At 70.3% G+C, this 56856-nt stretch carries 49 protein-coding genes and 2 pseudogenes (2 of these 51 cut by a window edge); 23 read left to right on the top strand and 28 right to left on the bottom strand.

Features of this window, described 5'->3' with window-relative positions; translation table 11 throughout:
• Nucleotides 1–2342, bottom strand: partial view of an MFS transporter gene (locus H1D24_RS12750; protein ID WP_374064221.1) — the 5' portion only. It extends 157 nt beyond the left edge of the window; 2342 of the gene's 2499 nt are visible here — the first part of the coding sequence; it begins with the start codon at nucleotides 2340–2342; its stop codon lies beyond the left edge, outside the window.
• Nucleotides 2343–2567: 225 nt separating this feature from the next.
• On the bottom strand, nucleotides 2568–3011 hold the full coding sequence (locus tag H1D24_RS12755; protein ID WP_181657583.1) for an SRPBCC family protein: 444 nt from the start codon (nucleotides 3009–3011) through the stop codon (nucleotides 2568–2570).
• Nucleotides 3012–3231: 220 nt separating this feature from the next.
• Between H1D24_RS12755 and H1D24_RS12760 the strand changes: the two genes are divergently transcribed.
• The 3 genes and pseudogenes from H1D24_RS12760 (at nucleotide 3232) to H1D24_RS12770 (ending at nucleotide 6702) form a co-directional block, all read left to right on the top strand.
• Nucleotides 3232–4272 carry an Rv2578c family radical SAM protein gene (locus tag H1D24_RS12760; protein WP_181657584.1) on the top strand — a complete coding sequence of 347 codons (1041 nt, stop codon included), beginning with the start codon at nucleotides 3232–3234 and terminating at the stop codon, nucleotides 4270–4272.
• Between the two features lie 249 nt (nucleotides 4273–4521).
• Nucleotides 4522–6054, top strand: a complete 1533-nt coding sequence (locus H1D24_RS12765) for an alpha/beta hydrolase (RefSeq protein WP_181657696.1) — start codon at nucleotides 4522–4524, stop codon at nucleotides 6052–6054.
• Nucleotides 6055–6203: 149 nt separating this feature from the next.
• A pseudogene (locus tag H1D24_RS12770) lies at nucleotides 6204–6702 on the top strand (GNAT family N-acetyltransferase).
• 21 nt (nucleotides 6703–6723) lie between these two features.
• Here the strand turns inward: H1D24_RS12770 and H1D24_RS12775 are convergent.
• On the bottom strand, nucleotides 6724–7293 hold the full coding sequence (locus H1D24_RS12775; protein WP_181657697.1) for an adenylosuccinate lyase: 570 nt from the start codon (nucleotides 7291–7293) through the stop codon (nucleotides 6724–6726).
• Nucleotides 7294–7650: 357 nt separating this feature from the next.
• On the opposite strand from H1D24_RS12775, the gene H1D24_RS12780 reads away from it, so the two are divergent.
• From H1D24_RS12780 to pssA, 9 genes are all read left to right on the top strand, one after another.
• Nucleotides 7651–9441, top strand: a complete 1791-nt coding sequence (locus H1D24_RS12780; RefSeq protein WP_181657585.1) for a 3-hydroxyacyl-CoA dehydrogenase family protein — start codon at nucleotides 7651–7653, stop codon at nucleotides 9439–9441.
• A 136-nt stretch (nucleotides 9442–9577) separates the two neighbouring features.
• Nucleotides 9578–10387 (top strand): TetR family transcriptional regulator, encoded by an 810-nt coding sequence (locus H1D24_RS12785; protein ID WP_258564021.1) that lies wholly within the window; start codon nucleotides 9578–9580, stop codon nucleotides 10385–10387.
• A gap of 567 nt (nucleotides 10388–10954) precedes the next feature.
• Nucleotides 10955–12316 carry a crotonyl-CoA carboxylase/reductase gene (gene ccrA / locus H1D24_RS12790; protein WP_181657698.1) on the top strand — a complete coding sequence of 454 codons (1362 nt, stop codon included), beginning with the start codon at nucleotides 10955–10957 and terminating at the stop codon, nucleotides 12314–12316.
• Between the two features lie 16 nt (nucleotides 12317–12332).
• Nucleotides 12333–14381, top strand: coding sequence for an ethylmalonyl-CoA mutase (locus H1D24_RS12795; protein ID WP_181657587.1), 2049 nt, complete (start codon nucleotides 12333–12335; stop codon nucleotides 14379–14381).
• The gene (locus tag H1D24_RS12800) at nucleotides 14378–15352 is read left to right on the top strand and encodes an HpcH/HpaI aldolase/citrate lyase family protein (RefSeq protein WP_181657588.1); all 975 of its coding nucleotides are present in this window, start codon (nucleotides 14378–14380) and stop codon (nucleotides 15350–15352) included. Before H1D24_RS12795 ends, H1D24_RS12800 begins: the two co-directional genes overlap by 4 nt.
• A gap of 5 nt (nucleotides 15353–15357) precedes the next feature.
• A complete protein-coding gene (locus H1D24_RS12805; RefSeq protein ID WP_181657589.1) occupies nucleotides 15358–15885 on the top strand; it encodes a MaoC family dehydratase in 528 nt (175 codons plus the stop codon).
• A 2-nt stretch (nucleotides 15886–15887) separates the two neighbouring features.
• Nucleotides 15888–17093 (top strand): acyl-CoA dehydrogenase family protein, encoded by a 1206-nt coding sequence (locus H1D24_RS12810; RefSeq protein WP_181657590.1) that lies wholly within the window; start codon nucleotides 15888–15890, stop codon nucleotides 17091–17093.
• Nucleotides 17094–17263: 170 nt separating this feature from the next.
• Nucleotides 17264–17920, top strand: coding sequence for a phosphatidylserine decarboxylase (locus tag H1D24_RS12815; RefSeq protein ID WP_181657591.1), 657 nt, complete (start codon nucleotides 17264–17266; stop codon nucleotides 17918–17920).
• Nucleotides 17921–17942: 22 nt separating this feature from the next.
• Nucleotides 17943–18764, top strand: coding sequence for a CDP-diacylglycerol--serine O-phosphatidyltransferase (gene pssA / locus H1D24_RS12820; protein ID WP_181657699.1), 822 nt, complete (start codon nucleotides 17943–17945; stop codon nucleotides 18762–18764).
• A gap of 403 nt (nucleotides 18765–19167) precedes the next feature.
• Here the strand turns inward: pssA and H1D24_RS12825 are convergent, their stop codons facing one another.
• A complete protein-coding gene (locus tag H1D24_RS12825; protein WP_181657700.1) occupies nucleotides 19168–20289 on the bottom strand; it encodes a glycerate kinase in 1122 nt (373 codons plus the stop codon).
• A 252-nt stretch (nucleotides 20290–20541) separates the two neighbouring features.
• On the opposite strand from H1D24_RS12825, the gene H1D24_RS12830 reads away from it, so the two are divergent.
• The 3 genes from H1D24_RS12830 (at nucleotide 20542) to H1D24_RS12840 (ending at nucleotide 23132) form a co-directional block, all read left to right on the top strand.
• On the top strand, nucleotides 20542–21633 hold the full coding sequence (locus H1D24_RS12830) for an ADP-ribosylglycohydrolase family protein (protein ID WP_181657592.1): 1092 nt from the start codon (nucleotides 20542–20544) through the stop codon (nucleotides 21631–21633).
• A gap of 54 nt (nucleotides 21634–21687) precedes the next feature.
• Nucleotides 21688–22179 (top strand): NUDIX domain-containing protein, encoded by a 492-nt coding sequence (locus H1D24_RS12835; RefSeq protein WP_181657593.1) that lies wholly within the window; start codon nucleotides 21688–21690, stop codon nucleotides 22177–22179.
• A gap of 227 nt (nucleotides 22180–22406) precedes the next feature.
• Entirely contained in the window at nucleotides 22407–23132 is a 726-nt protein-coding gene (locus tag H1D24_RS12840; RefSeq protein ID WP_181657594.1) for an SIR2 family NAD-dependent protein deacylase, read from the top strand.
• 51 nt (nucleotides 23133–23183) lie between these two features.
• Here H1D24_RS12840 and H1D24_RS12845 read toward each other — a convergent pair whose 3' ends face one another.
• The 6 genes from H1D24_RS12845 to H1D24_RS12870 form a co-directional block, all read right to left on the bottom strand.
• Nucleotides 23184–23684, bottom strand: coding sequence for a methylated-DNA--[protein]-cysteine S-methyltransferase (locus H1D24_RS12845; protein ID WP_258564022.1), 501 nt, complete (start codon nucleotides 23682–23684; stop codon nucleotides 23184–23186).
• Nucleotides 23685–23713: 29 nt separating this feature from the next.
• Nucleotides 23714–25195, bottom strand: a complete 1482-nt coding sequence (locus H1D24_RS12850; RefSeq protein WP_181657595.1) for an AlkA N-terminal domain-containing protein — start codon at nucleotides 25193–25195, stop codon at nucleotides 23714–23716.
• Nucleotides 25196–25462: 267 nt separating this feature from the next.
• Entirely contained in the window at nucleotides 25463–25990 is a 528-nt protein-coding gene (locus tag H1D24_RS12855) for an O-acetyl-ADP-ribose deacetylase (RefSeq protein WP_181657596.1), read from the bottom strand.
• A 137-nt stretch (nucleotides 25991–26127) separates the two neighbouring features.
• A complete protein-coding gene (locus H1D24_RS12860; RefSeq protein ID WP_181657597.1) occupies nucleotides 26128–27543 on the bottom strand; it encodes a phytoene desaturase family protein in 1416 nt (471 codons plus the stop codon).
• A gap of 436 nt (nucleotides 27544–27979) precedes the next feature.
• On the bottom strand, nucleotides 27980–28807 hold the full coding sequence (locus H1D24_RS12865; protein WP_181657598.1) for an inositol monophosphatase family protein: 828 nt from the start codon (nucleotides 28805–28807) through the stop codon (nucleotides 27980–27982).
• Nucleotides 28808–28940: 133 nt separating this feature from the next.
• Nucleotides 28941–30806 carry a gamma-glutamyltransferase family protein gene (locus H1D24_RS12870; RefSeq protein ID WP_181657599.1) on the bottom strand — a complete coding sequence of 622 codons (1866 nt, stop codon included), beginning with the start codon at nucleotides 30804–30806 and terminating at the stop codon, nucleotides 28941–28943.
• Between the two features lie 200 nt (nucleotides 30807–31006).
• Here H1D24_RS12870 and H1D24_RS12875 point away from each other — a divergent pair.
• Nucleotides 31007–31327: pseudogene (locus tag H1D24_RS12875) on the top strand (SDR family NAD(P)-dependent oxidoreductase); the annotation flags it as partial.
• A gap of 25 nt (nucleotides 31328–31352) precedes the next feature.
• Here H1D24_RS12875 and H1D24_RS12880 read toward each other — a convergent pair.
• Nucleotides 31353–31775 (bottom strand): DUF6223 family protein, encoded by a 423-nt coding sequence (locus tag H1D24_RS12880; RefSeq protein WP_181657600.1) that lies wholly within the window; start codon nucleotides 31773–31775, stop codon nucleotides 31353–31355.
• A gap of 219 nt (nucleotides 31776–31994) precedes the next feature.
• Here H1D24_RS12880 and H1D24_RS12885 point away from each other — a divergent pair, with 219 nt between their 5' ends.
• Both H1D24_RS12885 and H1D24_RS12890 read left to right on the top strand, forming a co-directional pair.
• Nucleotides 31995–33125, top strand: coding sequence for a sensor histidine kinase (locus tag H1D24_RS12885; protein ID WP_181657601.1), 1131 nt, complete (start codon nucleotides 31995–31997; stop codon nucleotides 33123–33125).
• On the top strand, nucleotides 33122–33784 hold the full coding sequence (locus H1D24_RS12890; RefSeq protein ID WP_181657602.1) for a response regulator: 663 nt from the start codon (nucleotides 33122–33124) through the stop codon (nucleotides 33782–33784). Before H1D24_RS12885 ends, H1D24_RS12890 begins: the two co-directional genes overlap by 4 nt.
• Before the next feature lie 142 nt (nucleotides 33785–33926).
• Here H1D24_RS12890 and H1D24_RS12895 read toward each other — a convergent pair whose 3' ends face one another.
• From H1D24_RS12895 to H1D24_RS12915, 5 genes are all read right to left on the bottom strand, one after another.
• Entirely contained in the window at nucleotides 33927–34640 is a 714-nt protein-coding gene (locus tag H1D24_RS12895) for a MerR family transcriptional regulator (protein ID WP_181657603.1), read from the bottom strand.
• 33 nt (nucleotides 34641–34673) lie between these two features.
• Nucleotides 34674–36149 (bottom strand): flavin-containing monooxygenase, encoded by a 1476-nt coding sequence (locus H1D24_RS12900; protein ID WP_181657604.1) that lies wholly within the window; start codon nucleotides 36147–36149, stop codon nucleotides 34674–34676.
• A gap of 398 nt (nucleotides 36150–36547) precedes the next feature.
• Nucleotides 36548–37036 carry a hypothetical protein gene (locus H1D24_RS12905; protein WP_181657605.1) on the bottom strand — a complete coding sequence of 163 codons (489 nt, stop codon included), beginning with the start codon at nucleotides 37034–37036 and terminating at the stop codon, nucleotides 36548–36550.
• A gap of 111 nt (nucleotides 37037–37147) precedes the next feature.
• Nucleotides 37148–37681, bottom strand: a complete 534-nt coding sequence (gene cpt / locus H1D24_RS12910; protein WP_309484297.1) for a chloramphenicol phosphotransferase CPT — start codon at nucleotides 37679–37681, stop codon at nucleotides 37148–37150.
• Between the two features lie 177 nt (nucleotides 37682–37858).
• A complete protein-coding gene (locus H1D24_RS12915) occupies nucleotides 37859–38731 on the bottom strand; it encodes a universal stress protein (RefSeq protein WP_181657606.1) in 873 nt (290 codons plus the stop codon).
• Between the two features lie 441 nt (nucleotides 38732–39172).
• Between H1D24_RS12915 and H1D24_RS12920 the strand changes: the two genes are divergently transcribed.
• Nucleotides 39173–40030, top strand: coding sequence for an RCC1 domain-containing protein (locus tag H1D24_RS12920; RefSeq protein ID WP_181657607.1), 858 nt, complete (start codon nucleotides 39173–39175; stop codon nucleotides 40028–40030).
• A gap of 143 nt (nucleotides 40031–40173) precedes the next feature.
• On the opposite strand, the gene H1D24_RS12925 is transcribed toward H1D24_RS12920, so the two are convergent.
• The 5 genes from H1D24_RS12925 to H1D24_RS12945 all read right to left on the bottom strand — a co-directional run bounded on the left by H1D24_RS12925 (nucleotide 40174) and on the right by H1D24_RS12945 (nucleotide 45884).
• Nucleotides 40174–41160, bottom strand: coding sequence for an ABC transporter ATP-binding protein (locus H1D24_RS12925; RefSeq protein WP_181657703.1), 987 nt, complete (start codon nucleotides 41158–41160; stop codon nucleotides 40174–40176).
• 62 nt (nucleotides 41161–41222) lie between these two features.
• Nucleotides 41223–42410, bottom strand: a complete 1188-nt coding sequence (locus H1D24_RS12930; RefSeq protein WP_181657608.1) for an ABC transporter ATP-binding protein — start codon at nucleotides 42408–42410, stop codon at nucleotides 41223–41225.
• Entirely contained in the window at nucleotides 42407–43258 is an 852-nt protein-coding gene (locus H1D24_RS12935; RefSeq protein WP_220136693.1) for an ABC transporter permease, read from the bottom strand. The genes H1D24_RS12930 and H1D24_RS12935 overlap by 4 nt, the downstream gene beginning before the upstream one ends.
• A 32-nt stretch (nucleotides 43259–43290) precedes the next feature.
• On the bottom strand, nucleotides 43291–44247 hold the full coding sequence (locus H1D24_RS12940; RefSeq protein ID WP_181657610.1) for an ABC transporter permease: 957 nt from the start codon (nucleotides 44245–44247) through the stop codon (nucleotides 43291–43293).
• Nucleotides 44248–44273: 26 nt separating this feature from the next.
• Nucleotides 44274–45884, bottom strand: coding sequence for an ABC transporter substrate-binding protein (locus H1D24_RS12945; protein ID WP_309484289.1), 1611 nt, complete (start codon nucleotides 45882–45884; stop codon nucleotides 44274–44276).
• A gap of 329 nt (nucleotides 45885–46213) precedes the next feature.
• Between H1D24_RS12945 and H1D24_RS12950 the strand changes: the two genes are divergently transcribed.
• The 3 genes from H1D24_RS12950 to H1D24_RS12960 all read left to right on the top strand — a co-directional run bounded on the left by H1D24_RS12950 (nucleotide 46214) and on the right by H1D24_RS12960 (nucleotide 48200).
• Nucleotides 46214–46915 (top strand): hypothetical protein, encoded by a 702-nt coding sequence (locus H1D24_RS12950; RefSeq protein WP_181657611.1) that lies wholly within the window; start codon nucleotides 46214–46216, stop codon nucleotides 46913–46915.
• Between the two features lie 364 nt (nucleotides 46916–47279).
• Complete coding sequence (locus H1D24_RS12955; RefSeq protein WP_181657612.1) at nucleotides 47280–47981, top strand: sigma-70 family RNA polymerase sigma factor; 702 nt, start codon at nucleotides 47280–47282, stop codon at nucleotides 47979–47981.
• Nucleotides 47982–47984: 3 nt separating this feature from the next.
• On the top strand, nucleotides 47985–48200 hold the full coding sequence (locus H1D24_RS12960; RefSeq protein WP_181657613.1) for a hypothetical protein: 216 nt from the start codon (nucleotides 47985–47987) through the stop codon (nucleotides 48198–48200).
• A 95-nt stretch (nucleotides 48201–48295) separates the two neighbouring features.
• Here the strand turns inward: H1D24_RS12960 and H1D24_RS42310 are convergent, their stop codons facing one another.
• On the bottom strand, nucleotides 48296–48658 hold the full coding sequence (locus tag H1D24_RS42310; protein WP_258564042.1) for a DUF4232 domain-containing protein: 363 nt from the start codon (nucleotides 48656–48658) through the stop codon (nucleotides 48296–48298).
• 488 nt (nucleotides 48659–49146) lie between these two features.
• Here H1D24_RS42310 and H1D24_RS12970 point away from each other — a divergent pair, with 488 nt between their 5' ends.
• A complete protein-coding gene (locus H1D24_RS12970; protein ID WP_181657615.1) occupies nucleotides 49147–49803 on the top strand; it encodes a hypothetical protein in 657 nt (218 codons plus the stop codon).
• A 42-nt stretch (nucleotides 49804–49845) separates the two neighbouring features.
• Here H1D24_RS12970 and H1D24_RS12975 read toward each other — a convergent pair whose 3' ends face one another.
• From H1D24_RS12975 to H1D24_RS13000, 6 genes are all read right to left on the bottom strand, one after another.
• Nucleotides 49846–51420 carry an NCS1 family nucleobase:cation symporter-1 gene (locus H1D24_RS12975; RefSeq protein ID WP_181657616.1) on the bottom strand — a complete coding sequence of 525 codons (1575 nt, stop codon included), beginning with the start codon at nucleotides 51418–51420 and terminating at the stop codon, nucleotides 49846–49848.
• 201 nt (nucleotides 51421–51621) lie between these two features.
• On the bottom strand, nucleotides 51622–52647 hold the full coding sequence (locus H1D24_RS12980) for a TIGR03842 family LLM class F420-dependent oxidoreductase (protein WP_181657617.1): 1026 nt from the start codon (nucleotides 52645–52647) through the stop codon (nucleotides 51622–51624).
• Nucleotides 52648–52689: 42 nt separating this feature from the next.
• Complete coding sequence (gene hydA, locus H1D24_RS12985) at nucleotides 52690–54093, bottom strand: dihydropyrimidinase (RefSeq protein WP_181657618.1); 1404 nt, start codon at nucleotides 54091–54093, stop codon at nucleotides 52690–52692.
• 122 nt (nucleotides 54094–54215) lie between these two features.
• Nucleotides 54216–55058 (bottom strand): nitrilase-related carbon-nitrogen hydrolase, encoded by an 843-nt coding sequence (locus H1D24_RS12990; protein WP_181657619.1) that lies wholly within the window; start codon nucleotides 55056–55058, stop codon nucleotides 54216–54218.
• A gap of 194 nt (nucleotides 55059–55252) precedes the next feature.
• Nucleotides 55253–56821 carry a PucR family transcriptional regulator gene (locus H1D24_RS12995; RefSeq protein ID WP_181657620.1) on the bottom strand — a complete coding sequence of 523 codons (1569 nt, stop codon included), beginning with the start codon at nucleotides 56819–56821 and terminating at the stop codon, nucleotides 55253–55255.
• A 23-nt stretch (nucleotides 56822–56844) separates the two neighbouring features.
• On the bottom strand, nucleotides 56845–56856 hold the end of the coding sequence (locus H1D24_RS13000; RefSeq protein ID WP_181657621.1) for an aspartate aminotransferase family protein. 1275 nt of this gene lie beyond the right edge of the window; 12 of the gene's 1287 nt are visible here — the last part of the coding sequence; the start codon falls outside the window, past its right edge; the stop codon is at nucleotides 56845–56847.

The following is a 56856-nucleotide window of genomic DNA, read 5'->3' on the forward strand; positions in this document are numbered from 1 at the left end:
GTGTCCACCACGTTGCCCGCCGCGTCCAGCAGCGTCACCCGGGCGTCCGCGACAGGACGGCCGTCTCCTGCCCGGACGGTGCCCCGCAGCACCGCGCCGCCGGCGAGCTCGACGTCCTGGCGGGTCTCGCGGGATGCCTGCACGGTGACGGGCAGGGCGACGGGCCGGAAGGCCGGCGCACTCGCGGCCAGGGTGTACTCGCCGGCCACCAACTCGTTGATCACATAGCTTCCCTCGCGCCCACTGCGGGTGGTGGCGACGACCTCGCCGTGCACATTGGTGAGCGTGACGACGGCGTCCCGCACTGGCGCACCCTCGGCGGTCAGGACACTGCCGGCGAGCCGCCCGGCGCCGCCGAGCACCACGTCGAGCTCGACGGGCCGTTCGCCGACCGTGACCGACACGGCCTGCGGCTGATGGCCCCCGGCAGCGGCGATCAGGACGTACGAGCCCGAGCCCGGCGTGGACAGCGCGTACCGCCCGTCGTCGCCGCTCGCGCCCCGCCCGATCTGGCGGCCCCCGATGTCGATGAGGGTGAGCGCGGCGCGCGGGACGGCGGTGCCGTCGGAGTGCTGCACCAGGCCGCAGACAGGCACCCCGGCGGCGTACGCGGAACGGGCCTGGGGGACCTGGGCGGCGGCGGACGAGGGCTCGGCGGCGGGGCTCTGGTGGGGCGTTGTACTGGACACCAGGGGGGTCTCCTTGAGGAAGCAGGCGATCAGCAGGCCGAGGACGAGCACCGGCACGAGGTAGAGGAAGATCCGCGGCATGGCGTCGGCGTAGGCGTGGATGTAGCCGTCGCGCAGCGCGTCGTGCATCGCGTGGACGAGGTCCGGGGTGATGGACTGCGGGTCCGGCAGATCTTCGCCGGACGGGAGGCGGTCGGTGAGGGCGTCGGCGAGCCGGTCGGCGAAGAGGGTGCCGAAGATGGCCGCGCCGACGCTGCCGCCGATCTGCCGGAAGTAGTTGTGGGCGCTGGTGGCCGTGCCGAGGTCGGTGACGGGCACCGCGTTCTGCACGGCGACGATCAGCACCGGCAGGACAAGGCCGATGCCCGCGCCGAGCACGGCCATCCAGATGCTGTAGTGCAGCCGGGGGGTGTCGACCTCGAGCCAGGACAGCATCCACATGCCGGCGACGGAGAGGGCTCCGCCGAGGATCGGATAGATCCGGTAGCGGCCGGTGTGGCTGATGAGCTGTCCCGAGACGATCGACGCGCCGACGATGCCGCCCATCATCGGGAGCATCAGCAGTCCTGACTCGGTGGCGCTCGCCCCGTCGACCATCTGCAGAAATGTCGGCAGATAGCTCGCGGCACCGAACAGCGCGACACCGACGACCATGCCCACCAGGCTGGTGAGCACGAACACCGGGTCGCGGAACAGCCGCAGCGGGATGAGGGGTTCGGCCGCGAAGTGCTCGGCGACGACGAACAGCAGCGCCGCCACGACGGCTCCGGCGCCGAGCCCGACGATCACGCGCGAGTCCCAGGCGTACTCGATGCCGCCCCAACTGGTCAGCAGCACGAGGCACGTGGAGGAGCCGGTGAGGAAGAGAGTCCCGAGTACGTCGAGCCGCGGTCTGACCGAGGGCCTCGGCAGCTTCAGTACGAGGGTGACGACGGCCAGCGTGACGAGCCCGAAGGGCACGTTGAAGTAGAAACACCAGCGCCAGGAGATGTGGTCCGTGAAGTAGCCGCCGAGCAGCGGTCCCGCGACCGAGGCGACGCCGAACGCGGCACCGATGAGGCCCATGTAGCGTCCGCGTTCCCTGGGCGGCACGATGTCGGCGATGATCGCCTGGACACCGATCATGAGGCCGCCCGCGCCGATGCCCTGGACGGCGCGGAATGCGATGAGCTCGTCCATGGACCGGGACCAGCCGGCCAGCGCGGAGCCGACGACGAAGACGACGATGGCGAACTGGAAGACGCCCTTGCGTCCGAAGAGGTCGCCGAGTTTGCCGTAGACGGGCAGTCCGATGGTGGCGGTGAGCAGATACGCGGTGATGGCCCAGGACATCTTGTCGAGGCCGTGGAGCTCTCCGACGATCTTCGGGAGCGCGGTGGCCACGATCATCTGCTCGAGGGCGGCGAGCAGCAGCGCGAGCATGAGCCCGAAGAAGACCATCCGGACGCGGCTGGGGCTGAGTTCGGGCGCGGGTGCCGGTGCTTGTGCTTGTGCTTGTGCTTGTGCTGCAGCGTGTCCCGGGTCCTGCCCAGGCGTCTCCCCGGTCAAGGGTCCGGCCGTGGCCGACGGGCCGTCCGGGGGCCACGGCGTCGGTGAAACAGCGGTCGTCCGCTCACCCTGCCCGGCGCCCTTCGCCAGTGCCGTCCCGCCCACGTATCCGCTCCCCTCGTCGCGCTTGCGCCGCCCATTTCTCGCATTACGCGACAACTACGAGCAAGCGCGACGAGTCACCTCCGAAGCGGGCACGGCAAACGTCGTCGCCGGTCGGAGCCCTACGGCGTACGAGGGCCCCGGACGGAAAACCACTCGAAACGGTGAGAGTGAGAGCAACTCGTCCGGGCTAACGGACGGTCTCGCATGGACCTCCTCCCCGGAGGGCTACTTCTCCGTCTCGGCGGCAAGCTTTGCCAGCACCGCGTCGTAGATCCGCGCCAGCCCCTTCGGCGCGAACATCTTCTCGAAGAAGCCGCCGATGCCGCCCGCACCCTTCCACACCGTCGTCACGACGACGCGCGACTTGCCCTCGCCCGCCGGGGTCACCCGCCAGGTGGTGACCATCGAGGAGTTCCGGTCCTTCTCGACGAGCTCGCCGTCGGTCGGCTCGGTCACCTCGAGCAGGCAGTCGCGAACCCGCTTGCTGGTGGCCTGGAGCTTCCAGTGGACGAGGGTGCCCTCGCCGTCTCCGCCCTCGCGGACCTCGTACTCGCTGAAGTGCTCGGGCAGCAGCCGCGCGCGTGTACCGCTGTAGTCCGCCAGCGCATCGAACACGTCGCCCGGCTGGGCCGCGATGATCCGCTCCGTTGTGGCCTCGACCTGCGCCATTGCACTTCCTCCAGGACTTGGTGTTGCAGGGGTCGCGATCAGCCAACCACCCCTCGTGCGGGGGCCCAAATCGGGGTGGCGTCTGCCGGGGTCGCACACGACGGCGAGGGCGTTGCCGACGTCGATGGTGGCGCGGCACCGTCGCCCCCTGTCGGAAGGTCCACGCACGATCAAGGGAACATGTGTTCTATTCTGGGTCCAGTGCTACCGAGGAGGCCTCATGCGCTGGGAGAACCTCACCGACGGTCCCGCCGGGGACCGGACCCGGGACGCCGCGCTGTTCGGCACGGACGTGGTGACCACCCGCACCTTCGACACCCCGGAGTTCAGCGGCATCACGTTCCACGAGATCCGGGCGCGGTCGATCATCAACCGGGTTCCCGGGGCGTCCCGCATGCCCTTCGAGTGGACGGTCAATCCCTATCGGGGCTGCACGCACGCGTGCGTGTACTGCTTCGCGCGGAAGACGCACAGCTATCTGGACCTCGACACCGGAATCGGCTTCGACACCCAGATCGTGGTGAAGGTCAACGCCCCGGAGCTGCTGCGCCGCCAGCTGGCGTCGCGCCGGTGGCACGGCGACCACATCGCGATGGGCACGAACGTGGACTGCTACCAGCGCGCCGAGGGCCGCTACCGGCTGATGCCCGGCATCATCTCGGCCCTGACCGACCACGCGAACCCGTTCTCGATCCTCACCAAGGGCACGCTCATCCTGCGCGACCTCGATCTGCTGTGCCGGGCCGCCGCGGTGACGGACATCGGCATCTCCGTCTCCGTCGGCTTCACGGACCACGAGCTCTGGCGCACCATGGAGCCCGGCACGCCCGCGCCGGAGCGGCGCCTGGACGTCGTACGCACCCTGAGCGACCACGGCATCGGCTGCGGTGTCCTGATGGCGCCCGTGATCCCCTTCCTCGGCGACCACCCCGACCAGCTGCGCGCGACCGTCCGGGCGATCGCCGCGTCCGGCGCGACCTCGGTGACACCGCTCGTGCTGCATCTGCGGCCGGGTGCGCGCGAGTGGTTCATGGCGTGGCTGGGACAGCACCATCCGTATCTGCTGGGGCGGTACGAGCGGCTGTACGCGGAGGGGGCGTACGCGCCCAAGTGGTACCAGCGGCGGATCACCCGTCAGGTGCACGAACTGGCCGAGGAGTTCGGCATAGGGCCGTCACGCGCGCGTGCGGCGCGCCGCATCCCCGTACCGGAGCCGGAACCGGAGCCTGTCGCAGGACCCACGCAGCTCACCCTTCTCTGACGTGCCCTGACGACACGTCACCAGCATGGAGACCAAAGCGACCTGAGGCCGAAACACCTGCTGATCGGGTCAATTCTTCGCTGATCACGCCATTTCTTTCCAGAACACCCCTTCTTCCAGCCGGACTTCCGGGACGATGCGCGGGGGCCGTGGCACTTCCGACACAGGCCCTAACCCCCCGCAGTCCTGGGAGCCCGATTGAAGAAGAGAGCAGCCGCTCTGTGCGGCGTCGCCGCCGTGGCGGCCGGGATGATCACGGCGGTCCCGGCCGGCGCGACCGCCGACTCCGCGCACACCACCCAGACCACCACGAAACCCCAGAAGCTCACCTGGAAGAAGTGCGCCACCGAGGACTATCCGACGCTCCAGTGTTCGTCGGTGAAGGTGCCGCTCGACCACAAACGGCCGGGCGGCCGGCAGATCACCCTCGCGCTGTCCCGTGTCCCGCACACCGCGAAGACCTCTCAGGGCCCGCTGCTTGTCAACCCTGGCGGCCCCGGCGGCAGCGGTCTGACACTGGCCGGTTTCGTCGCCTCGTCGCTGCCGAAGAAGGTGGCCGCGCAGTACGACGTCATCGGCTTCGACCCGCGCGGCGTGGGCGACAGCGAGCCCGCACTGAACTGCCGTCCCGGCCACTTCAACGCGGTACGGCCCGACAGCGTGCCGTCGACCCCGGCGATCGAACGGGCCAATCTGAACCGGGCCCAGGCCTTCGCGAAGGCGTGTGCCGACAAGTACGGCGACGTGCTGCCGTTCATCGACACGGTGAGCGCCGTCAAGGACATCGACGTGATCCGCGGCGCGCTCGGGGCATCGAAGATCAACTACTTCGGCTACTCGTACGGCACCTACCTGGGTGCGGTCTACGGCAAGCTGTTCCCGCACCGCGTACGCCGCATGGTGCTGGACTCGATCGTCGACCCCACCGGCGTGTGGTACGACGACAACATCCAACAGGACTACGCCTTCGACGCCCGCCACAAAGCGTTCATGGCCTGGATCGCCAAGCACAACGCGACGTACAAGCTCGGCACCGACCCCGCGCTGGTCGAGACCAAGTGGTACGCGATGCGTGCCGCGGTCGCCAAGAACCCCGCGGGCAAGAAGGTCGGGGCGTCCGAGCTCGAGGACACCTTCATCCCCGGCGGCTACTACAACGGCTACTGGCCCCATCTGGCCCAGGCGTTCGCGGCCTACGTCAACGACAAGGACTCCGCCGCGCTCGTCAAGGCGTACGAGACCTTCGGCGCGGTCGACGCCGAGGGTGACAACGGCTACAGCATCTACACGTCGGTGCAGTGCCGGGACGCGTCCTGGTCCCGCGACTGGAACCAATGGCGCACCGACAACTGGCAGGTGTACGCGAAGGCACCGTTCATGGCCTGGAACAACGCCTGGTACAACGCGCCGTGCGCCTTCTGGCCGACGCGCCCGCTGTCCGCGACAGACGTCTCCAACGACTCCCTGCCGCCCGTACTGCTGTTCCAGGCGACGGACGACGCGGCCACACCGTACGAGGGCGGCGTCGTCATCCACAACGAGCTGCGCGGCTCGAGCCTGGTCGTCGAACAGGGCGGCGGAAACCACGGGATCACGCTGGGCGGGAACGACTGCCTGGACGGCCACCTGGCGACGTACCTGTCCACCGGCAAGGTCCCGCGCGGCACCGGCGAGGCCGACGCGGTCTGCAAGACCCTCCCCGATCCCGAACCGCAGGCCGCAAAGAGTTCGCCACCTTCGCGGGGCGGGGCGTTGCACGGGCTACTGGGCTTCCGCGGCTGAGCGGTACGACGGTCCGCCGGAAGTACAGGAGTAATTCGTTGGGGGCGTGGACGGCCCTGGGCGAGGATGGCCGCATGAGCAGCCACCTCGCCCGCATCCACGCCCCTGACGGCGTTTCACCGCCCCTCCCGGACGTACGTATCCGGGAGATGACCGACTCCGACTGCGAGGCGGTCGCGGAGATACGGGTCCGCGGATGGCAGACCGCCTATGCCGGGCTGGTGCCGCAGGCGTACCTCGACGCCATGAGCGTGGAGGCGGAGACCGTCCTGCGCCGCCGGACCCTGGCGAAGACGGCCGGGACGGTCGTGAATCTCGTCGCCGAGCGCGGCGGCAAGGTCGTCGGCTGGGCCTGCCACGGCCCCTACCGGGACGGTGAAGCGACCACCGGAGACGTCGAGTTTGTACGCGCTGTACGTGCATCCCTCCCAGCTTTCCACCGGCGTGGGGCGGGCTCTCATACAGCACTGCATGACCCGCTGCCGGGCGTCGGGGCACACATGGCTCCGGCTCTGGGTGCTCGAGGGCAACGCCCGCGCCCGCCGCTTCTACGAGCGCGCCGGCCTCACGCCGGACGGTGCCCGGGAGCCCTTCGAGGTGGACGGGGTTCAGGTACCCGAGGTGCGGTACAGCACCCGGCTGGCCTGAGGACGACGACCGGCGACGGCGTCAGCCCGGCAGCCGGGCCAGCGCGGCCGAGGCTGCGGCTGCCAGGCGGGGATGGGTGCAGGCTGCCGTGAGGACCGGGCGGGCGCGGGGATCGCCCAGGGCGCCCAGGCCCTCCACGCAGGCGAGGGCGATCCGCCAGTAGGGGTTCTGGGGCGACAGCAGGCGTTCGAGCGTGGTGATGAGTGCCGGTGCGCTCTCGGGGGCACGCAGTTCGGTCAGCAGACGCACGGGGTACAGCGCGTACGCTGTGCGCAGTTCGTTCGTCGCCAGGGCCGCCGCGGCCCGTGCCGTCCGCGGGTCCCGCAGGCGGGCCAGAGCGTACGCGGCTGAGGCACAGCGTTCCGGGTCCCGGTGGTTGAGCAGCAGGACGAGGGCCTCGAACGCGCGCCGGTCGCCGGCGCGGCCGAGGCGGAACGCGGCGATCTCACGGGCCCACAGCGGCTGGCCCCCGGCGGTCAGTACGGCAGCGAGTTCGTCGAGGCGGTCGGTCGCGACCAGCCGCTCGTACGCCTCCGACCCACCCGACTCCTTCCGTAAGCGGACCGTGAGCGCTCGCGACTCTTCGTCCATGCTGTTGTCCATGGCGCCCGAGACTAGCGGCGACGTACGTCACAGACCCAGGGGGCATGTCACAGCACCAGGGGACTGGCGCGCTCGTTACTCACCGGTTAAGCTCATACGAGCGGGACACACTCCCCGCACCACACTCATGGCGGCCTGGTGACGCAGCCGCCGCGAGGAAGTCGGTTCGGTACTCCACGTACCGCAGTACGACGCGGCTCCGGGACAGGGCCCGTCGGTTCTCCCCTCCGGGCATGTGCAGTGCACTGCAGACGCGCAGCCCGGATGCGGCACCCACTCCGCCCGCTGCCTGCCTCTTGGCGCACGGGCTCCTCAGTCGTCACTTCCACCTTTCTGGAGTCCTCGATGGACACTCCTCTGCCTTCCCTGAACACCATCGCCGTCGTCGGTCTCGGCACCATGGGCACCGGCATCGCCGAGGTGCTCACCCGTGCCGGCCGCGAGGTCATCGGCATCGACATCAGCGAGGCCGCCGCCACCCACGCCGTCGACGCCCTGTCCGCTTCCACCGCGCGCGCCGTGCAGCGCGGGCGCCTCACCGAGCAGGAGCGCGGCGATGTCCTGGCCCGCTTCCGCACCTTCACCGACCTTCAGGCGGCGGCACCCGCCGACCTGGTGATCGAGGTCGTCCCGGAGTCGTACGAGATCAAGCAGCAGATCTTCCGCGAGCTGGACGGCATCGTCCGCCCCGACACGGTCCTCGCCACCGGGACCAACGCGCTGTCCGTCACGCGGCTCGCCGCGGACTGCGCCCGACCTGAGCGCGTGCTCGGCCTGCACTTCTTCAACCCGGCACCCGCGATGAAGCTCGTCGAGGTCGTCTCATCGGTGCTCACCGCGCCGGCCGCCGTCGCGGCCGTCACGGACCTCGCGCTGGAACTCGGCAAGGAGCCCGTCGCGGTCGGCGACCGCCCCGGATTCGTCGCCGACGGCCTGCTGTTCGGCTATCTGAACCAGGCAGCCGCGATGTACGAGGCCAAGTACGCGTCCCGCGAGGACATCGACGCCGCGATGAAGCTGGGCTGCGGCCTGCCGATGGGCCCGCTCGCGCTGCTCGACCTCATCGGCATCGACACCGCGCGCACCGTCCTGGAGGCCATGTACGCCGCCTCGCACGACCGGCTGCACGCGCCCGCGCCCATCCTCAGGCAGCTCAGCGAGGCGGGCCTGACCGGCCGCAAGTCGGGTCGCGGCTTCTACACGTACGAGGCGCCGGGCAGCGGCACCGTCGTCCGCGACGCGCTCACCCCGCTGGAGGGCCGGCAGCTCGTCGCCGGACGCCCCGTGCGCTCGGTCGGCGTCGCGGGCTCGGGCACCATGGCGTCCGGCATCGCCGAGGTCTTCGCCAAGGCCGGATACGAGGTCGTGCTCGCCGCGCGCAGCCAGGAGAAGGCCGAGGCCGCCAAGTCCCGTATCGGCAAGTCGCTTTCGCGCTCCGTCGACAAGGGCCGGATGACGGCGGAGGCGGCGGCCGAGACGCTGGACCGCATCGTTCCGGCCGGTTCGTACGACGCGTTCGCCGAGGTCGATCTCGCGGTCGAGGCCGTCGCCGAGGACCTGGAGATCAAGCAGCAGCTGTTCGCCACGCTCGACAAGGTCTGCAAGCCGGGCGCGGTCCTCGCCACCACCACGTCCTCGCTGCCCGTCGTCGCCTGCGCCCGCGCCACCTCGCGCCCGCAGGACGTGATCGGTATGCACTTCTTCAACCCGGCACCGGCCATGAAGCTCGTCGAGGTCGTCCGCACGGTCCTGACCGGGGACGATGTGCACGCCACGGTCCGCGAGGTGTGCGGCAAGATCCGCAAGCACCCGGTGGACTGCGGCGACCGCGCGGGCTTCATCGTCAACGCACTGCTGTTCCCGTACCTCAACAACGCGATCAAGATGGTGCAGGAGCACTACGCCTCGCTCGACGACATCGACGCCGCGATGAAGCTGGGCGGCGGCTACCCGATGGGCCCGTTCGAACTCCTGGACGTCGTCGGCCTGGACGTCTCGCTGGCCATCGAACGCGTCCTGCACCGCGAGTTCCGCGACCCGGGACTCGCCCCGGCGCCGCTGCTCGAGCATCTGGTGGCCGCGGGCTGCCTCGGCCGCAAGACGGGCCGCGGCTTCCGCGAATATGCACGGCGCTGAGGCACACGAGAACTGGTCCGGGGAGCGCGCCGACTGGGGCGGACTGCTCGATCCGGCCGGAAACCCTCCCCCCGGTCCGGGCGGGGGGAGTCCCGGTCGTGCGCGTTCCCGTGCGCGGATGCAGTACGTTCGGGGCATGTCCCAGCCCGTCAAGTCCTCCCGTACGTCGACTGCGCCCGACGCTCCGGAAAGTGCCGCAGGAAGTCGCGCCGCCGCCCAACGGCTCAAGATGCGCCGAGAACTGGCTGCCGCGGCCATGGAGCTGTTCTCGACCAAGGGGTACGAGGCGACGACCGTCGACGAGATCGCCGCCAGGGCCGGTGTCGCCCGCCGGACCTTCTTCCGGCACTTCCGCTCCAAGGAAGAGGCGATCTTCCCGGACCACGACGACACCCTGGTCCGGGCGGAGGCGGTGCTCAACGCGGCGCCCCCGCACGAGCACCCGCTCGACACGGTGTGCCGGGGCATCAAGGAAGTCATGAGGATGTACGCGGCCCAGCCGGAGATCTCCGTGGCCCGCTACAAGCTCACCCGCGAGGTCCCGACGCTGCGCGAGGCGGAGATCGCCTCGGTGGCCCGTTACGAGCGGCTGTTCACCCGCTATCTGCTGGGCCACTTCGACGAGCACGCCCATGACGACGACGCCAACGACGACCCGTTGCTCGCCGAGGTCGCCGCGTCGGCCGTGGTCACGGCCCACAACCACGTACTGCGGCGCTGGCTGCGGGCCGGGGGCCAAGGCGACGTGGAGGCCCAGCTGGACCACGCCTTCGCCATCGTGCGCAAGACGTTCGGTACGGGGATCGGAGCCGGCCGCATCACCGGTTCCCACCCCGCCCCGGCGTCGGTGGCCACCGGCGGGGACGTGCTCGTGACGGTGGCCCGGACGGATGCGCCTCTGGACGAGGTGATGCGCACGATCGAGGACGCTTTGCGGGCGCGCTAGCCACGTCCTCTCCGGCCCCCTCCGCGGACCCCGCGGCGGGGGCCGTTTTTTCGTTTCGGGCGGGGACGCCCCCGTTGTGGGCAATCAACAGCGGCGCGGAGGCTCGCCACAGCGGGGGCCGAGGCCCGGCACAGCGCCGGACAAAACGGCAGGTAGCAGGCCCGCAGCGGCCGCACCTGATCGATCATCGCTCATCTGTTACGCACAGATGACAACTGAGAGAAATTGTTGGCACGCAGTGTCTTGCGGCCTGGCACGCCGTGCCATACGTTGATGTTGTCCGGGCGGCCGGCGTGCAGAGCACCTCCGTACGCCGGCTGTCCCCGCAAGCCACCCGGCGAGCGCGCCCGGACGCCTGCGTCACAGGCAACCTCCCGCGCCACAAAGCGCTGCCAAGCACCACCTCCGCCGAACCGACGGCACCTCACCCAAAAGCTCCACCCAACCCCGACGTTCCCTCAGCGTTCCCCAACGCTTCCCCAAGCTCTCGACTCCTCCCCCAGGCCTTCAAGGCCTGGGAGGTGGCCCCAGAGCAGGGGAGACCCCATCCGCCGGAGGCAACCCGTGATGAAGGAAATCCTGGACGCGATCCAATCGCAGTCAGCATCGAACAGCGGCTCCGCCGCGGTCACGGCCGCCGACTTCGCGGCCCTGCCCATCCCCGAGTCGTACCGCGCGGTCACCGTGCACAAGGACGAGACGGAGATGTTCGCCGGGCTCTCCACACGCGACAAGGACCCCCGCAAGTCGCTGCACGTCGACGAGGTGCCCGTGCCCGAGCTCGGCCCGGGTGAGGCCCTGGTCGCCGTCATGGCGAGCTCGGTGAACTACAACTCGGTGTGGACCTCGATCTTCGAACCGCTGCCGACCTTCGGCTTCCTCGAGCGCTACGGCAAGCTCAGCGAGCTCACCAAGCGCCACGACCTGCCGTACCACATCATCGGCTCCGACCTCGCGGGCGTCGTCCTGCGCACCGGCCCGGGCGTCAACGCCTGGCAGCCCGGCGACGAGGTCGTCGCACACTGCCTGTCCGTCGAACTGGAGTCCTCGGACGGTCACAACGACACGATGCTCGACCCCGAGCAGCGGATCTGGGGCTTCGAGACCAACTTCGGCGGTCTCGCGGAGATCGCCCTGGTGAAGTCCAACCAGCTCATGCCGAAGCCCGCCCACCTCAGCTGGGAGGAGGCCGCGGCGCCGGGCCTGGTGAACTCCACCGCGTACCGGCAGCTCGTCTCGCGCAACGGCGCGGGCATGAAGCAGGGCGACAACGTCCTGATCTGGGGCGCCAGCGGCGGTCTCGGCTCCTACGCCACCCAGTTCGCGCTGGCCGGCGGCGCCAACCCGATCTGCGTCGTCTCCAGCCCGCAGAAGGCGGAGATCTGCCGTGCCATGGGCGCCGAGGCGATCATCGACCGCAACGCCGAGGACTACAAGTTCTGGAAGGACGAGCACACCCAGGACCCCAAGGAGTGGAAGCGCTTCGGCAAGCGCATCCGCGAGCTCACGGGCGGCGAGGACGTCGACATCGTCTTCGAGCACCCCGGCCGCGAGACCTTCGGCGCCTCCGTCTACGTCACGCGCAAGGGCGGCACGATCGTCACCTGCGCCTCGACGTCCGGCTACAACCACGAGTACGACAACCGCTACCTGTGGATGTCCCTGAAGCGGATCATCGGCTCGCACTTCGCGAACTACCGTGAGGCCTGGGAGGCCAACCGCCTCATCGCCAAGGGCAAGATCCACCCCACCCTGTCCAAGGTTTACTCGCTGGAGGAGACCGGCCAGGCCGCGTACGACGTGCACCGCAACCTCCACCAGGGCAAGGTCGGCGTGCTCTGCCTGGCCCCCGAGGAGGGCCTGGGCGTGCGCGACCCCGAGATGCGCGCCAAGCACGTCGACGCCATCAATCGCTTCCGGAACATCTGAGGCCGGAGGTCCACACATGACTGAGCGTCAAGCCGCCAATGAGCGGAAGGAGCGAGACCGGCCGTGGCTTATGCGAACCTACGCCGGTCACTCCACGGCAGAGGCGTCCAACGAGCTGTACCGGCGCAACCTCGCCAAGGGCCAGACCGGTCTGTCGGTCGCGTTCGACCTGCCGACGCAGACCGGCTACGACCCCGACCACATCCTCGCCCGCGGCGAGGTGGGCCGGGTCGGGGTCCCGGTCTCGCACCTCGGTGACATGCGCCGGCTGTTCCAGGACATCCCGCTGGAGCAGATGAACACCTCGATGACCATCAACGCCACCGCCATGTGGCTGCTGGCGCTCTACCAGGTCGTCGCGGAGGAGCAGGGCGCGGACATCACCAGGCTCCAGGGGACGACGCAGAACGACATCGTAAAGGAGTACCTGTCGCGCGGGACGCACGTCTTCCCGCCGGGGCCGAGCCTGCGCCTGACCACGGACATGATCGCGTACACGGTCAGCCACATGCCCAAGTGGAACCCGATCAACATCTGCAGCTACCACCTGCAGGAGGCCGGGGCCACTCCGGTGCAGGAGATCGCGTACGCGATGTCGACCGCCATCGCCGTCCTCGACGCGGTGCGCGACTCCGGTCAGGTGCCGCAGGAGCGGATGGGCGACGTCGTCGCGCGCATCTCCTTCTTCGTGAACGCGGGCGTCCGCTTCATCGAGGAGATGTGCAAGATGCGGGCCTTCACCCGTATCTGGGACAAGGTGACGAAGGAGCGCTACGGGATCGAGAACCCCAAGCAGCGCCGCTTCCGCTACGGCGTCCAGGTCAACTCTCTCGGTCTGACCGAGGCGCAGCCGGAGAACAACGTCCAGCGCATCGTGCTGGAGATGCTGGCCGTGACGCTGTCGAAGGACGCACGCGCGCGTGCCGTGCAGCTTCCGGCCTGGAACGAGGCGCTGGGCCTGCCCCGGCCCTGGGACCAGCAGTGGTCGCTGCGCATCCAGCAGGTGCTGGCGCACGAGAGCGACCTGTTGGAGTACGAGGACATCTTCGATGGCTCGCACGTCATCGAGGCGAAGGTCGCGAAGCTCGTCGAGGAGTCGCTCGCCGAGATCGAGCGGATCCAGGAGATGGGCGGCGCGATGGCCGCCGTCGAGTCCGGCTACCTCAAGTCGCAACTGGTCTCCTCGCACGCCGAGCGCAGGGCTCGTATCGAGTCCGGTCAAGAGAAGATCGTCGGCGTCAACATCTTCGAGACGACCGAGCCCAATCCGCTCACCGCCGATCTCGACACAGCCATCCAGACGGTCGATCCAGCTGTCGAGGCCCGCGTCATCGCCGCGTTGCAGAACTGGCGCGACACCCGCTACCAGCCGCCCTTCAACCACCCCCGCCCCTGCAAGGCGCTGGAGCGCCTGAAGGAGGCCGCCAAGGGCACCGGCAACCTCATGGAGGCCACCCTGGAGTGCGCCCGCGCCGGCGTCACGACCGGCGAGTGGGCCGGGGCGCTGCGCGAGGTGTTCGGCGAGTTCCGGGCGCCGACCGGGGTCTCTTCGGCGCCGGTGGCGATTCCCGCCGAGGAGGGCTCGGCGCTGAGTGAGGTCCGCCGCAAGGTGGACCTGACAGCGCGGGACCTGGGCGTGGGCAAACTGCGCTTCCTGGTCGGCAAGCCGGGCCTGGACGGTCACTCCAACGGCGCCGAGCAGATCGCCGTGCGGGCCCGCGACGCCGGCTTCGAGGTGGTCTATCAGGGCATCCGGCTCACCCCGGAGCAGATCGTGGACGCGGCCCTCGCCGAGGACGTGCACGCCGTCGGCCTGTCGATCCTCTCCGGCTCGCACGCCCAGCTGGTCCCGGACGTGCTGGAGCGGCTTCGTGTGGCCGGTGCCACAGATATACCTGTGATCGCCGGTGGGATCATCCCCAATGGCGACGCCGAACAGCTCAGGGCTGCGGGCGTGGCCGCCGTCTTCACCCCGAAGGACTTCGACATCACCGGAATCATCGGCCGCATCGTCGACGAGATCCGGAAAGCGAACAAGCTCGACCCTCTGGAGGTCCCCGCATGACAACGCCCGCGACGCCGGTGAACCGGCTGCGCCCCCGCCGCTCGTGTCTCGCGGTGCCGGGAAGCAACCCCCGCTTCCTGGAGAAGGCCCAGGGCCTGCCTGCCGACCAGGTCTTCCTGGACCTGGAGGACGCGTGCGCGCCGCTGGCCAAGCCCGAGGCCCGGCACACCATCGTGAAGTTCCTGAACGAGGGCGACTGGACCGGCAAGACGCGGGTCGTGCGCGTCAACGACTGGACCACCCACTGGACGTACCGAGACGTCGTCACGGTCGTCGAGGGCGCGGGCCAGAACCTCGACTGCATCATGCTGCCGAAGGTGCAGGACGCCCAGCAGATCGTCGCCCTGGACCTGCTCCTGACCCAGATCGAGAAGACGATGGGCTTCGAGGTCGGCAAGATCGGCATCGAGGCGCAGATCGAGAACGCCCAGGGCCTGAACAACGTCAACGAGATCGCCACGGCGTCCCCGCGCATCGAGACGATCATCTTCGGCCCGGCCGACTTCATGGCGTCCATCAACATGAAGTCCCTGGTCGTGGGTGAGCAGCCCCCCGGCTACCCGGCGGACGCCTACCACTACATCCTGATGAAGATCCTGATGGCCGCCCGCGCCAACAACCTGCAGGCGATCGACGGCCCCTACCTGCAGATCAAGAACGTGGACGGCTTCCGCGAGGTCGCAGGCCGCGCCGCGGCTCTCGGCTTCGACGGCAAGTGGGTGCTGCACCCGGGCCAGGTCGACGCGGCCAACGAGGTCTTCTCGCCCTCGCAGGAGGACTACGACCACGCGGAGCTGATCCTTGACGCGTACGAGTGGTGCACGTCCGAGGCGGGCGGCAAGAAGGGCTCCGCGATGCTCGGCGACGAGATGATCGACGAGGCCAGCCGCAAGATGGCGCTGGTCATCGCGGGCAAGGGTCGCGCGGCGGGCATGCAGCGCACCTCCAAGTTCGAGGCCCCGGAGGCGTAGGGATCATGCAGTTCGGACGCACCTACGAGGAGTTCGAGGTCGGGGCGGTCTACAAGCACTGGCCCGGGAAGACGGTCACCGAGTACGACGACCACCTGTTCTGTCTCCTGACGATGAACCACCACCCGCTCCACATGGACACCAACTATGCGGAGAAGACGACAGACTTCGGGAAGAACGTCGTCGTCGGGAACTACATCTACTCGCTGCTGCTGGGCATGTCCGTGCCGGACGTGTCGGGCAAGGCGATCGCCAACCTGGAGATCGAGTCCCTGAAGCACGTGGCGCCGACCTTCCACGGCGACACGATCTACGGCGAGACGACGGTCCTCGACAAGACCCCGTCGAAGTCCAAGTCGGACCGCGGCATCGTCTACGTCGAGACCAAGGGCTACAAGCAGGACGGCACGCTGGTCTGCGTGTTCCGCCGCAAGGTGATGGTCCCCACCGAGACGTACATCAAGGAGCGCGGCGGCGAGCAGCCCGGCCGCCCGGAGCTGACCGCACCTGCGGAAAAGAAGACGGAGAAGTAGCCATGGCCCGACTCGCCCAGACCGCCGGTCTCACCGACATCCAGCAGGAGATCCTCTCCACCGTCCGCGACTTCGTGGACAAGGAGATCCTCCCGGTCGCCACCGAGCTGGAGCACCGCGACGAGTACCCGCAAGCGATCGTCGACGGCCTCAAGGAGCTGGGCCTCTTCGGCCTGATGATCCCCGAGGAGTACGGGGGTCTGGGCGAGTCGCTGCTCACCTACGCACTGTGTGTGGAGGAGATAGCGCGCGGCTGGATGTCCGTCTCCGGCATCATCAACACGCACTTCATCGTGGCGTACATGCTCAAGCAGCACGGCACGCAGGAGCAGAAGGAGTACTTCCTGCCCCGCATGGCGGCGGGCGAGGTGCGCGGTGCGTTCTCGATGTCCGAACCGGGCCTCGGCTCGGACGTCTCGGCGATCACGTCGAAGGCGACGCGGGACGGCGACGACTTCGTCCTCAACGGTCAGAAGATGTGGCTCACGAACGGCGGAACGTCGACTCTGGTGGCGGTCCTCTGCAAGAGTGACGAAGGCCACCCCGAGGGCACGGCCCCGCACAAGTCGATGACGACGTTCCTGGTCGAGAAGGAGCCCGGTTTCGGAGAGGTCCGCCCCGGCCTCACCATCCCGGGCAAGATCGACAAAATGGGCTACAAGGGCGTCGACACCACCGAGCTCATCATGGACGGCCTGCGTATTCCGGCCAATCGTGTACTCGGCGGCACCACCGGCCGAGGGTTTTACCAAATGATGGACGGCGTCGAGGTCGGCCGCGTGAATGTAGCGGCGCGTGGCTGCGGTGTCGCACAGCGTGCATTCGAGCTGGGCGTCGCTTACGCCCAGCAGCGTCACACTTTCGGAAAGCCGATCGCCCAGCACCAGGCCATCCAGTTCAAGCTGGCCGAGATGGCTACCAAGGTCGAGGCGGCCCATGCCATGATGGTCAACGCAGCTCGCAAAAAGGACTCCGGGGAACGAAACGACCTTGAAGCAGGAATGGCGAAGTACCTCGCCTCCGAATACTGCAAAGAGGTCGTGGAGGACGCCTTCCGGATCCACGGCGGCTACGGCTTCTCCAAGGAGTACGAGATCGAGCGTCTCTACCGCGAGGCGCCGATGCTGCTGATCGGCGAAGGTACTGCCGAGATCCAGAAAATGATCATCGGGCGTAGGCTGCTCGAAGAGTACCGGTTCCAGGGTTAGATGTCCGAGTACGGGGTGTTTTCTTCGAGAAGAAGATCACACCCCGTCAGCGCACTTCGGTCGTCGACTCGGCTTCACGGCTTGCCCAGTTGCGGGCCGTAACCGATACGATCCCGGAAAGCCGCCGTCCCCCGTCAACAGCGCGGCATCATCCGCTACGAAGGTCATCCATGCCCCACAGCCAAACCTCTGCACCTCGCGACAGCCTCGTCGGCGTACGCCTCGCGCGCGGAGCATCGCCGTGGCTCCTGCCGACCGTCGCCACCGCTGCCCTGAGCCTGGCCCGGTCGCGCCGCTCCAGGAGCGCGGCCGCCGTCGCCGTGCCCGCCACCGCTCTCGCGGCGGGCATGCTGTGGTTCTTCCGCGACCCGGAGCGTGAGATCGCTCCGGGCCGCGTCATCTCCCCGGCCGACGGCGTGGTGCAGAGCATCATGCCGTGGAAGGACGGACGCACCCGCGTCGCGATCTTCATGAGCCCGCTGAACGTCCACGTCAACCGCGCACCCCTCGCGGGCACAGTGACGTCGGTCGAGCACATCCCCGGTGGGTTCGTGCCGGCGTTCAACAAGGAGAGCGAGAACAACGAGCGCGTCGTCTGGCACTTCGACACCGAGCTCGGCGACATCGAGATGGTGCAGATCGCCGGTGCGGTCGCCCGCCGCATCGTCCCCTACATCCCGCAGGGCACGAAGGTCGAGCAGGGCGAGCGGATCGGTCTGATCCGCTTCGGCTCTCGCGTCGACATCTACCTGCCCGAGGGCGTCGAGGTCGCGGTCGAGGTCGGCCAGAAGACCGTGGCTGGGGTGACTCGCATTGACCGTGATTGATCCCCATACCAAGCCCGGCTGGGTGCCGGAGGCCGACGAGGTGGACGACGACGCGGAAGAGATGCCGCTGTCGCTGCGCCTGTCGATAGCGGACACCCTCACGCTCGGCAACGCCACATGCGGCTTCATGGCGGTGTACTTCACCACCACCGGCATCCTGATCCCGCACCTCACGGGCAGCCAGGAGTCGGGCATGGCCCGGCACAGCGCGGCCACGGCCGTGATCCTGATGCTGTGCGCGGCGGTCTTCGACCTGTTCGACGGACTGGTGGCACGAAAGCTCCGCTCGTCGCCGATGGGTGCGGAGCTGGACAACCTCTCCGACCTGATCAGCTTCGGGCTGGCGCCTGCGTACTTCGTCCTCGTCTACGGCATGGTCGCGGACGACGCGCACCAGAGGGTTGCTGCGGTCGGCGCGATCGTCGTCCTCCTGGCAGTCGTCCTCCGCCTCGCGAGATTCTCGTGCGTGACGGTGAAGGACGGCACGTTCCAGGGCATGCCGTCGCCGTTCGGTGCGCTGACCGTCGTCTCGATCGTGCTGCTCGAGCTGCCGTTCGTCGCCACGCTCATGGCCATCCTCGGGACGGCCTGGCTCATGGTGAGCCGGGTCGAGTACCCGAAGCCGCGCGGGCGCCTCGCGGTGGCGATGCTCTCGTGGATCGTCCTCAGCATGGGTCTGCTGACGGCCTGGGCGTTCGACGCGCCGGGGGGCCAGCTGCTCCTCCAGACCGGCTGCTCCCTCCAGCTCGTGCTGGGCGCGGTGATTCCCCTCTTCGCCACGGCTCGGAGGGTGAACAACTTCCGGGACAACCGGCGTGAGGCCAGGGCAGCGCAGTTGCCCTAACGGTACGCAAACGGGTGTGGCCCGAGCCTTCTGGCTCGGGCCACACCCGTTTTTGGGCCCACTGCGCGGGCCCACACGCCGGGGCACCCACGCCTCGGTGCGCCCACCGGAATCTCCGCTCAGGCAAGACGCGATGCACCGCACGTCGTGGGTTGTGCCCACCCCTCCCCCAGCTACCGCTGGGAGGTGCCCCAGCCCTGGGGGTACCTCCCAGGCCCTTAAGGCACTGGGGGAGGAACGACTGCCCACATCAGCCACGCCGCCCGCGTGAGGGAACAAGGTCGGTGCCGGCCGGAGGCCCGAAGGCGCCGCACGCCGAGCGCGGCCACCCGGTGCGGGGGGGGTACCCACGGAGAGCGCGGGGCCACCCCGGCCCGAGGTCTCGCGCCGAGGGCGGAGCCCGTCACGTCAGGAAGTCGCGGCCGATCCGCTCCGCCACCGTCTCCAGAATCGGCCCCGCCTCGGCGATGCAGCGGGCGACGTCCGGTTCCACGTCCGTGAGCGCGTACGCCCGACGGATGCCTGCCCGGCCCAGCGCCTCAGGCCGGAGCGCAAGGCGGCCGCAGACCGCCACGACCTCCTTGCCCGCCGCACGCGCCGCCGCGGCGACGCCCGCCGGGGCCTTGCCGTGCAGGGTCTGCTCGTCCAGCGACCCCTCCCCCGTGATGACGAGGGCGGCGCGTTCCAGTGCGGGCGCGAAGCCGAGAACGTCCAGCATGACCTCGATACCGGGCCGGAAGCTCGCCCCGAACCCGACGAGAGCCCCGTATCCGATACCCCCCGCGGCCCCCGCCCCCGGCGACTGCGCGTACTCCGCGGCCTTCGGGCCGATCGCCTTCTCCAGGACCGCGGCGTAATGGCCGAGCGCAGCGTCAAGCGTGGCCACGTCCTCCGGGCTCGCCCCCTTCTGCGGCCCGTACACCGCGGGCGCCCCCGTAGGCCCGGTCAGCGGGTTGTCGACGTCGCTGGCGAGCACCACGTCGACATCGGCGATGCGCGGATCGAGGCCGGACAGATCCGCGGAGGCCAGCCCCCGCAGCGGCCCGCCGCCCGGCGCGACGGGTTCCCCGTCAGCGTCCAGGAACCGCGCCCCGAGCGCGGCCAGCATTCCCGCGCCCCCGTCGGTGGTGGCGCTGCCGCCGACGCCGAAGACGATGGTGCGGGCCCCCGCGTCGAGGGCCGCGCGGATCAGCTCCCCGGAGCCGTACGTCGTCGCGCTCAACGGCGCGAAGACGCCGTCCGGCAGCCACTGGAGCCCGCTGGCCTCCGCCATCTCGACCACGGCGGTCCCCTCGCGCAGCGCGTACGCCGCCGTGACCTGGTCGCCGAGCGGCCCCGTGACCCGTACCTCCCGGCGCTCGAATCCGGCGGCGACGGCGGCCGCGACCGTACCGTCGCCGCCGTCGGCCACCGGCAGCGCCTCGACCTCCACCCATGCAGCGACGCGGCGCAGGCCGGCCGCCACACGCTCGGCGACCTCCACGGCCGTGAGTGATCCCTTGAACTTGTCTGCGGCTATCAGCACGCGTCCGACCTGGCCGGACTTCCCCGACGACCCCGACGGGCCCGTCGCCTGTGCCTTGCCCGCTGCCGTCCGTGCAGCGTCCGCCACCGTTGCATCCCCTTGCTTCCGGGCCCTGCTGCTCACGCAGGGCAGTCGCGCCGCTGCGACCTTAACCGGAGGCGGGGCCCGCTGCCCATGGCCCGCGTCAGGTGGTGTTGGCCCCGGCCCGGCATCGACCGCGCGAAAGCGCCCGGGAATGGGTAAACCGGAGGCATGACCTCTGTGGACACGCATGTGGGCACGGATGTGGGCACGGAACTCGACGACCGGATCCTCGGCGGCTGGCTCGGCCGGATCGCGGGCAACATGCTCGGCAAGCCGGTGGAGCAGGGCGACCACTGGACACGCGAGCGCATCGACGGCTATCTCACACGGGCAGCCGCCCTTCCCCTCACGGACTATCTGCCGGAACCCGTGTCCGAGTCCGACGGGTTCGCGCTGCGCCCCGAGTGGCGCTCGTGCGTACGGGGCCGTATCCACGGCAGCTGCCGGGACGACGACGTGGACTACGCGATCCTCGGCCTGGACCTGCTGGAAACCCACGGCTTCGGCTTCACCACCGAACAGGTGGGCGAACTGTGGCTGCTGCGGCTCCCGTATCTCCAGACGTTCACCGCGGAGCGCGCCGCGTACCGTAACCTCGCGAACGGCCTGAAGCCGCCGCTGACCGCGACCTACGACAATCCCTACCAGGAGTGGATCGGGGCGCTCATCCGCGCCGACGTCTTCGGCTGGACGTGCCCGGGCGCCCCGCGCCGCGCGGCATCGCTCGCCCGCCGCGACGCGGTGCTGTCGCACAGCGGCAACGGCGTGTACGGCGCGATGTGGGCGGCGGCACTGGTGTCCGCCGCGTTCACGGCGCCGACGGTGCGGGCCGCGGTGGACACCGCGCTCACGGTGATCCCGGCGAGCAGCCGTCTCGCGCGGACGGTACGACGCGTCATCTCGCTGCACGACTCGCGGCTCGGCTGGGAGGACACACTCGACGCGGTCCAGGAGGAGACGGCGGGGCTCAACTGGATCCACGCGATCCCCAACGCCGCCGTCATCACCGCCGGACTCCTGTACGGAGACGGCGACTTCACCCGCACCATCGCTCTGACGGTGCGCGGCGGCCTCGACACCGACTCCAACGGCGCGACCGCCGGTTCCGTCGCGGGCGTGCTGTGCGGAGCCGCCGCGATCCCGCCCCAGTGGAAGGAACCGCTGGAGGACACGGTACGCAGCGCCGTGTTCGGCTTCGACGGGGCGCGTATCAGCGAACTGGCTGAGCGCACGGTACTGCTGGCCGCGCAGAACACCTGACGTACACCGGTTGAAGCCGAGGTGGGAGGCGCCCGCGCTGGTTACCCTTCCCTGGTGACCACTCCGGACTACGCCACCTACATCGCCGGCCTCCCCCGCGTCCTCGCCGGCGCCGCCGCCCTCTTCCGTGATGCCGAAGGGCGCGTACTGGTCGTCGAGCCCAACTACCGCGAGGGCTGGGCGCTGCCCGGCGGAACCATCGAATCCGACGCCGGTGAGAGCCCGCGGCAGGGCGCCAGGCGCGAAACGCTGGAGGAGATCGGCCTGGACGTCGAGCTCGGGCGTCTGCTCGCGGTGGACTGGGTGCTGGGCACGGGGCGCCCGCCGATCGTGGCCTATGTGTACGACGGCGGCGTGCTCGCCGAGGAACAGCTCAAGTCGATCCGGCTGCAGGAGGAGGAGCTGCTGTCCTGGCGGCTGGTGCCACGCGCCGAGATCCAGCAGTACCTGCACGGCACGCTGAGCCTACGGGTGCTCGCCGCACTCGACGTACTGGAGGAGGGCACCGGCACGGCCGAGTTGGAGAACGGCCGGCCTGCGATGTGACGACGGCGGTACGGAGTCCCGCGCTGCGGAGCCCGGGATATCGGTTCGCCGCCGAATGGCCCGCGGCCTGGGCCCTGTCGTCAAACTCCCGCCGTCCGCCCGAAGGGCGGGCCCCGCGGCGTCATGGGGGTCCCTCCCTGCTCGAGCGAAGCCGAGAGCTTGGGGGAGCGTGCGATCGCAAGGCCGGGGCAGGCGGGAGTTTGACGACAGGGCCTAGGCTCGACGGCATGGACAAGCCTCTCGTCGCCATCCTCAGCGGCGCCGGTATCTCCACCGACTCCGGCATCCCGGACTACCGCGGGCCGAACGGGCTGTGGCGGCGCGATCCGGAGGCCGAGAAGCTCGTCACGTACGAGTACTACATGGCGGATCCGGAGATCCGCCGCCGTTCATGGCAGATGCGGCGCAAGAACCGGACCCTGCAGGCCCAGCCGAACGCCGCGCACCGGGCGGTGGTCGACCTGGAGCGTTCCGGGGTGCCGGTGCGGGTCATCACGCAGAACGTCGACGGGCTGCACCAGCTCGCCGGGCTGCCGGACCGCAAGGTCCTCGAACTGCACGGGACGGCGCGGTCGGTGATGTGCACCGGGTGCGGCGCCCGGTCCTCGATGGAGGACGCGCTCGCGCGGGTCGCCGCGGGTGAGGAGGACCCGTCGTGCCTGGACTGCGGCGGGATCCTCAAGTCCGCGACGGTCATGTTCGGCGAGCGGCTCGATCCGGAGGTGCTGGGCCAGGCGGTCGCCATCACCAAGGCCTGCCAGGTGTTCATCGCGGTCGGGACGACTCTGCAGGTGCAGCCCGCCGCGGGTCTCGCCGGTCTCGCCGCCGACCACGGCGCACGGCTGATCATCGTCAACGCCGAGCCGACGCCGTACGACGACCAGGCCGACGAGGTCGTACGGGAGCCGATCGGGACGGCGCTGCCGGATTTGCTGCGGAGCCTGGCCCACTGACCGGGGATGAGTCCCTGTCCCACTGACCGGGGATGAGTCCGCGGTCCACGATCAGAACAGTCCGGCGCCCCGCTCGAAGTCCAGCAGCTGCTGCTTGCGCTCCAGGCCGCCGCCGTAGCCCGTCAGGCTGCCGTCCGCGCCGACCACTCGATGGCAGGGCACGATGATGCCGACGGGGTTCCTGCCGTTGGCGAGGCCGACCGCGCGGGAGGCCTTGGGGTTGCCGAGTTCGTGGGCGAGTTCGCCGTAGGAGCGGGTCTCGCCGTACGGGATCTTCCGGAGCTGCTCCCAGACGGTGCGCTGGAAGGGCGTTCCGTGGAGGTGGAGGGGGAGCGTGAACTCCTTCAGCTCGCCTGCGAAGTAGGCCTTCAGCTGGGTGGCGATCTCCGCGAAGGCGAAGGCGGTGTTGTCGCGGTCGCCGAAACTCTCCTCGGGCGGGCGGTGGCGCTGGCCGGTCATATAGAGGCCGGACAGGACGCCGTCGGTGAGAACGACGGTGAGCGGGCCGTAGGGGCTGTCCATGACGGTGTGCTGACGGTTGCTCGGTGACATGTGTTCGTACATCCTTTTTCGTAACTGCCCTACATGGGCATGAAGTTGATCGGGTGGTCGTCGGTGGCCCACAAGTACTGGACCGCGTAGGCCCGCCATGGGCGCCAGGCCGCGGCGCGGGCGGTGAGCGCGGCCGGAGTGGACGGCAGGCCCAGTTCCTGGGCGGCGCGCCGCATTCCGAGGTCGGTGGCGAGGAAGGCGTCCGGGTCGCCGAGGGCGCGCATCGCGATGGCCTCGACGGTCCAGGGCCCGAATCCTGGCAGCTCGGCCAGCCGCACGCGGGCCTCGTCCCAGTCGCTGTCGGCGCCCAACCACAGCTCTTCTGCGGCTAGTTGGTGGACAAGCGTGGTGAGCGTGGTGCGGCGGCTCCGCGGCAGGGCGAGTGACTCGGGGTCCAGCGCGGCCAGCGCTTCGGGTGACGGGAAGAGGTGGGTGAGGCCGCCCTCGGGGTCGTCCACGGGCTCACCGTGGGCGACGACCAGCCTGGCCGCATGGGTACGTGCGGCGGCCGTGGAGACCTGCTGGCCGAGCACCGCGCGCACCGCGAACTCGGCCTCGTCGACGGTGCGCGGCACCCGCCGGCCCGGCGCCTTGTCGACGAGCGGCGTGAGCAGCGGGTCCGTGCGGAGCAGGTCGTCGATGGCGACCGGGTCGGCGTCGAGGTCGAGCATGCGGCGGCAGCGGCTGATGGCGACGGGCAGGTCGCGCAGGTCGGTGAGCGTCAGGCGGCAGCCGATGTGGTCGGGGGCGGGGGTGAGCGCGGCGATTCCGTGCCCGTAGGGGAGGCGGAGCGTGCGCCGGTAGGCGCCGTCTCGCCACTCCTCCACGCCAGGTACGGCGGTCGCGGCGAGGTGGCCGAAGAGGTTGTCGGGATTGAGCGGCGCGCGGAACGGCAGCCGCAGGGTGAGCGCGCCCGGGGTGCCCGTTCCGTTCGTCCTCTGGGTGCCCCTCAGGGCCCGGGTGCGCAGCTCGCTCGGGGCTAGCGCGTAGACCTCTCGTACGGTGTCGTTGAAGGTGCGGATCGAGGCGAAACCCGCGGCGAAGGCGATCTCCGCCATGGGCAGCGCGGTCGTCTCGACGAGCAGGCGGGCGGTCTGGGCGCGCTGGGCCCGGGCGAGCGCGAGGGGGCCGGCACCCAGCTCGGCGAGCAGCTGCCGCTCGATCTGCCGGGTGCTGTAGCCGAGGCGGGCGGCGAGCCCGGGGACGCCTTCACGGTCGACGATGCCGTCGCCGATGAGCCGCATGGCGCGGGCCACGAGGTCGGCGCGCTGGTTCCACTCGGGTGAGCCGGGGCTGGTGTCGGGGCGGCAGCGTTTGCAGGCGCGGAATCCGGCCTGCTGGCAGGCGGCGGCGGACGGGTAGAACCTCATGTTCTGCGGCTTGGGCGGCACGACCGGGCAGCTCGGGCGGCAGTAAATCCCCGTGGTCAGTACGGCCGTGAAGAACCACCCGTCGAAGCGGGCCTCCTTGGCCTGCACGGCGCGCAGACAGCGCTCGGTGTCGGTGTGCATGGCTCAAGGATGGTGCAGGGTGTCGAGCGGGGCTGGCGGAAATCCGACATCAACCTTGCGCTGCCTGGGAGCGCGCTTCCCTCGGCTGCCTGCCTGGGGCGAGCGTCTCATGCTGGCGCGCTCGGCCGTGTGGGCCTGGTCCGCCCCCGCGGCCCCCGCTGCGCCGCGGTCAGCACTTCGCAGGCCCGCCGCTGCCCCGCGGTCACCTCTTCGCCGGCCCGCCGCTGCGCCGCGGTCAGCTCTTCGCCGACTGCGCGAGCGCCGCGGTCAGCTCTTCGCCGGCTCCGCGAGCGCCGCCTCGAACGCCTCGTACGCCTCCTTGTCGAAGAGGACGAACCTCACCTCCTCGACGGGCGGCGCGGCGGCCTCCCGCACGGTGCGGATGGCGATGCGGGCCCCGTCGTCCAGAGGCCAGCCGTAGCGTCCGGTGGAGATCGCGGGGAAGGCGACGGTCCGTGCGCCCAGCTCGGCGGCGATGCGCAGCGACTGCCGGTAGCAGGAGGCCAGCAGCGCGGAACGGTCCTCGCCGTGGGACCAGACGGGGCCCACCGTGTGGATCACGTGAGCGGCGTGCAGCTGCCCCGCCGTGGTGGCGGCTGCCCGGCCGGTGGGCAGCCCTCCGCCGTACACGGAGGCCCGCAGCTTGCGGCACTCCTCGAGGATCGCGGGCCCGCCCCGCCGGTGGATCGCTCCGTCGACACCCCCGCCGCCCAGCAGTGAGGAGTTCGCGGCGTTGACGATGGCGTCGACCGTCTGCTCGGTGATGTCCCCCTGTACCAGGGTGATGGCGGTCATATCACCCATCGTACGAAGCTGCGCGGGGGTCGGCAGGGCCCGAGGGCCAGCCGATTTCCGTAGGTCAGCAGGCCCCGGAAGATCGGCAGACGTGACCCCGTGCGCGCTGCGGCCCGCCCGTCCCGGAGGCCCGGAGATCACGCCGCCCTCTGCCGCAGTCGCCGCCACACCGCCTTCGCCGCATTGTGCCCCGACATCCCGTGCACTCCGGGCCCGGGCGGTGTCGCCGACGAGCAGATGAAGATCGCCGGGTGCGGGGTGTTGTACGGGAAGAGGGAGAGCTTGGGGCGGAGCAGGAGCTGCAGGCCGGAGGCGGCGCCGCAGGCGATGTCGCCGCCGACGTAGTTCGGGTTCCGGGCGGCGAGCTCGGGCGGACCCGCCGTGGCGCGCGCCAGGACGCGATCGCGGAAGCCGGGGGCGAACCGCTCCAGCTGCCGCTCGACGGCGTCCGTCAGGTCGCCGTCCCAGCCGTTCGGAACATGGCCGTACGCCCAGAAGACCTGCTTTCCGGCGGGTGCGCGGGACGGGTCGGCGAGGCTCGGCTGCACCGTGATCAGGAACGGCGGATCCGGCGCCCGGCCTTCTCGGGACGCCGCACGCAGGGCCGTCCCGATCTCCTGGATGCCGGCTCCGACCTGCACCGTCCCGGCGCGGCGCGGCTCCTCGGCGGTCCACGGCACCGGCCCGTCCAGCGCATAGTCGATCTTGAACACGCCGGCGCCGTACCGATAACGCTCGTAGGCCCGACCCAGCCCGGCGATCCGGGCGAGCGCGGCGGGCGAGGTGTCGAAGACGTACGCGCGCGCGGGCGGCAGGTCGTCCAGGCGCTTGACCTCGTAGTCCGTGTGCACGAGGCCGCCGAGGTCCTTCAGATACGCGGTGAGGGCGTCGGCGATCGACTGGGAGCCGCCGCGAGCGACCGGCCAGCCGCCCGCGTGCGCGGCCAGCGCGAAGACCAGACCGACGGCGCCGGTGGCGAGGCCGTCGAGCGGCGCGATGACATGGGCGACGAGCCCTGCGAACAGGGCTTTCGCCCGGTCGTCGCGGAACCGGCGCATCAGCCACGTCGACGGCGGCAGGCCCACGAGGCCGAAGCGGGCCAGGGTGACCGGGTCGCGTGGGAGCGCAGTCAACGGCAGCGACATGAAGTCGCGGGCGAGGGTGTCCCACCTGCTGGTGAAGGGGGCGACCAGCCTGCGGTACGTCCCGGCGTCGCGCGGCCCCAACGACGCGGCCGTCTCGGCGACGGAGCGCGACAGCACCGCGGCCGTGCCGTCCAGGAAGGGGTGTGCCATGGGCAGCGGGGCATGGAGCCACTCCAGGCCGTACCGCTCGAGGGGCATCGCCTTGAACGCGGGCGAGTTGATCCCCAGCGGGTGGGCGGCGGAACATGGGTCGTGCCGGAAACCCGGCAGCGTGAGCTCTTCGGTCCGCGCTCCCCCGCCCACCGTGTCCCGCGCCTCGAAGACGGCGACGGAGAAGCCGCGGCGGGCCAGCTCGACGGCAGCGGTCAGTCCATTCGGCCCCGCACCCACGACGACGGCATCGAGCATCGACGGCACCTTCGGACTCCCTTGTCAGCCGACGGCCACTGCAACCACAGGATATGCCGCGCCTCTGACAGCCCGACGGGGAGTTGGCAGCCTGCCTGGCCTGCCTTGAAAGCAAGGGGCCCGGCCACCTTGGCAGCGAGCCGGGCCAGGCTTGGATCCGGCCCGGCCAGACTCGGGGAACCGGCCCGGCGGGCGTGGGGGGCCGGCCCGATGGGGCGTTGACAGCCGGCCTGGCGGGGCGTTCCTGGCCGCCCGGCGTCACAGGTCTGTTCGTCGACATCGGGCTGCCGTGACATCGGGCTGCCGTTCGACGGCTTCATCGACATGCCGTGGCTGCCGCGCGACGCCGACGACTGGCCGCCCGTCGGCACGGAGGTCGAGCTGCAGGTGACCACCGTGCGGTTCGACTTCGAGGACGCCCGGGCACGCCTTCAGATCAGGCTCTGCCCGAGAGCAACCCCGCAACCCGGCGAGCCGTGGCCGCGTCCCGCGCGGCCGTGAACGGCAGCGCATTGCCCCCCGTTATCCGGAACGGCTCGCCCGCACGCGTCAGATGTGCACCGCCCGCCTCCTCCACGAGCAGCACCCCGGCGGCGTGGTCCCAGGCGGCCTCCCACGAGAAGGCCACGGCGTCCACCTCACCGCGGGCGACGGCCAGATACTCCAGCCCGGCCGAGCCGCACGGCCGCGGGTCCACGCCCTCCACGCGCAGCCCGAGCAGGGCCTGCTTCTGCTCGGGCGTGGTGTAGTCCGGGTGGGACGTGGCCACCTGCAGCACCTGACCCGCGGCGGGCGAACCGGCCCGCAGCGGTTCGCCGTTGAGCACGGCTCCCTGCCCGCGAACAGCCACGGCCAGCTCGTCGAGCGCCGGGGCATACGTCCACGAGGCGAGCACCTCGCCGCCCAGCGCAAGCGCGACGAGCGTGCAGAACCCGGGGTCCCCGTGCACGAACTGCCGCGTCCCGTCGACCGGGTCGACGATCCACACCGGCGCCCCGCCGCGTATCGCCTCGTACGTCGTCGGGTCCGCGTGCACCGCCTCCTCGCCGACGACCACCGAGCCCGGCAGCAGCTCGGTGAGCGCTGTCGTCAGGAACTCCTCGGCCAGCCGGTCCGCCACGGTCACCAGGTCGTGCGGCCCGCTCTTCTCGACGATCTCGTGCGCGGCGAGCTGCCGGAAGCGAGGCACGATCTCCACGGCGGCCGCCTTGCGGACCACCTCCTCGACGTGGGTGAGTCCGTGTACGAGAAAGTCATCAATCATGCGTCCATGAGAGCATGCGCCACTGACATCGCCCGCCGGGCCCGGTGTACAGGGGATGGAATCACCGTGAACGGGACGAAAGCCGCCCCGCTCCGCCGCCTCGTCCTCGGGCTTCCGCAGCTGAGGCCGTCCCTCAGCGCCCCACGGCGTACCCCTGCATCCCACGCGGATTGGCCGCCGCCGACAGAATCCCGGTCTCCGGGTCCCTGGCCACCGCGCACAGCCGCCCCTCCGACCACGGCTCCCCCACCGTCACCTCATGGCCGCGGCGCCTCAGCTCCTCGACGACCTCGGGATCCATACGGGACTCGACGGTGACGGAGCCCGGTCGCATCCCGCGCGGGTAGAAGGAACCGGGGAAGCTGTCGTTGTGCCAGTTCGGGGCGTCGATGGCGCCCTGCAGGTCGAGCCCGCCGCGCACCGGCCCGCGCAGCGCCACCGCCAGGAAGAAGTGCACCTGCCACTGGTCCTGCTGATCACCGCCGGGCGTTCCGAACGCCATCACCGGCACCCCGTCCTTCAGGGCGAGGGACGGGGTCAGCGTCGTACGGGGCCGTCGGCCGGGCGTGAGCGAGTTCGGCAGGCACTCCTCCAGCCACGCCATCTGCAGGCGCGTGCCGAGCGGAAAGCCCAGCTCGGGCACGACGGGATTGGACTGCAGCCAGCCGCCGCTGGGCGTGGCCGCGATCATGTTGCCCCAGCGGTCGACGATGTCGAGATGGCACGTGTCGCCACGGGTGCCGCCGTCGGGTGCGACATCCGGTTCGCCGGGCACGGACGATGCGCCGGATACGGGCGAGCGGCCGCTCCCGCCCACGGTCGGCTCGCCCACGCCCGCCCCCGCGAGACCCGTCGCATCGAAGCCGGGCTCTCCGGAGGCCACCACGCGCGCGTGCGCGCTCAGCTTCGGCGTGCGCCCGCCCGGACTCCCCGGCCGCAGCTCGGGCGAGGCCTTGGCGTCGATGAGCGCGCGCCGCTGCGTGTTGTACGCGTCGGACAGCAGCTCGGCGACGGGCACCTCCGCCGCGTCCCCGTACCAGGCCTCGCGGTCCGCCATCGCGAGCTTGCAGCCCTCGATGAGCAGGTGCACGTAGTCGGCGGAGCCGTATTCGGGCAGCTCCTGGGGGAGCAGGGCGAGCTGCTGCAGGAAGACGGGGCCCTGGCTCCACCCGCCCGCCTTGCACAGCGTCCAGCCGCGCCAGTCGTACGTCACCGGCGCCTCGTACGACGCGGACCAGGAGGCGAGATCGTCCAGGGTGAGCGTGCCGGTGTGCCGGGTGCCGCTGGTGTCCATCGTGGGGCGCTGCGCCTGCCGTATGAGCGCCTCGGCGATGAACCCGCGGCTCCAGATCTGCCGTGCGGCCTCGATCTGTGCGACCCGGTCCGTGCCGCCCGCCTCGGTCGCCTCGGCGATCAGGCGGCGCCAGGTGGCGGCCAGCGCCGGATTGCGAAGCAACTCCCCCGGCCGTGGGGAGCGGCCCCCTGGCAGATACACCTCCGCCGACGAGGTCCACTCGGTCTCGAAGAGCTCACGGACCGTCTGCACGGTCTCGCAGACGCGCTCCACGGGCGCGTGGCCGTCTTCGGCGTACCCGATGGCGTACGCGAGGACGTCGGCGAGCGACTTCGTGCCGTAGTCGCGAAGGAGCAGCATCCAGGCGTCGAAAGCGCCGGGCACGGCGGCGGCGAGCGGCCCGGTGCCCGGGACGAGGTCCAGTCCCAGTGACCGGTAGTGGGCGACGGTGGCCCCGGCGGGCGCGACGCCCTGCCCGCACAGCACGCGCACCTCGCCGCCCGCCGGCGCAAGGATGATCGGTACCTCACCCCCGGGGCCGTTGAGGTGTGGCTCGACGACATGGAGTACGAAACCGGCGGCGACCGCGGCGTCGTAGGCGTTGCCGCCACCCTCCAGCACGGCCATCGCGGACTGCGAGGCGAGCCAGTGGGTGGAGGAGACCATGCCGAAGGTGCCCTGGAGCGTGGGCCGGGTACTGAACATCTGGCGTCTCACCTCGCTGTTTACGCGCATCGGTCCATCCGATCAGCGCTCAGGAACTGTCCTGGGGGTCTGGGGAGTTCCAGCCAGGACTCGCGTTCACGTGATCATCAAGCAGGCTATCGATCGCCCTGCGTTCCTTCTCCGCTGCCTCCGGCATGAGGTGGGCGTAGTGGTCGAGCGTGATGGTCGGCGAAGAGTGAGGACTTGGTCGCGAGACCGCCCGCCGCCTCATCGAACTCGGTCACACCGTGCTTGTCGGAGCCCGCAACCCCGAACAGGGCGCGGAGGCCGCCGCCGCGCTCGGCGCACGGTTCGTCCCCGTCGACGTGACCGACGACGCGTAAGTCGACGCCGCGGTCGCGGATGTCGCCGAGCACGAGGGCTCGATCGACGTTCTGATCAACAACGTCGGCATCCACGGCCCCACCGGTGACCCCAGCGCCCTGACCGGAGCCGACGCCCTCGGTGTCTTCGACGTCGACCTCGCCGGTGTGGTCCGGACGACCACCGCAGTTCGACCCGAACCCCGGCTCGTATCCGCTGCGGTCAGCCGGTGCGGCGGGAGCGGGACAGAGCCAGCCCGCCGAGGGCCGTGCCGATCAGCCCCACCAGCATGGCCACGTAGGCCCCGCCCAACCCGTTGCCGGTGCCGAGACCACCGTCGGCGGTGGCCGCGACCAGCCCACCGAGGGCCATGCCGATCAGCCCCGCCACCATGGCCACCATGGCGCCGAGTGATCCGTTGGCAGCGCCGAGACGACCGGCGGGGCGGCCCAGCGCCAGCCCGGCGATGACCACGCCGGCCAGCCCCAGCAGCGCGCCCGTGCTGGCCCCGACCCGCCCGAGGCTGAAGTCGTAGAAACTGGCGGCGACCGACTGGACCGAGGAGTGCGCGGCCGCCGGTGCGGCAAGACCGATACCTCCGAGCAGGGCGGCCGCGGCGGCGGCAAGCAGACGACGACCAGACATCAAGGTGCTCCTTCTCTTCCTGCGACTGAGTGTCGCCTGAGCATGTCTGGCGGACCCACCCCCGGTCGTCCGGCGAGTGCAGACACTTCGCACTGCCGCCGATGCCCCATCCGGCTACCACGCACGCCGCAGGAGGCGCGACGGTACTGCGTGTGCGGTAGTCGGCCGCTCGTCCACGAGGGGGACTCGCCCGCGGTGGCAGCCGACTAGGGTGCGCTCATGCGTGCACATGAGTCCGGTGTCCGTGCCCGTGTCGGAGACTGGGTCATCGCTGTCGGCGTGGCGGCGGCACTGCTGGTTACCGGCCTGTCCGGGCAACGTTCCGCCACGAACCTCGACTTGCTCGGGTACGCGCTGCTGACGGCCGGCGGACTGGCGCTTGCCGCGCGCCGCCGGGCTCCGGTTGCCGTTCTGGCCGTCGCCGGACTGTGCGCGGTGGGGTACCAGGCGGTCGGTTTCGATGTGCCTGCTGTCGCGTACCTGTTCGCGGTGTACGCAGCCGTGCGTGCGGGACACCGCACCGTCACGGTGGCGGCGAGCGTGGCCATGCTGGCCCTGCTCCCGCTCGCGGCCCTGGCCTCGGGCCTGCATGACACGGGCGAGGCGTTCGCTCAGGCCCGAGGCGCCTTGGAGCTGGCCTGGCTGATCGCGGCCGGTGCCGCGGGTGAGGCGCTGCGGCAGGCCGAGCGGCGGGCGGACGAGGCCGAGCGCACCCGGGAGGAGACCGCGCGGCGCCGCGCCGACGAGGAGCGGCTGCACATCGCGAGGGAGCTGCACGATTCGCTCACCCACCAGATCTCGGTCATCAAGGTGCAGGCCGAAGTGGCCGTCCACGTGGCCCGCAAGCGTGGCGAGGAGGTGCCGGAGGCCCTGCTGGCGATCCAGGAGGCCGGTCGTGAGGCCAGCCGGGAGCTGCGTGCGACCCTGGAGGCGCTGCGCGACGACGACACGGCCCCGCCGCGTGGGCTCGACGACGTCCCGGAACTGGTGGAACGAGCACGTAAGGCCGGCGGCCTTGAGGCGACGCTGACGATTGAGGGACAGCGGCACGACGTGCCGGCCGCGGTGGGCCGGACCGTCTACCGGATCGTCCAGGAGTCGCTGACCAACATCGCCCGTCACGCGGACGCCGGCACGGCGTCGGTCCGGATCGACTGCCGTCCGGACGCCCTCGCGCTACGCATCGATGACGACGGCAAGGCCACATCAGTCACCGCGCCGACGCCCGGCGTCGGGCTGCTTGGGATGCGCGAACGCGTCACCGCCCTCGGCGGCCGGCTGCGGGCGGAACCGCGCGGCGACGGCGGCTTCACCGTCCAGGCCGAACTCCCCCTGGACCGAGTGTCATGATCCGTGTCCTGCTGGTCGACGACCAGCCGCTCATTCGCAGTGGATTCCGGGCGCTCCTCGATCTCGAAGACGACATCGAGGTGGTGGCCGAGGCCGCCGACGGCAGCGAGGGCCTGGAGCTCGCCAAAGAGCACCTGCCCGACGTCGCGCTCGTCGACATCCGGATGCCGGTCCTCGACGGCATCGAGGCGACCCGGCGCATCGCCGCGGACCCGGCCCTGGCCGAGGTGCACGTCGTCATCCTGACCAACTACGGCTTGGACGAATACGTCTTCAACGCGCTGCGCGCCGGCGCTGCCGGGTTCCTGGTCAAGGACGTCGTGCCAGAAGACTTCCTGCACGCCGTACGCGTCGCCGCGCGTGGCGACGCCCTGCTCGCACCCTCGATCACCCGCAAGCTGATCAGCCGGTACGTCACCCAGCCGCTCCCCACCGACACCGGCACGGGGCTGGAAGAGCTGACCAGCCGCGAACGCGAGGCCGTCGTTCTGGTCGCGCACGGCCTGTCCAACGACGAGATCGCGGGTCGTCTGGTGATCAGCCCGCTGACCGCGAAAACCCACATCAACCGGGCCATGGCCAAGCTCCATGCCCGTGACCGGGCCCAACTCGTGGTCCTCGCCTACGAATCCGGCCTGGTGGCCCCACGCAACTCTTGACATCGACGGTCCGGTCCGTCGTGGGCCGCACGGGTGTGCTCAACGTCTTCGTCTGCCTTGCCGACCCTCGCGACTTCGCCCGATCTTGACATTCAGCCGGAGGTGAGGGGCGTCAGGGCCCCTCACCTCCCGGTTCCCGGTGTCAGCTCTGGAAGAGGTCGATGCGGTTGCCGCTGGGGTCCGCCACGCAGGAAGAGCGTGGCTTCCAGGGCCTGTCGGCGGGGGGCTCGATCTCGGCCGCGCCTGCGTCAAGCGCCCGTTTGTGGACCGTGTCGAGGTCGGCGACGAGAAGGCCGAACCGTGAGGGCCCGGCGGGCCCAGGATGGTTGGGCTCGTGCGCGACGGTCAGCAGGAAGAACTCCTCACCGGGCCAGGTCCCGATCTGGAAGGAGGAGATCTCCTCGTTGAACTCTGCCGCAAACACGTGCTCGTAGAAGGCTCTCGCCTCGCTGAGGCTGCGGACGTTGATGGTCACCTGGACGATGCGCGGGCTGGTCACCTGTGGCATGGCGACTCCATGTTCGATGTAGTGGTCCAGGGTGTGGACCATGCGGGACAGGGTGTGAGCACGTTCCGCCAACTCCTGCTGATGCCGGGTCAGGACGGCCTTGCGGGTGATGGGGTCCGGGTCGTCCAGGACCTGGCGCACTTCGTCGAGCGGCAGGTCGACCTTGCGCAGGGCGCCGATCAGCCGGGCGCGCTGAACCTGGTCGGGTCGGTAGCGGCGGTATCCGGTGTCCGGGTCGACCACCGCTGGAGGTAGGAGTCCGACCTCGTCGTAGTGCCGCAAGGCATGGAGGGATAGACCACTCAGGAGTGCAAAGCCGCCGATGCTCAGGAGGTTGTCGTTGCTCACTGGAACAGCATCGGGTTTCGGGTTGCCCGAGAGTCAACCGCTGCCGGGTGTCGCCGAACTCGATCGCGTCAGGCCCGCGTAGCGGTGTGCGACTCCGCCAGGAAGCAGGTATTCGGCCAGCAGGTTGCCGGCGCGGCGGGATGGCAACCCCATGTCGTGCAGGAGTTCGTCCGCGCAGTGGATGTCGTAGGGGCCGAAGTCGTAGCCGCCGGAGCCCGGCAGCACCTGCTCCTGCCAGGCCAGGCGAGCGTCGATGGCCTCCCGCATCTCCTGCTCGCCCGGGGTGGTGCGCAGCGTCTCCCGGAAATAGCAGGTCAGCCAGTGCGCGGTGAGTTCCATGCCCATGATGTTGTTGAAGACCTGCCGGAAACCGACGAACCCCAGCCGGTCGGCGCTGGGTGGCACGATGCCTCGGTAGAGCCGCAGCCGCCCGGCGGAGTCGTGCACTGGCACTCTCGAATCCAGGAACGGGAAGACTTTGTGGTGCCCCGTGGCGAACACGATGACATCCGCCGCCACTTCCTCGCCGGTCGCCAGTCGCAGCCCCTTGTCGGTATACGCCTCGACAGCACTGACCTTGGGGGCGATCTGGCCGCGGCGGACGGCCCGCGCGTAGCCGTGTGGCATCACTCCCGCGTGGGCCAGGTGGAAGGGGAGCGCGTGAGCGGGCCGCAGCTGCTTCGGCAGCCGGTACAGCCCGGTGGAAATCAGCATGTCGCGGGTGATAAGCCACCACAGAGCCCGCTTGACCCGCTCGTCGATGCGGTCGATCGGACGGATGCAGGCCGGATCGTGGTAGCGGGGCAGGAGCGCTTCACCGAGCCGGGTGAACAGGATCCACTTGTAGCCGACCAGCCCGAGCAGGAACCGCTCGGGGACCATCCAGTTCACCTTGCGCTGCACGAGGGTGGCCGAGGTCGCCTCACGTGCGGCGCGGGTGATCAGGTCCAATGCGGACTTGCCGCCGCCTACGACTACCACGCGCCGGCCGGCGAATGTCCCGGCCCGCACCTCGTTGGAGTGCAGCACGGTCCCGCGGAACAGCTCACGCCCGGGCAGCTCGGGCATTTGGGCATGATGATGAGCCCCACTGGCGACAACGACGTAGTCGAATGTCTCGTGATGAACCTCCGCCGTCTTGTCCCCGGCGGGCCGGGAGTCGATCAACCAGCCGGAGGCGCCCACCCGCCCAGGCCCGTCCACGGGCCGGATGGAGATCACCTCGGTGCCCGGTCGGACGCGGCCCAGCACACCGAAGGTCTCGGCGTAGTTCTCCAGGTAGCGTTGCGTGTCCACCGCACTGGCGAAGTGCAAGCGGTTGGGCAGGTCCGCGAACTCGAAGATGCGGAGCGCGGACTGGTTGGCCAGCCCGTCGTAGCAGCCCTCTGACGACCATATCCCGCCGACCTGCTGGTACTTGTCGAAGACCGTGACGTCGAAGCCGTTCTCCAGCAGCACCTTGGCGGTGACGATTCCCCCGGGGCCGGCCCCGACAACACACACTCTCATCAGCTGCCACCCTCCGCGGGGATCGGCGCATCCAGCTCGCTCATCATCCCAGTTGCGGACCCCCCATGCCCAGCGTATGGCCACAGTGCCTGAGGCAGCAGCCAGCTCGGTGACAGCTCGTCAAGTCACGGTGAGGTGCAGGACGTACCGCTCTCCGGTGCGGATCCCACCGGCCAGATTCGTCGTGCGAGACGCCGTCGGTCCGGACCCAGGCCCGAGGTGTGGATGATGGCGTAGACGCCCCATCCTGGCTGGTACGTCCTGGGGCCGGCCGCTTCGGCGATGAGGCCCGCTGCCAGTCGGTTCCTTCCGCGCCCGGCCGGGCGAGCTGTCCGGCGGCCAGCAGCAGCACGTGGCGATCGCACGAGCGAGGTCGCGGTAGGCGGACTGGGCCGGCGTCACCACGTCAGAGTCAGCGAACCTCCGACCGGCAGCGTGTGCCAGCGGTCGGCGTAGTCGTCGAACCGGGACACGATCCGGTCGACCACCGGGGGGATCTCCCCCGCCGTCACATACGCCGGCAGCTCCCGCGCGTGGCCGTGCCGCACCTCCCACACGGGTACGGCGATGCCCGCCAGCTCCTCCGACCTGGCCATGTCGGCCTTCGCCTGGTGGGACGACTTCACTCGCTTCGACTTGCGGCGCCGGGCGGCCTTGGCGCGCTCCGCGGGGTCGGCGGGCCAGAACAGGCCGTTGTCACCGGCGGCCAGCCGCCCGTAGACCCCGAGCGTGATGCCCGCCTCCGCCTCGACGAGGAAGTGCACCAGGTCGTGCGGGAGATACGGATGCCCGCCGGGCCCGTTGCGCGGGGCGAGCGCGGCACCGGTGTCGCGGTGCACGGCGATTTCGTAGCTCGTACCGGGACCCTTGGTGAAAACGACGCGCATGCCCGGCACGGTAGGTGACGGTCGCGGCCGCACGCCACGTGTTTTCCGGCGCGCGCAGCGGGGGCATCCAGGTCGGCACGCCAACGCTGATGGTGTCCGGCAATCCGTTGATCAGCCGACATGGGAGGCGATGGTTCGCGCACACACCAGGGACTCGGTATGCGTCGTGTCCACCTCCAGGTCATAGATCACCCCCTCGTGAACCGAATCCGCCTGCAACGCGGCCATTCCCTGGACCCGGTCTCCGCGTGCGACCTCACGGCCCGCGGCGACCGCACTCTCACACTTGACGCCGACCCACAGCACGGCCAGATCGCCAAGTGCCTTCTGCCACCGTTGCTGAGACGCCGCTCCGCCGAGGAAGACGTCATCGATGATGACCCGGGCGCCTGCACGGGCCATCGCCGCGACGCCCTCCATCCATGCCGCCTCCAGCGCCATGAAGTCCGCCCCGACGCTCACCACGCCGTCCGCCGCGATCTCGATCCCCTCGTCCGACGCCTGCATCTTCGCGGGCATCGCGTCGACGAATGAATCGACCCCGAACGCCAGCCACGGATCCGGCAGTACGGCCTGCAGGCACCGTACGATCCCGGACTTCCCCGAGCTGGAACCACCGTTGAGAATGATCATCTGAGTCGTCACCGCGCCACAGTAGGTCGCGTCCCACACGGCAGGAAACGAATATCGGCAAGCACGCCAAGAACGACCTCTTCCGACCGCAGGCCAAGCCCACAGGTGGTGATCCTGCGGTGGCGCGGTTGAAGGCGACTTCATCGCCGCTCGTACGGGACCACTACGACGACAGGGACCGATCGGTGCTCAGCGGTGCGGTACCACGGCGACGGGGCAGGCCGCATGGTGCAGAGCGGCGTGGGCGACGGACCCGATGTGAGTGCCGATGGGGGAACGACGTACCCGGCGTCCGACCACGAGCAACTCCGCGCGGGAGGCGGCCGACAGCAGCACCTGTCCCGCGCTGCCGATTTCGACATGCTCGATCACCGGCACGCCGGGGAACCGCTCCCGCAGCGGTGCGAGCGCCTCGCCCAGTGCCTTCTTCTCGAACGGCTCCAGCCCTCCCGCCTCGTCGAGGAGCCGCATCGAACCCGGGCTGTACGCGTAGAGGGGCGGCAGACTCCACGCACGCACCGCTCGTACAGTAGCGCCTCGCGCGGCCGCAGCCTCGAAGGCGAATGCAAGAACGTCTTCGCTGTCCTCCGGACCGCCCTGCTGGCCCACAACTACCTCGCGGCCTTCGAGACCATCTGTCTCCCCGTGGTGGGCCCGGACCAAGACGACCGGCCTCGTCGCGGCCGCGATCACCTGCTGACCGTACGAGCCGAGCAGGAAGCCGACAAGGGCGCCGTGCCCTCGGGATCCAAGCACCAGCATGTCCGACCGCGCGGCCTCGTTCAGCAGAGCGTCGACCGGCGTGCCCGAGAGCAATTCGGCCGTGACGGGCAGGTCCGGGTACCGACCGGCCACGCGTGATTCGGCTTCCCGTAGTACGGCCTGGGCCGACTGGGCCTGAGCCTCTCTGTCCTGCACAAGAGGCAGGTCCAGGCGCTGCCAGAGCCAGGCGTGCGCGATACGGAGCGGCGCCCCGCGCAGCGTGGCTTCGCGGGCCGCCCACTCGGCCGCGGCCAGGCTTTCAGGGGATCCGTCCACTCCGACAGAGATTGCGAGGGTCACGGGTTGGCCTCCGTACGTTTCATGGGCACGGCCTCTCAGCCGTCCCTGTCTCCTTCCAGCATCGGGGGGAGCGGGGGCTGTGGCACAAGGGCCGGTCGGCCCCTCCAGCCGGGCCCATCAGCGATGCTCGGCCGGGTGATCTTCGACCGTTGGGGAAACCCGGAGCGGCTTCCGCTGGCATGACGGTCCAGACCTCCCGAGGGCCGGCCGTGTGGGCGACGGTTTTGGGACGCGGTACCACGTTCCGGAAACGCGTTCAGTGCTGTTAGCCCGAACAGCGGGAGTCTGATCGAACGCATCGCGAGCGGACGGCCTCAAGCCGTGGTCCAATGCGCCGATGCACCCTGCGTGAGAGTTCTGCTGTACCTGCTCCGACGTGCCGGAATGCGCACTGACCGCCGCCGGGGAGCACGGTTCACACGGGTAGCGGCGCTGCTGTCCGTGGCCATCGGGTTCCCGATGATCGCCCTGCTTCCGAGTGCTTCCGCCGAGCTGTCCGGGAGATCCACCGTGCCGGCGAGCGCCGCGAAGTCGGCCGAGGAATTCGGCATCGGCAGGCTGCACGCGTGGGGAGACAATGCCGGGGGGCAGCTGGGTCTGGGTGACAAGACCGACCGCCCCAGCGCTACGCAGGTGGGCACCTTCAGCGACTGGCAGCGGGTGGCGGTCGGGCCGGGGCATTCGTGCGCCGCCCGTCTGGACTCGCTGTGGTGTTCGGGGATGAACAACTTCGGTCAGCTGGGGCTCGGCGACAACACTCAGCGCCTCACGATGACGCAGGTCGGTGCCAGTACGACCTGGGCGGCGATCGCCGTCGGCGAGAACCACACCTGCGCGACCCGGGCGAGCGGGACGCTGTACTGCTGGGGCAGGAACCAACTCGGCCAGGTCGGACTGGGTGACGCCGTCAACCGCAACACCCCGGTCCAGGTCGGCACCGCCTCGGACTGGGTGGCCCTCTCGGCAGGGTTCGACTACACCTGCGGCATCCGAGGCGACCGCACCCTGTGGTGCTGGGGACGCAACGCCAGCGGTCAGCTCGGGCTCGGTGACACGACCGACCGCAACAGCTCCGTCCAAGTGGGTACCGCCACCTATTGGGCGACCGTCTCTGCCGGCCGGGCGCACACCTGCGGGGTGCGCGTCGGGAACATCGTGTCGTGCTGGGGCGCCAACGCAGACGGGCAGCTCGGCCTGGGCGACACGACCGCCCGCAACACACCCACCCAGGTTCCCGGACTGAGGGCCCGCCCGATGAGAACAGGCTCCAACTCCTACAGCAACCAGTCGGTGTCCTGAACTCGGCCGGAGTCGAACCAGCCGGATGAACCGTGCAGCCGACCTCACCTTGCCATCAGCCCGTACATCAACGTCACCGTCGAGGACGGCACCGGCGGCTCGTTCGACTCCTGCGACGGCTTCACGCCCGCCGGCGCCGTCGACTACGACGACACGCTCGAGGACGCGTCCGGTGCCGTGCCGTCGTCTGCGACCAGGTGGCACGACACCTCCCGGCCGCCGCCCGGCAGGACCCGCAGCTCCGGCACCTCGGCACGGCAGCGTTCTACGGCCAGCGGACAGCGCGTGTGGAAGCGGCAGCCGGGCGGAGGGTCGAGCGGGCTCGGCAGTTCGCCGCTCAGCACGATGCGCTGCCGCGAGCGCTGCTCGGCCGGGTCCGGAACGGGCGCCGCGGACAGCAGCGCCTGGGTGTACGGATGCTTGGGGTGGGCGAACAGCTCGGACGTCGGCGCCTGTTCGACGATCTGGCCGAGATACATCACGGCGATCCGGTCGGCGAGGAACTCGACGGCCGCGAGGTCGTGTGTGATGAACAGGCAGCCGAAGCCACGGTCACGCTGCAGGTCGGCGAGCAGGTTGAGCACCGACGCCTGCACCGAGACGTCGAGTGCCGAGGTCGGCTCGTCGGCGACGAGCAGGTCGGGGTCGACGGACAGCGCACGGGCGATGGAGATGCGCTGCCGCTGCCCGCCGGACAGTTCGTGCGGATGCCGGTGGGCGTGCTCGGGGCGCAGCCCGACCTGCTCGAGGAGTTCCGCGACACGCGCGCGTGCCGCTTCCCCCTTGGCGAGCCCGTGCAGTCTCAGCGGTTCGGCGATGATCGACCCGACGGTCATCCGCGGATCGAGCGACGACGAGGGGTCCTGGAAGACGAGGTGGAAGTCCTTGCGCAGGGGGCGCAGGGCGCGCCGCGACATCCGCGTGATGTCGCGGCCGTTGATGCGTACGGTGCCGCCGGTGGGCTCGTCGAGGCGGACCGCACAGCGTCCGACGGTGGACTTGCCACTGCCCGACTCGCCGACGAGGCCCACGACCTCGCCGCGGCCGACGGACAGGGTGACGCCGTCGGCGGCGCGTACGGTGCCGCCGGAGCCGCTGAAGTGGCGTTCCAGGCCGACGAGTTCGAGCACGGGGTGCGGCGCGCGCCCGTCGGTGGTGTCGGCGGTGGCGGTGGTCGCCGTGTTCGCGGTGGTCACTGTCCGGCCTCCTGGTTGATGCGCTGGAGCGCGACGTCGTGCGGGTGCCAGCAGGCCGCCCGGTGCGCGGCGTCCGCGCCCACATCGGCCGCGACGGCCTTGAAGCCCGGGCGGCCCGACGTGCACTGGTCGTCCGCGAACGCGCAGCGCGGGGCGAAGGTGCAGGCGTCGGGCTGTTCGTCGAGGCTCGGAACGAGGCCCGGGATCTCGGGCAGCCGGCGCTTGCCGGCGGGCCGGAGTGCCGCTCCCGGCGCCGCCGCCACGCCGGGTTCGAGCACCGCACCCGGCCCCGCTGCCACTCCCCGCCCGGCCACCACGCCGGGCCTGAGCACCGCGCCGAGCAGCCCGCGCGTGTACGGGTGCCGGGGACCCTCGAAGAGCTCGTGCACCGGGGCTTGTTCGACGGGCCGTCCCGCGTACATCACGAGGACCCTGTCGGCGATGTCCGCCACGACCCCCAGATCGTGGGTGATGAGCACGACGGCGGTGCCGAGGCGTTCCCGCAGGGACTGCAGGACCTCGAGGATGCCCGCCTGGACGGTGACGTCGAGGGCGGTCGTCGGCTCGTCGGCGATGAGCACGGCCGGGTCGCAGGCGACCGCGACGGCGATCATCACACGCTGCCGCATGCCGCCGCTGAGCTGGTGCGGGTACTCGTCGATGCGCTGCCGGGGTGCCGGTATGCCCACCAGGTCGAGGAGTTCGACGGCACGCGCGCGTGCCTGCTTCTTCGTCAGCCCCTGGTGGCGGCGGAGTACCTCGCCGATCTGGCGTCCGACCGTCAGGACCGGATTCAGCGACGTCATCGGCTCCTGGAAGATCATCGCGATGTCCTTGCCGCGGACCCGCCCCAGTTCCTTGTCTCCGGCCCCGGCGAGTTCGCGTCCGGCGAGCCGGATCGACCCGGTGATGCCCGCCGTGGGTGGCAGCAGCCCCATCACGGCCATCGCGGCCACGGACTTGCCGCATCCCGACTCTCCCACCACGGCGAGCACCTCACCTGCCGCGAGGTCGTACGACAGGTGGTCGACGGCGTGCACGGTGCGGTCGCCGGACCGGAACGACACCGACAGGTCCCGCACGCTCAGCACGGGGGCGTCCGGGGCCACCGCCGCGGCGGTGGCAGCGCCGGCAGGCACGCCGGCGGTGGTGTCCGGGGTCTCGGGGGCGTCAGGCGTACTCATCGGGTGCCTCCACGGGGATCGAGGACGTCGCGCAGCCCGTCGCCGAGCAGATTGAACGCGAGGGTCGCCGCGACGATGGCGAGGCCGGGGAAGACCGCCATCCAGGGCGCGGGCGCGAGGAACGCCTGGGCGCTCGACAGCATCACGCCGAGCGAGGGGTCGGGCGGCTGCACGCCCAGGCCCAGGAAGCTGAGCATGGCCTCGCCGATGATCGCGGACGGAATGCCGACGGTCGCCTGGACGATGAGCGCCGAGGTGGCGTTGGGCAGGATGTGGCGCAGGAGCACGGTTCCGTCGCCGCCGCCGTTGGCGACGGCCGCCGCCACATAGTCGGCGTGGGCCAGGCGAAGCGTCTCCGCGCGCGTGATCCTGATGACCGCGGGCGTCTGCGCGATGCCGATCGCGATCGTCGCATTGGTGAGCGAGGGCCCGAGGACCGCGGCCAGTCCGACGGCCAGCACCAGGAAGGGGAAGGCGAGCAGGGTGTCGGTGAGCCGGGAGACGGCGCTGTCCGCGACTTTCCCGTAGTAGCCCGCGAGCAGGCCGAGCGGTACGCCGACGAGGAAGGCCAGTACGACCGCCAGCAGGCCCACCTGCATGGAGGCGCGCGCCCCGTGGATGACACGGGAGAGCTGGTCGCGGCCGAGGTCGTCGGTGCCGAGCCAGTGCGCCCAGCCGGGTGCCGACAGCGCGTTGTCGAAGTCGGGCCGGGCGGGGTCGTAGGGCGCGACGAGGGGTGCGAACAGGGCGGCGAGGACGAACACGGCTGCGATCACGGCACCGGTCATCGCAAGCCGGTTCGTGCGGAGGGCCTTCAGCTTGGCGCTGCCGGTTCCCCTGGCCCTCATGTCCCGTATCGCTGTCGCGACGGCTGCCGTGGTCACCGGGCTGCACCTCCGAGCCGGATGCGCGGGTCGATGGCCGAATAGGCCACGTCGACCAGCAGGTTGATCAGGATGTAGGCGGCGGAAGTGCACAGCACCACGCCCTGCAGGGTCGCGTAGTCGCGGGTGAAGACGGCGTCGATGGTGAGCTTGCCGAAGCCGGGGAGGACGAAGATCTGCTCGGTGACGACCGCGCCCGAGATGAGGTGGCCGAGTTGGAGGCCGAGCACGGTCACCACGGTGACCAGGGAGTTCCTGAGCGCGTGCCCGCCGATGACCTCGCGCCGTGACAGTCCCTTGGCCCGGGCGGTGCGTATGTAGTCGGCGGAGAGCGAGTCGAGCATGGCCGCCCTGGTCTGCCGCATGACGACGGCCGCGAGGCCCGAGCCGAGGACCACCGCGGGCAGCACCATGCGGCGCAGGTTGTCGAGGGGATCCGTGCCGAAGGGTACGTAGCCGGAGGCCGCGAAGACGGGAACGGCGATGGCGAAGCCGAGGACGAGCACGATGCCCAGCCAGAAGGTCGGAACGGACAGCCCCAGCAGCGCCACGGCATTGGCGAGCCACTCCTCGGGCCTGCCCCGCCGGACGGCCGCGACGACGCCTGCGCCGATGCCAAGTACGACCGCGAACAGCAGGGACAGCGCGGCGAGTTCGAGGGTCACGGGCAGTGCCTCGGCGATGGCGTCGGAAACCGGGAGTCCGGTGCGCGACGAGGTGCCGAGGTCTCCGGTGAGGGCGTGTCCGACGAACCGTCCGTACTGGATCACGATGTTGTCGTCGAGTCCGTACTCGGCACGGATCGCGGCGAGCGCCTCGGGGCTGCGCTCCTCTCCCGCGAGGGCGAGCGCCGGGTCGCCGGGCAGGGCACGGATGCCCGCGAAGACCACGACGGAGACGAGGATGAGCGTGATGACGCACTGGCGCAGGCGTGTCAGGAGATACGCGGCCATGGGGTTCCGTGGAGCGGGGAGCTTCATCATCGGGCGTACCCCGCGTTCCTGACCCGGACCAGGCCGTCACCGTAGACGCGGACGCCTGCCACGTCCTTGCGGGCGACGACGTAGTTCTTTTGCCGGTAGAGGTAGATGAGGGCGTGCTGGTCGTTGGCGCGGCGGGTCAACTCGTCGTAAATGCGAGCTCGTTCGTCCGGTTCGGCCTCGGTCCGGCCCCGGTCGATCAGGTCGTCGATCTTGGGATCGGAGATTCCGTAGGAGTTCATGGCACCCCGGGTCTTCAGGAAGCTGGCGATGTTGCCGTCCGGGTCGAGCCGCCCGGACCAGCCGCTGAGGTAGGCGTCGTAGTCGCCGGAGTCGGCCTCTTCGAGGAGCGTTGCGTACTCGGTGGGGCGCAGGGTGACGTCGAACCCGGCCTCCTTGGTCATGGCCTGGATGACCTGCCCGACGCGGTTCTGCTCGGGCGTCGTGGAGACCTTGAGCTCGAGCCTCACCGGGGTCTTCACGCCCGCTTCCTTCAGCAGCCGCTTCGCCTCGGCGACGTCCCGCCCCGGGCACTGCGACGCCTTGACGCCGGGCGCGACGGCGGATTCAGGCGATATCGGGCCACATGCAGGTTCGTACATGCCCTGGAAGACGACCTTGTTGATCAGACGGCGGTCGATGGCGAGCTCGAAGGCTGCACGCACGCGTGCGTCGCGCGCGAGGGGCGTGTCGATACGGCCGGGCTTCTCACCGAGGCCCTTGACGTTGCCCACGTTGAGGCCGATGCCCTGGTAGCCGAGCGAGGGCGAGTTGAAGAGCTGGAGCTCCGGCTCGGTGAGGGCGCTCCGGACGTCGACGGGGGTCATCTGGTCGCCGATCTGGATGTCGCCCGAGCGCAGGTTGGCGAGGCGCACGTTGCCGTCGGGGATCGGCCGGTAGACCACCCTGTCGAGGTGGACCGTGTCGGCGTCGTAGTAGTTCGGGTCCTTGACCAGCACGACGCGGTCGCCGCCGACACGTTCCTCGAAGCGGAACGGGCCGACGCAGGACGGGTGGTTGGTGAAGTTCTTGCCGTACTTCTTGAGCGCGGCCGACGACATCACCATGCCGGAGCGGTCGGCGAGTACGGCGGTGAGTGGGACGTAGCGCTGCTTGAGGGTGAGCTTGACCGCGTACCGGCCGGTGGCCGCGGCGCTCTCGAGCGGAGCGAGTTCGGTGGCGCGGGCGGAGCCCGGCAGGTCGCGGTGGCGGAGCAGGGAGGTGACGACGGCGGCGGCGTCGAGCGTGGTGCCGTCGCTGAACCGGGCGTCCTTGCGGACGCTGAAGGTGACCGTCCGGCCGTCGGGTGAGGTCTTGGGCAGGGCGGTGGCGAGCTGGGGGACGACGGTGCCCCTCTGGTCGACGTCGTAAAGCTTCTCGCACATACCGGCGAAGACCGTGCGGCCCACGAGTGTCTGCGCGAGCGACGGATCGAGCTTGTCGGGATCGGAGGCGAGCGCGACCGTGAGGGTGCCTCCCTCGCGTACGGGACGGTCGTCGGCCATGCGCTCCCCGCCGACCTCGGTGGCCGAGGACTGCAGGGAGCCGCAGCCCGCCGTTGTGGACAGGACCAGGACAACTGCCGTCAGAGCAACGGCTGTTCGGCGCACGAGGACAGACCTCCGGCGGGGGGATGCGCGATCAAGGAATACCGTGGAACGTATTTCGCATACATTCGATGATCAAGGGGTCCGACCGGAAGGACTGCGGGAAACCTGTGAAGTTTGAATGTCACAGCGCGACATAAAGGTGCACGCTACACACATTGACCTGACCGTCGCGCGGAACGGGCCGCGGGCCGATCGCGGTGACACACAGGGCGATCGCGGTGGCACACGGGGCGATCGCGGTGACACACGCGCGATCGCGACGACGCGCGGGCCGTACGAATGCCGCGACTTGCCGCGCGTACCGCCAAGCGGATGGCACGATGGCCGCCATGACCACCGGTCCTGGCTTCCGCCTCGCGCGCTCCGCGATCTTCGCGGGCGCCTGTGTGGCGACGACGGGCCTGGGCCATGCGTTGATGTCCGGTGATGCGCTGCCGGGCCGGGTCGTCGGCTCCGCGTTCGCCGTCGTCGTCCTCGCCACGTGGTTCCTGACCGGGCGCGAGCGCGGGGCTGCCATGGTGACCGGCGCGACCGTGGTCACCCAGATCGCGCTGCACCTGGCCTTCACCCTGGCCTCGCCGCAAGCGGGCCCTGACGCCACGTCCTCGACGGCGCATCACATGGCCGGTATGGGGACGGGCTCGGGCATGAGTACGGGCTCAGGCGCGAGTACCGGCATGGCGCACATGCACCACGCCGTGGACTCGGCCTCGATGGCGTCGGGTCATGCGCACATGGCGTCCGGCCACGGCACGTCCCTCGGGATGGTGCTGGCCCACGCCCTGGCAGGGCTGCTGTGCGGCCTGTGGCTGTGGCGGGGCGAGGCCGCGGTGTTCCGGCTCGGCCGGGCCCTCACCGCGTTCCTCTTCGCGCCGCTGGAGCTGGCCGTCGGCGTGTTCACGGCGGCAGCGGTGCATCAAGCGCCCCTCTCCGTGCGGCCGTTCCGTCGCGGCGGCCACCGGCTGCGCCGTCTGCTGCTGCGGCACGCCGTCCCACGCAGGGGTCCGCCGGTACGTCCGGTCTGCGTCTGACGCCCGTCCCGGCCACGGCCGGTGACCGGTGAACCGGTGACGTGCCTGAGTACCGGCGCGCGAGCGGCGTACCTGCGTATGTGCGTACGTGCTTGAGCGCCGGGTCTTCTTGAGACCCCGTGGCTCTCCGAGTGCCCGCCTCTGCCTGTCCTGCTCCTGCCTGACCTGCCCGCTGCCTGCCCTGCCGCATCCTGTTCAGCCCGGCCATCGGTTGTCCGTGGCCTGCGCTGACGCGCCGTCGGGGACGGAGTGGCGGTGGGCCGGTCACGGAGACGGGACGGGGCCGTGTGCCCCGGAGGGCTGCCCGCCGGCGGAATCGCGCCCCCGCGCGCCGGTTCCGCCCGCACGCGAAGGACAGTTTGCGATGACCCCTTCCCTGATACGGCCACCGCGCGGCCGCACCCGACCGCACAGCGACACACAGGTCACCGAGTGGGCTCTGGCCGCCCGGGACGGCGACCAGGAGGCGTTCGAGAGTTTCGTCCGTGCCACCCGCGGCGACGTGGGGCGCTTCGTCGCCTATCTCCGTGGCGATGGGGATCCGCACGGAACCGACGACCTCACCCAGGAGACCTATCTGCGGACGCTCACGGCGCTGCCCCGGTTCGCGGGCCGGTCGTGCGCGCGCACCTGGCTGTTGGCGATCGCCCGCCGCGTCGTCGTCGACCGCTATCGCTCGGCCGCCGCCCGTCCGCGTATCGCCGACACCCGCGACTGGCAGGCCGCGGCGGAGCACACGCAGGCCGGTGGCCTGCCCGGATTCGAGGAGGGTGTGGCCCTGCTCGACCTGCTGAGGTCGCTGGACGCGCCGCGCCGGGAGGCGTTCGTGCTCACCCAGCTCCTCGGTCTGCCCTATGCGGAGGCCGCCTGTGCGGTCGGCTGTCCGGTCGGCACCGTGCGTTCCCGGGTGGCCCGGGCACGCGAGGACATGAACGCGCTGCTGCGCCAGGCGGAAGCGCCGCACACACCGAAACCGACGGTCCCGAACCGCAGGTCCGGGGGGCACATACCGTCCGTTTCCCCGGCCCGTCGTGTCCCACATCCCCAGATTCCACACGGAGGTTGAACCATGACAGACGCCAACGGCCTCGAGCCGGTCGCCGCGTTCTGCGGCAACTGCAACTGCGGCTGCCCGCAGCTGTACGTCGACCCGAACGCTCCCGCCGATCGCCGTGTCCTCCTCACGGACGACTTCGGGCAGCGTGTTCAGATGAGTGCGGACCAGTTCGCCTCGCTGGTCGACGAGGCCAAGTCGGGCGCCCTCGACGCCGTACTGAAGGCCTGAACGGGGCGGCGCGGCGGTGCGCCTCAAAGCACCGCCGCGCCGCGGCCCCTTCCGTCGGGGCAGCCGTCATAGGACGTGCCGGGGCGGTTTCGTCCTCAGCCATGTGCCAGGCCGTGGTGCCGAGTTCTCCCTCGGGCCCGATGTCGAGCGGGTCCGCCACACGTACGGTGACGGGATCGTCGCCCGCCGCGGGCGCGATCCGCAGATACGTGCCGGCCTGGGCTCCACTGCGCCAGACCAGGTTCGTCTGCGCCGACTCGCCGGGCTCCAGGATCAGCGGCCCCGGTTCCGCGTCCTCCGGCGGGGCCATGGGGGATGGAGTCGGTTCCCTGGACGGCCTTCACCCCGTCCATGGCCTTGCCGTTCTCGTCCAGGACGCGGACGGACGGATAGCCGTTCAGGCTGTACGGCTGCTTACCGCAGTTGGTGAGGGTCACCGTCTGGGCACGCAGTCCCATGGCGCCGTTCACCGGGCCCGCCGAGATGCGCACACCAGATTCCGTGCAGGCCGTCGCGTCCTGGACGGGCCTGCTCGCGCTCGGCGCCTGACCGAGCGGCCGCTCCGGGGCGAGCGGCGCGGACGATGTCACAGACTGCGCGGGGATGCGCTCGGGGTTCCGCTCGCGATCCAGCTCAGCCGACAGGCCGCAACCGGTCACCGCGAATGCCGACAGGGCGGTGACAACGGCGAACAGGACCGGCCTCAGCCGTATCGCAATCACTCCCTGATCATCCCATGCGACTTGTCGGCGGACGGTGATCGGGCGCGGAACTGCTTTCGCAGGCCGTGCCGCCGGTCCCGCACTGCTGCAGGGCGGCGAGCGATACGGCACAAACGGGGCTCCCCTGTCGCCCCACAGAGACTCGTGTGAAACTGTCGTACCCTCCGCATGCGGGCCGAGCCCAGTGCGGCCCCCCGTCCGCACCGACCCCCGAGAAGTGACCCGTGCGTACTCTTCCTCTGCCGCTCACTCTCACCGCGCGCCTGCTGCCCGTCGCGCTGCTCGCCATCACGGGCTGGGCCTGGACGTCCGGCCCGGGCGCCTCACCGGCCGGGCACACCGAGTCGCCGTCGGGCGGCGGAGCGACGCCCTCGGCGTCCGCGACTGCAGTGGCGGTGCAGACGCACCGCAAGCCGCCCGAACCGTGCGACAGCATTTCGGACAAAACACTCAAGTCCCTGGTACCGGGCGCCAAGACGGCGGGCAAGGAGCTCGCCTCGACCGACAAGTCGGTGCGCCGCACCTGCTCCTGGAACGCGCTCAAGGGCTACGACTACCGGTGGCTCGACGTCACCTTCGAGATCAAGGACAACGACGCGGCGGCCGAGAAGGCCTACAAGGACCGCATCGCGGAGAAGAGCGGCGGAGGGGCGGTCCCCGGTCTCGGCGACACGGCGTACTCCGTCGTGAACCTCACCACCGAGGACAAGCAGGAGACGCGCGAGGGGGTGGTGATCGCCCGCGCGTCCAACGCATTGGTGATCGTCACGTACAACGGCAGTGACTTCGAGACGAAGAAGGCGCCCAGCACGGACGAGATCAACAAGGGTGCCATCAAAGCGGCCAAGGAGGCGGTGGCAGCGTTGGAGGACGGCCAGTAGAACCGACCGTCCTCCACAGCCGACGGCAGCCTGGTAAGGCCTCTACACCTCGGCCCGCTCCTCCCCCCGCCCGGCCATCAGCACCACGTACAGCACCAGCGCCGACGCCAGACCGATCGCCCAGCCGTAGTCCGCGAGCGGCTTGAGGAACGGGATGAGGCCGTCGACCGGGAAGGGCCCCTGCTTCACGCCCTTCGCGTCGACGGTGGAGTACGACCCGCCGACCGCGAGCAGTCCGCCCACCGTGAAGGCCAGGATCGCCCTCCAGTTGAAGCCCGACGCGTACCAGTACCGGCCCTCGCTCTTGTAGAGGTCGGCGAGGTGCAGGACCGTGCGGCGCACGATCCAGTAGTCGGCGATGAGGATGCCGGCCACCGTGCCGAGGAGACCGCCGACCACACCGAGCCACGTGAAGATGTAGAACTCCGGCGTCGAGATCAGCTTCCACGGGAAGATCAGCACACCGATGACGCCGGTGATCAGCGCGCCCGTACGGAAGTTGATGAGCTTCGGGGCCAGGTTGGCCAGGTCGTACGCGGGAGAGACCACGTTGGCCGCGATGTTCACGGAGATGGTGGCGACCAGCACGGTGATCAGCGCGAAGATCAGGCCGAAGACGTTGTCGGCCTTGGCGGCCAGCGTCACCGGGTCCCAGATCGCCTCGCCGTACACCGCCTCCGAACCGGAGGTGACCAGCACCGCGAGGACCGCGAACAGGGTCATGGTGGTGGGCAGGCCCAGCGACTGACCCCAGATCTGGGCACGCTGGCCGGCGCCGAAGCGGGTGAAGTCGGGGATGTTCAGCGACAGGGTGGACCAGAAGCCGATCATGCCCATGAGAGAGGGGAAGAAGACGGTCCAGAAGTCGGCGCCCCAGCCCAGCTTCGAGGGCTGGTCGAGCAGGTGGCCGAAGCCGTCCGCCTTGACGGCGATCCAGATCAGCAGCACGAACGCGCCGACGATGACGAACGGCGCGGCCCAGTTCTCGAAGTGCCGCAGGAAGTCCATGCCCCGGTAGATGATGGCGATCTGCAGGGCCCAGAAGAGGACGAAGCAGAGCCACAGCGGCCACGGGTTGCCCGCGATCTCACCGGCTTTCTCCCACTCACCGCCGGTGAGCTTGGAGCCGAGGGCGAAGATGCCGCTGCCGCCGATCCATGTCTGGATACCGAACCAGCCGCAGGCGACCCCGGCCCGGATCAGCGCGGGGATGTTGGCCCCGCGCACACCGAAGGAGGCGCGGGCCAGCACCGGGAACGGGATGCCGTACTTCGGGCCCGCATGGCCGGTGGCCAGCATCGGCAGCAGCACGATGATGTTGGCCAGGGCGATGGTGAAGACCGCCTGCTTCCAGTCCATGCCGATGGCCACCAGACCGGACGCCAGGGTCCAGCTGGGGATGCAGTGGGCCATGGAGATCCACAGGGCGGCGAAGTTGTACGTCGTCCACTTGCGCTCGGCAAGCGGCACCGGCCGCAGGTCCTCGTTGGCGAAGGGGCTGTGTTCCGGGTAGGCGCCGGGGCTTATCTCCACACGGCCGTCGGCGGCCGTGATCTGGGAGGCCGGGAACTGGGCGGCGGGCTGCGGCGGTGGGCCCGTGGGGACGGTGTCGGTCATGAGCAGGCCAATCAGTGAGGAGTGTAGGGAGAGGCCGTGCCGTGCGGGGGTGGCCGGTGCCCCTCCCCCGGGACCGCGGGAGGGGACGACGAGAGGGCTACCGCTGTGGGCAAGCGTCCCGCATGGCTGGGGCACCTCCCAGCGGTAGCTGGGGGAGGGTGGGCACAGCCCACCACTGCGGTAACGCAACAAACCGCCTGGTCACCCGGCGTTGACCGCCGGAATGACCGTAGACCCATACGCGTCGATAACGCGCTCCTGCGCATCATGCATGTCGTACACCGCGAACTGGTCGACCCCCAGCTCCCGCAACGCCTTCATCTTCTCGACGTGCTTCTCGACCGGCCCGATCACACAGAACCGGTCGACGATCTCGTCGGGAACGAACGCGGTGTCGGGGTTGTCGGCCCGACCGTGGTGCGAGTAGTCGTACCCCTCGCGGGCCTTGATGTAGTCGGTCAGTTCGTGCGGCACCATGTCCGATTCCGAGCCGTACTTGGACACGAGGTCGGCGACGTGGTTGCCGACCATCCCGCCGAACCACCGGCACTGGTCGCGGGCGTGCGCCAGCGCCTCCGGCGAGTCGTCCTCGGTCACGTACGCGGGCGCGGCGACACAGATCCGTACGTCGGACGGGTCACGTCCGGCCGCGACGGCCGCGTCCTTGACGGCCTTCACCATCCACTCGGTGAGGAAGGGGTCGGCGAGCTGCAGGATGAAGCCGTCGGCCTCCTCACCGGTCATCTTCAGCGCCTTCGGCCCGTACGCGGCCATCCAGACGGGAAGGTGCGCGTCCTCCTTCGCCCAGGGGAACCTGATGACCGTGCCGCCGCCGAGGTCGGCCTCCTGGCCGGAGCCGAGGGCGCGGATCACCTTCATGGCCTCGCTGATCCGGGCCAGCGTGTTGGGCTTGCGGCCCGCGACACGCATCGCGGAGTCACCGCGGCCGATGCCGCACACGGTGCGGTTGCCGTACATGTCGTTGAGGGTTGCGAAGGTGGAGGCCGTGACCTCCCAGGTGCGCGTGCCGGGGTTGGTGACCATCGGGCCGACGGTCAGCTTCTGGGTGTTGGCGAGGATCTGGCTGTAGATGACGAAGGGCTCCTGCCACAGCACACAGGAGTCGAAGGTCCAGCCGTAGGTGAAGCCGTTGCGCTCTGCGCGCTTCATCAGGCTGATGACGCGGGAGGCAGGGGGGTCGGTCTGCAGGACGAGTCCGAAGTCCATGGCACCACTCCTAAGTGCTCAGTGTGCTCAGTGTGCTCAGTCTCAGTTGAGGTACTGACAGGTGGAGCGGGGGGTGTAGACGCCGTGCCCGGCACGCCCGGTGAACTCCCGCTCGGTGATGACGAGTTCGCCCCGTGACAGCACGGTCTCGACGCGTCCGGTGATCCGCTTCCCCTCGTACGCCGAGTAGTCGACGTTCATGTGGTGCGTCTCGGCGGAGACGATCTGCTCGGCGCCCGGGTCGTAAATGACGACGTCCGCGTCCGCGCCGGGCGCGATGGTGCCCTTCTTCGGGTAGAGGCCGAACATGCGGGCCGGGGTCGCGCAGGCGATCTCGATCCAGCGCCGGCGGGTGATGTGCCCGTCGACGACGGCCTGGTGGAGCAGGTCCATACGGTTCTCGACGCCCGGCAGACCGTTGGGGATCTTCGAGAAGTCGCCGCGGCCCAGCTCCTTCTGGCCGACGAAGCAGAACGGGCAGTGGTCGGTGGAGACGACCTGGAGGTCGTTCGTCCTGAGGCCCCGCCACAGGTACTTCTGGTGCTCCTTGGGGCGCAACGGCGTGGAACACACGTACTTGGAGCCCTCGAAGTCGGGCTCCGCGAGGTTGTCCGTGGACAGGAACAGGTACTGCGGGCAGGTCTCGCCGAAGACGTTCAGGCCCTCGTCGCGCGCCTTGGCGAGTTCGGCGACCGCCTCCATGGCCGAGACGTGCACGACGTACAGCGGAGCGCCCGCGACCTGCGCGAGCTTGATGGCGCGGTGGGTGGCCTCGGCCTCGAGGAGCGCCTTGCGGACCTCGCCGTGATACCTCGGATCCGTCTCGCCGCGGGCCAGGGCCTGCTGCACGAGCACGTCGATCGCGATGCCGTTCTCGGCGTGCATCATGATCAGCCCGCCGTTCTCGGCGGAGCGCTGCATGGCCCGCAGGATCTGGCCGTCGTCGCTGTAGAAGACACCGGGATACGCCATGAACTGCTTGAAGGAGGTCACGCCCTCCTCCACCAGCAGGTCCATCTCCTTCAACGTGTCGTCGTTGACGTCGGAGACGATCATGTGGAAGCCGTAGTCGATCGCGCAGTTGCCGTCGGCCTTCGCATACCAGGCGTCGAGGCCCTCGCGCAGGGAGTGGCCGACGCTCTGCACCGCGAAGTCGATGATGGTGGTGGTACCGCCCCAGGCGGCGGCCCGGGTGCCCGTCTCGAACGTGTCGGACGCGAAGGTGCCGCCGAACGGCAGCTCCATGTGCGTGTGCGCGTCGACTCCGCCGGGGATGACGTACTTCCCGGTGGCGTCGATGGTGCGGTCGGCCGTCCATGCCTCGGCGGCCGGGGTTCCGTGCGCGGCGAGGGCGGCGATACGGCCGTCCTCGATCAGGACATCGGCATGGATCTCGTCGGCGGCGGTGATGACGAGGCCACCGCGGATGACGGTACGGCTGCTCATTCTCCCTCGTTTCCTCGTGGGGATCCTCGTAGGGAAGGTGGTCCCGCGGGCCCGGCCCCCACAGGTGCCGGGCCCGCGGACCTGCTGCTCATCGGCCCGCTCGGGAGCCGGTCAGAACACGGTCACGGCGCCGTCAGCGGCGTGTACGCCCCCGGGGCCCGGTCGCGGTAGAACTGCCAGCGGTCGCGGACCTCGCGGAGCTTGGCCATGTCCAGGTCGCGGACGACGAGTTCGGTGTCCTTGTCGCTGGCGACCTCCCCGACGAACTGCGCTTCCGGGTCGACGAAGTACGACGTCCCGTAGAAATCGTTGTCGCCCAGTTCCTCCACGCCCACCCGGTTGATCGCGCCCACGAAGTACTCGTTGGCGACGGCCGCGGCCGGCTGCTCCAGCTGCCACAGGTACGCGGACAGGCCGCGCGAGGTGGCCGACGGGTTGAAGACGATCTCGGCGCCCGCAAGACCCAGGGCCCGCCAGCCCTCGGGGAAGTGCCGGTCGTAGCAGATGTAGACGCCGATCTTCCCGGCGGCCGTGTCGAAGACCGGCCAGTCGGAGTGGCCCGGCCGGAAGTAGAACTTCTCCCAGAAGCCCTCGACCTGCGGGATGTGGGTCTTGCGGTACTTGCCGAGGTACGAGCCGTCGGCGTCGATCACCGCCGCGGTGTTGTAGAGGACGCCGGGCTGCTCCTCCTCGTACATCGGCAGGATCAGGACGATGCCCAGCTCCTTGGCGAGCGCCTGGAAGCGCTTGACGATCGGGCCGTCCGGAATCTGCTCGGCGTACTCGTAGAACGCCTTGTCCTGGACCTGGCAGAAGTACGGCCCGTAGAACAGCTCCTGGAAGCACAGGACTTGTGCGCCCTGCGCGGCGGCGTCGCGGGCCGCCTGCTCGTGGACCTGGATCATCGACTCCTTGTCGCCGGTCCAGGCGGTCTGGAAGACGGCGGCGCGGACCACTCTGCTCATCGGGACCTCCGGTCGCTCGGTGTGCCGTGAGCCTAGGAAGCCCGGTGAGCGGCTCGGAGTTGCACCGTGTCACGTCTGCGGCGGGGTGGCGTTCCACGGTGTCACATCCGGAGGACGCGCCCTCAACACCGCCGTGTTCCAGGCAGTTTGCCCCGCTGTTTCCGCCGCGTGCCAGCGCACCACGTCCCATTCCGTCACCCCCGCTGGGCGTCGTGCGCGAGCAGCGCGATGTGCAGGGACGCGGCCTGCTCGAAGTCGTCGAGGTCGACGCCGAGCCGGGCCTCGATGGCCTCCAGCCTGCGGTACAGCGCGGGTCTGCTGACGTGGTGCAGCTGGGCGGTGCGCGATTTGTTGCGTCCGGTCGCGAGATACGTGCGCAGCACGGGCAGCAGATCCGGATCGCCGTCTCCGCCGCCGCACAGCAGCCCGTCGAGCTCGCGCTCCGCGAAGGACTGCACATGCGGGTCGTCCCGCAGCAGCCGTACGAGACCGCGCAGCCTTACGTCGCGCAGCCGCACCAGCATGGGAAGGTCCTGGTCGGCGGGCGTGTCCGCGACGGCCTCGGCGACGTGCAGGGCCTCGCTCACACCGGCGGGCACGTCATCCCAGGCGGTACGGGGCGCAGCGGCGGCGACCACCGGTCGGCCCCCGGTGCACAGCCGGGCGGCGAAGTGCGCGGCCAGGGCGTCGGCGTCCTGGTCGCGGGCGAAACTCAGCAGCACGGCGGTGTACCCGTCGGCCAGCTCGGCGACCAGCCCGGAGAGCCCCAACAGCCGCAGGATCCGGCCCAGTTGGGGCGCATCGCCGTCCCGTACCACCAGCGGCACGAACGTGCGCCGGTTCACCGGCAGCCCGGCGGCACGCGCACGGGGCAGCAGCTGGCGGGCCGGTACGACGCCGGAGACCAGGTCGGTCAGCAGACTCTGTGCGGACTGCTCCTCCCAGGCGGCGACGGTGCCGCCGAGCATGCGGTGCAGGACGAGGGCCTCGGCACCGCGGTCGGCGAGCAGTCTGCCGGTTTCGATGTCCCCGCGGTAGCCGCACAGCACGAGCCTGCCCCACTGTTCGCCGCGTCCGCCGATGTCGGCGCGGATCCAGCCGTCGCCCTCGTTGCCGCCCGCCTGGCGCGCTATGCGCTCCCAGTCGCGCAGCACGTCGTCCACCGCGGACCGCTCGCCCGCCGTGGCGAGGACGCGGTGGGCGAGGTTGGTGAGGATGACGGGGCAGGCGCTGTGGCCTGCGATCTCGTCGAGCAGGCGCTGCAGCGGGGCGCCCGTCGTGATGAGCCCGGTCAGTGCGGTGCGTACGGCCTCGGAGAGGCTCACGGCCGCGAACTTGCGCCGTACGAGCCGCGACTGCACCTCCTCGGTGAGTTCCGCGAACGGGAAGGGGCGGTGCAGTACGACCATCGGCATCCCGCACCGCTCGGCGGCGCGCCGCATGGACTCGGGCGGGGCGGGGAAGGCCCGGCCGAGTCCGAGGACGACGGCCGCGGCCTCCGCGCGGTCCAGCGACCTGATGTACTCGGTCTGGATCCGCACGTCTCCGGCGAGCAGCACGCCGGTGGTGAGCACCATCTCGCCGCCGCTGAGCATCACTCCGACGTCGGCGGCCTCGGCGACATGCACCCAGCGCACCGGCCGGTCGAGCTGCCCGGCCCCCGCCACCACCTCCGGCTCGCCCGCCACGACCCGTTCCAGGGCGAGGATCTGGCGTACGGACAGGGCTGTTTCGGGAGCCGGAACAGCGGTGGTGACGGTCATTGGCGACCCCTCCATGCGACTTGCTAACAGACGCT

The organism is Streptomyces himalayensis subsp. himalayensis (assembly GCF_013778455.1).
GTDB lineage: Bacteria > Actinomycetota > Actinomycetes > Streptomycetales > Streptomycetaceae > Streptomyces > Streptomyces himalayensis.

What these genes read in the sequence shown, in the direction of transcription:
- H1D24_RS12755 (WP_181657583.1), bottom strand. Translation starts at nt 3,011, where the DNA reads ATGGCGCAGGTCGAGGCCACAACGGAGCGGATCATCGCGGCCCAGCCG.
- H1D24_RS12760 (WP_181657584.1), top strand. Translation starts at nt 3,232, where the DNA reads ATGCGCTGGGAGAACCTCACCGACGGTCCCGCCGGGGACCGGACCCGG.
- H1D24_RS12765 (WP_181657696.1), top strand. Translation starts at nt 4,522, where the DNA reads ATGATCACGGCGGTCCCGGCCGGCGCGACCGCCGACTCCGCGCACACC.
- H1D24_RS12775 (WP_181657697.1), bottom strand. Translation starts at nt 7,293, where the DNA reads ATGGACGAAGAGTCGCGAGCGCTCACGGTCCGCTTACGGAAGGAGTCG.
- H1D24_RS12780 (WP_181657585.1), top strand. Translation starts at nt 7,651, where the DNA reads ATGGACACTCCTCTGCCTTCCCTGAACACCATCGCCGTCGTCGGTCTC.
- H1D24_RS12785 (WP_258564021.1), top strand. Translation starts at nt 9,578, where the DNA reads ATGTCCCAGCCCGTCAAGTCCTCCCGTACGTCGACTGCGCCCGACGCT.
- ccrA (WP_181657698.1), top strand. Translation starts at nt 10,955, where the DNA reads ATGAAGGAAATCCTGGACGCGATCCAATCGCAGTCAGCATCGAACAGC.
- H1D24_RS12795 (WP_181657587.1), top strand. Translation starts at nt 12,333, where the DNA reads ATGACTGAGCGTCAAGCCGCCAATGAGCGGAAGGAGCGAGACCGGCCG.
- H1D24_RS12800 (WP_181657588.1), top strand. Translation starts at nt 14,378, where the DNA reads ATGACAACGCCCGCGACGCCGGTGAACCGGCTGCGCCCCCGCCGCTCG.
- H1D24_RS12805 (WP_181657589.1), top strand. Translation starts at nt 15,358, where the DNA reads ATGCAGTTCGGACGCACCTACGAGGAGTTCGAGGTCGGGGCGGTCTAC.
- H1D24_RS12810 (WP_181657590.1), top strand. Translation starts at nt 15,888, where the DNA reads ATGGCCCGACTCGCCCAGACCGCCGGTCTCACCGACATCCAGCAGGAG.
- H1D24_RS12815 (WP_181657591.1), top strand. Translation starts at nt 17,264, where the DNA reads ATGCCCCACAGCCAAACCTCTGCACCTCGCGACAGCCTCGTCGGCGTA.
- H1D24_RS12830 (WP_181657592.1), top strand. Translation starts at nt 20,542, where the DNA reads ATGACCTCTGTGGACACGCATGTGGGCACGGATGTGGGCACGGAACTC.
- H1D24_RS12840 (WP_181657594.1), top strand. Translation starts at nt 22,407, where the DNA reads ATGGACAAGCCTCTCGTCGCCATCCTCAGCGGCGCCGGTATCTCCACC.
- H1D24_RS12845 (WP_258564022.1), bottom strand. Translation starts at nt 23,684, where the DNA reads ATGTCACCGAGCAACCGTCAGCACACCGTCATGGACAGCCCCTACGGC.
- H1D24_RS12850 (WP_181657595.1), bottom strand. Translation starts at nt 25,195, where the DNA reads ATGCACACCGACACCGAGCGCTGTCTGCGCGCCGTGCAGGCCAAGGAG.
- H1D24_RS12855 (WP_181657596.1), bottom strand. Translation starts at nt 25,990, where the DNA reads ATGACCGCCATCACCCTGGTACAGGGGGACATCACCGAGCAGACGGTC.
- H1D24_RS12860 (WP_181657597.1), bottom strand. Translation starts at nt 27,543, where the DNA reads ATGCTCGATGCCGTCGTCGTGGGTGCGGGGCCGAATGGACTGACCGCT.
- H1D24_RS12865 (WP_181657598.1), bottom strand. Translation starts at nt 28,807, where the DNA reads ATGATTGATGACTTTCTCGTACACGGACTCACCCACGTCGAGGAGGTG.
- H1D24_RS12870 (WP_181657599.1), bottom strand. Translation starts at nt 30,806, where the DNA reads ATGTTCAGTACCCGGCCCACGCTCCAGGGCACCTTCGGCATGGTCTCC.
- H1D24_RS12880 (WP_181657600.1), bottom strand. Translation starts at nt 31,775, where the DNA reads ATGTCTGGTCGTCGTCTGCTTGCCGCCGCCGCGGCCGCCCTGCTCGGA.
- H1D24_RS12885 (WP_181657601.1), top strand. Translation starts at nt 31,995, where the DNA reads ATGCGTGCACATGAGTCCGGTGTCCGTGCCCGTGTCGGAGACTGGGTC.
- H1D24_RS12890 (WP_181657602.1), top strand. Translation starts at nt 33,122, where the DNA reads ATGATCCGTGTCCTGCTGGTCGACGACCAGCCGCTCATTCGCAGTGGA.
- H1D24_RS12900 (WP_181657604.1), bottom strand. Translation starts at nt 36,149, where the DNA reads ATGAGAGTGTGTGTTGTCGGGGCCGGCCCCGGGGGAATCGTCACCGCC.
- H1D24_RS12905 (WP_181657605.1), bottom strand. Translation starts at nt 37,036, where the DNA reads ATGCGCGTCGTTTTCACCAAGGGTCCCGGTACGAGCTACGAAATCGCC.
- H1D24_RS12930 (WP_181657608.1), bottom strand. Translation starts at nt 42,410, where the DNA reads ATGAGTACGCCTGACGCCCCCGAGACCCCGGACACCACCGCCGGCGTG.
- H1D24_RS12935 (WP_220136693.1), bottom strand. Translation starts at nt 43,258, where the DNA reads ATGAGGGCCAGGGGAACCGGCAGCGCCAAGCTGAAGGCCCTCCGCACG.
- H1D24_RS12940 (WP_181657610.1), bottom strand. Translation starts at nt 44,247, where the DNA reads ATGGCCGCGTATCTCCTGACACGCCTGCGCCAGTGCGTCATCACGCTC.
- H1D24_RS12950 (WP_181657611.1), top strand. Translation starts at nt 46,214, where the DNA reads ATGACCACCGGTCCTGGCTTCCGCCTCGCGCGCTCCGCGATCTTCGCG.
- H1D24_RS12955 (WP_181657612.1), top strand. Translation starts at nt 47,280, where the DNA reads ATGACCCCTTCCCTGATACGGCCACCGCGCGGCCGCACCCGACCGCAC.
- H1D24_RS12960 (WP_181657613.1), top strand. Translation starts at nt 47,985, where the DNA reads ATGACAGACGCCAACGGCCTCGAGCCGGTCGCCGCGTTCTGCGGCAAC.
- H1D24_RS42310 (WP_258564042.1), bottom strand. Translation starts at nt 48,658, where the DNA reads ATGGGACTGCGTGCCCAGACGGTGACCCTCACCAACTGCGGTAAGCAG.
- H1D24_RS12975 (WP_181657616.1), bottom strand. Translation starts at nt 51,420, where the DNA reads ATGACCGACACCGTCCCCACGGGCCCACCGCCGCAGCCCGCCGCCCAG.
- H1D24_RS12980 (WP_181657617.1), bottom strand. Translation starts at nt 52,647, where the DNA reads ATGGACTTCGGACTCGTCCTGCAGACCGACCCCCCTGCCTCCCGCGTC.
- hydA (WP_181657618.1), bottom strand. Translation starts at nt 54,093, where the DNA reads ATGAGCAGCCGTACCGTCATCCGCGGTGGCCTCGTCATCACCGCCGCC.
- H1D24_RS12990 (WP_181657619.1), bottom strand. Translation starts at nt 55,058, where the DNA reads ATGAGCAGAGTGGTCCGCGCCGCCGTCTTCCAGACCGCCTGGACCGGC.
- H1D24_RS12995 (WP_181657620.1), bottom strand. Translation starts at nt 56,821, where the DNA reads ATGACCGTCACCACCGCTGTTCCGGCTCCCGAAACAGCCCTGTCCGTA.